Consider the following 57,221-nt stretch of genomic DNA (forward strand, 5'->3'; position numbering starts at 1 on the left):
CCCGCAACTTCAACCCTCCGGCCGCGATGGCCGGGCGGATCACCGTCGTCGAAGCCGAAACCGTCGTAGAGGTCGGCGAACTGCACCCCGACGAGGTCCACCTGCCCGGCATCTTCGTCCAGCGCGTTGTCGCGCTGACCCCGGATCAGGCCTCCCGCAAGGGAATCGAGAAGCGCACCACCCGCCCCCGACCCGACCAGCAGGAGGTCCCGGCATGAGCTGGACACGTGAGCAGATGGCCGCCCGCGCAGCGCTGGAGTTGCGCGACGGCGACTACGTCAACCTCGGCATCGGGTTGCCCACCCTGATCCCCGATCACCTCCCGGAGGGGTCGGCGGTCACCCTGCACGCCGAGAACGGCATTCTCGGCGTCGGGCCGTTCCCCTACGACGACGAGGTCGATCCCGACCTCGTCAACGCCGGCAAGCAGACCGTGTCGGTGGTCGACGGGGCGTCGTTCTTCGACTCGGCCACCAGCTTCGCGATGATCCGTGGCGGCCACGTCGACGTCGCCGTGCTGGGCGGCATGCAGGTGGCCGCCAACGGCGACCTCGCCAACTGGATGGTGCCCGGCTCGATGGTCAAGGGCATGGGCGGCGCGATGGACCTCGTCAGCGGGGCCGAACGGGTGATCGTGCTGATGGACCACGTGTCGAAATCCGGTGCCCCCAAACTGGTCCTGACGTGCGACCTGCCCCTGACGGGGAAGGCCGTGGTGAGCCGCGTCATCACCGACCTCGGCGTCTTCGACGTGACCGGCACCGGCTTCGCAGTCGTCGAGCTGGCGCCGGAGGTGTCCCTCGACCACGTGGTCGAGGCCACCGGTGCACCCGTCACCGACCGGGCACGATCCCCCCAGATGGCGTAGGCCGGCTTCTACAACGTCTCTCTACAGCGTCGCCGGACGGATCACCACGACCGAGGTGGTCTTCGACCCGGCGTCGCGCAGCAGCGCCATCACCCGGCCGTCGGGCGCCGTCGCCGCATAGATGCCGTCCACACCGGCCGGCGCCAGCGGCCGGCCGTGGCCGGTGTCGACCGCCTCGGCGTCGGTCAGGTCGCGGCGCGCAAACGCCTGCAGACACGCGTCGTCGAGGCTGTAACTGAGCGTCGGCGCCTCGGCGAGCTGGTCGAGCGTGCGCGCATGGTCGAGACCGAACCGGCCCACCCGGGTACGCCGCAGCGCAGTCAGGTGACCACCCACCCCGAGCGCGGCCCCCACGTCGCGCGCCAGAGCTCGGATGTAGGTCCCGCTCGAACAGTCCACTGTCACATCGACATCCACCACATCACCCTGGCGGCGCACAGCCAGGACGTCGAAGCGGTCGATGCGCACCGGGCGGGCGGCCAACTCGACGGCCTCCCCGTCGCGCACCATCTGGTAGGCCCGCTTGCCCGCCACCTTGATCGCGCTGACCGCCGACGGAACCTGCTCGATGGCCCCCCGCAGCGGGGTGATCGCCGCCTCGATCTGCTCGTCGGTCACCTCCGCCGCCGACACCGTCTGCAGGACCTCGCCCTCGGCGTCCTCGGTGGTGGTCGTCTGCCCCAACCGGATCGTCGCGTCGTAGGACTTGTCGGTCGCGGTGAGCAGGCCGAGAATCTTGGTGGCCCGGTCGATACCGACGACGAGCACGCCGGTCGCCATCGGATCGAGTGTCCCGGCATGGCCCACCTTGCGGGTGCCGAACAGCCGGCGGCACCGGCCGACCACGTCGTGACTCGTCATCCCTGCCGGTTTGTCGACGATGACCAGACCCGGCGCACTCACAGCACGATCGCGGTGAGCGTGATGCCGTTCCGCACCGCCCACCGGCCGGTCAGCGACGTCAGCGGCGGACCGGACAGCGCCTCCGGATCGATCAGGATCTCGGAGGTGAACGTGCCGGCCTCACCCGATCCGTCGACGTCGAAGGTGATGTGAGCGTCCTCGAAACCCAGCCACCGCCGCGTCAACGGAAACCAGGCCTTGTACGTTGCTTCCTTGGCGCAGAACAACACTCGGTCCCAGTGCACGCCGGCAGGCAGGGCCGTCAGCTCCGAACGTTCGGCCGGGATGCTGATCGCGTCGAAGACACCGTCGGGCAGCACACCGTTGGGCTCGGCATCGATACCCACCGAACGCACGTGCTCGCGGCGGCCGACCGCAGCGCCGCGAAACCCCTCGCAGTGGGTCAGGCTGCCGACGAACCCGTCCGGCCAACGCGGTTCGCCCTTGTCCCCCTTCAGGATCGGGGCAGGTTCGGAACCGAGCTCGACGAGCGCCTGCCGCGCGCAGTAGCGCGCGCTGATGAACTCCTTGCGGCGCTTGGGCACTGACTTGGCGATCAGCGGCTCCTCGTCGGGCAGCGGCGCCAATTCCATGGGGTCGGAATACAGTTCGGCGGCGGCGAGACCGTCCAGGTCACCAGGCAGCACGCCGGCCAGCAGGGTCGCAGCGATCATGCCCGATCCTTGATGCGCTGCTGCATCTTCTCCGCGTGCTCGCGCATCTCCTGGGTGATCTGGAAGTGGCCGCCGAACTCGTTGAGATATCCCGGGCTGTATTGCGGATCGGGCAGGATCTGGCGCAACCACCGGTAGGGGCGGCGCCGCCGCCACTCGCGGGGGTAACCGACCGAAACCTCCTCGAATCGCACCCCGTCGTACCAGGTGGTGCGCGGGATGTGCAGATGCCCGTAGACCGAGCACAGCGCGTTGTAGCGGGTGTGCCAGTCGGCGGTCGCGGTGGTGCCGCACCACATCGCGAATTCCGGGTAGAACAGCGCGTCGCAGGGTTCACGCACCATCGGGAAGTGATTGACCTGGACGGTCTGGTCCATCCAGTCCAGTTCCTCGAGGCGCTTGCGGGTGTAGGCGACCCGCTCCCGGCACCAGGCGTCGCGCGTCGAGTACGGCTCGGCCGAGAGCAGGTATTCGTCGGTGGCCACGACGTTGCGATCCTTGGCGATCGCCAGCCCCTCGGCTTTGGTGCCAGCGCCCTGCGGCAGGAACGAGTAGTCGTAGAGCAGGAACATCGGCACGATCGTCGCCGGGCCGCCCTCGTCGGTCCACACCGGGAAGGGGTGCTCGGGGGTGATCACGCCCATCTCGTCGCACATGGTGACTAGGTAGTCGTAGCGGGATTTGCCGAAGATCTGCATCGGATCGCGGGTGGTGGTCCACAACTCGTGGTTGCCCGGCACCCAGATCACCTTCGCGAACCGCTTTCGCAGCAGATCCAGCGCCCATCGGATCTCGTCGGTGCGCTCCGCGACGTCGCCGGCGACGATCAGCCAGTCGTCCGGGCTTGCAGGGTGCAGGGACTCGGTGACCGGCTTGTTCCCGGTGTGCCCGGTGTGAAGATCGCTGACCGCCCACAGCGTCGGGCGGCGGTCCTCGGAGTTCACAACCTGTCAGCCTACTGGTGCGCCGCCCACCCCCGCTTCCGGGCAACTAGAACAGGTTCTAAGGTCTTGCCGTGCGGCCGCTCGTCGGCCGTTACACTCCGGGCAGGGACGGGGCCGGATCGGGAATTGAGGGGTGCGATGCTCGCGAAGGCGCGATTGCTCTCGGCGCTGTGCGCTCTCGTCGCCGCCGTGGTGGTGGTGTGCCAGGCGCAGCCGGCACCGGTGGCCGGTCCGGACGCGGTTCAGCTGCGGTCCACCGACATCCCGATGACCACGATCAAATGGCCGGTGGTCGAGACCGTGAATCCCGATCCGTTCGATCCGTGCCGGGACATCCCCCTCGACGTCGTGCAGCGCATCGGGTTGGCGTACACGCCGCCGGCGCCCGAGGACGCGCTGCGCTGCCACTACGACGCAGGTAACTACCAGATGGCGGTCGAGGCATTCGTCTGGCGCACCTACGAGCAGACGCTGCCCCCTGACGCCGTCGAGCTCGACATCGACGGCCACCGGGCGGCGCAGTACTGGATCATGAAGCCCACCGACTGGAACAACCGGTGGTGGATCACCTGCATGATCGCGTTCAAGACCAGCTACGGCGTGATCCAGCAGTCGTTGTTCTACTCGCCCATCTACTCCGAGCCCGATCCGGACTGCATGCAGACCAACCTGCAGCGGGCCCACGAACTGGCCCCGTTCTACAAGTTCTGAGTGGCCCTTCTGAGTGGCCCTAGCCTGGTGCAGGTGAGCGTCAAGAGTGCTGTGACGAGCCGGCTGAGCAGCCTGCTCCATGTTCCCCCGCCGAGCACCGAGGTCGACGTCGAGCGCGGACTGCGGGTGCCGATGCGCGACGGGGTCGACCTCGTCGCCGACCACTACGCGCCGCGCAGCGGAGCACCCGCCGGCACACTGCTGGTGCGCGGCCCCTACGGGCGGGCATGGCCGTTCGCGGCGTTGTACGGCCGCGTCTACGCCGCGCGCGGCTATCACGTGCTGCTGCAGAGCGTGCGGGGCACCTTCGGCTCCGGCGGGGAGTTCGACCCGTTCGTCCACGAGGTCGACGACGGCGCCGACACGGCCGCGTGGCTGCGCGAACAACCGTGGTTCACCGGGACGTTCGGCACCATCGGGCTGTCCTATCTCGGCTGGACCCAGTGGGCGCTGCTCGCCGACCCACCGCCCGAACTGAAGGCCGCGGTCATCACCGTCGGTCCGCACGACGTCACCGGACCGCGCTGGGGCACCGGCTCGTTCGCCCTCAACGACTTCCTGGGCTGGAGCGACCTGGTCGGCCGCCAGGAGGACGGGCACCGGCTGCGGCAGCTGGTGCGGCAGGCCCGCGCACAGCGGCAGGTCACCGACGCGTCGCTCCGCGTTCCGCTCGGCGAGTCCAGTAGGGCGCTGCTCGGGGACGGGGCGAGGTGGTTCGAGTCCTGGCTCGATCACCCCGAGAACACGGATTCGTTCTGGACGGGCCTGCGTCTCGGCGACGCGCTGGAGCGCACCGAGGTCCCCGTTCTGCTGCTCAGCGGATGGCAGGACCTGTTCCTCGAGCAGACGCTCGAGCAGTACCGGCGTCTGAGCTCCCGCGGTGTCACGACGGGTCTGACGGTCGGCCCGTGGACCCATTCGCACATGATGACCAGCGCGGCGCCGACCGCACTGCGCGAATCACTGGACTGGCTCGGCGCCCACCTCGGCGGCGCTCCACTGCGCCGGGCGTCACCGGTGCGTATCCACGTCAGCGGGTCCGGTTGGCGGGACCTCCCGGACTGGCCGCCCGCTGCGGCCGAGCGGGTGCTGTACCTGCAACCAGGCCGCCACCTGGCCGAATCGAAGCCCGAGTCGAGCGGCTCGGCCACCTTCGTCTACAACCCGGCAGACCCCACCCCGACGATCGGCGGGCGGCTGCTCTCCCCCGCCGCCGGCTACCGCGACGACACCGCACTGGCCAGGCGGGCCGATGTGCTCACGTTCACCAGTACGCCCCTGGCCGCGGATCTGCGGGTGGTCGGCGAGCCGTTCCTGGACCTCGCGCACGCGTGCGAGAACCCCCACAACGACCTGTTCGTCCGCATCAGTGAGGTGGACGCACACGGCGGCTCCCGCAATGTCAGCGACGGCTACCTCGCATCGGTGCCTGACGCCGACAGCGTGCGGATCGACCTCGACGCGATGGCTCACGTGTTCCCGGCCGGGGCCCGTATCCGCGTCCTGATTGCAGGCGGATCGCATCCGCGGTTCGTCCGCAACCTGGGCACCGGCGAAACACTATCCACCGCAATCACTTTGGCCACGGCCAAGCACACGGTGACGCTGGATGGCAGGTCGCGGCTGGTGCTGCCGTCAGCCGACTGAGCGGCGCACGCGGGCGGCGACCTCGCGGAGTGTCGCGTCGTCGTGCACCGGTGGACCCCACTGTGGCGTGACGGGCAGGCTCACCCAGCTGGTGCAGCCACGGTAATCAGGAGTGCGGGGCAGCGTGACGGGCTCGGTCAGGGCCGCGGCGGAGACCACGAGCACCGTCAGCCGGTGCCGGGGACGGAAGTCCAGCCGGTCTTCACGCACCGAGTCAGCTGTCCAGATGTGTTCAGCGGCAATCTCATCGAGGTTCTCGGGACGGGTGACCTCGATCGCGTCGATCACGCGGGCACCGGCACGCACCACGATCTGGTCGTCGGTGCTGTCGGCTGCGGCCTGTTCGAGGAGGTCACGGTGCTCGGGTCGCATCCGGTCGAGGTGGCTGTGCGCGACGGTCGGGAACAGCAGGAAGCGCGGTGCGGCCACCTCGAAGCGCTTCTCGTGGATTCCGCCCTTGCGCAGCAGCACGGTCTGCCTGCCGTCGAGCAGGGCGTGGACCGCCGCGCTCCACTCCTTGAGTCCGGGGCTGGTGAGTATCGCCGTCATCGTTGCGCGAGCCGAGCCCGCACCTCGGGACGACGAAGGGGCGGAACGGTTTTCGGTGGTTGCCGTCGTGGCGCGAGATCTGCGAGCAACCGCCTGGTGGTCGCTGTCACCTCGGCCACCGCGGTCTCGAAAGCCTCGACGTTGGGCCCGGACGGGCGGGTGATACCGCTGACCTTGCGGACGTACTGACGTGCGGCGGCTTCGACCTCCTCGTCGGTCGCCGCCGGTTCCAGACCGCGCAATTCGGTGATGTTTCGGCACATGACCTCCACGATAGGCGCGGGTCGGCGGGTCGATACGGTGAGCGAATGACCAACGCCTCCGACGTCCTGCTCATCGACACGCGCGACCGGATCCGCACGCTGACGCTCAACCGCCCCGACGCGCGCAACGCGCTCTCGGCGGCGCTGCGCAGCCAGTTCTATGCGGCCCTGCGCGCGGCGGAGGACGACGACAGCGTCGACGTCGTCATCGTCACCGGTGCCGACCCGGTGTTCTGCGCCGGTCTCGATCTCAAGGAGTTGGGCGACACCACGGATTTGCCCGACATCTCCCCCAAGTGGCCACCGATGTCCAAGCCGGTGATCGGTGCGATCAACGGTGCGGCGGTCACCGGTGGGCTCGAGATCGCGCTGTACTGCGACATCCTGATCGCGTCGGAGAACGCGCGCTTCGCCGACACCCACGCCCGGGTGGGTCTGCTGCCGACGTGGGGGCTGTCGGTCCGGCTGCCGCAGAAGGTGGGTGTCGGGATGGCACGCCGGATGAGCATGACCGGGGACTACCTGTCGGCCGAGGAGGCTCTGCGCACCGGTCTGGTCACGCAGGTCGTGCCGCACGACCAGCTGCTCGATACCGCCCGCCAGATCGCGACGTCGATCGTCGGCAACAACCAGAAGGCAGTGCGTGCGCTGATGCGCTCGTATCACCTGATCGACGACACGCAGACCAGCGGCCCGCTGTGGTTGGAGGCGGCGTCGGCCCGGGAGTGGATGAAGAGCGCCTCCGGCGACGACATCGCGGCAAGCCGCGCCACAGTCATCGAGCGCGGTCGCAGCCAAGTGCGCTGACGGTCTGTTCGGCGAGCGCGCGGGTCTGCACGCCGACACGCGGGCTTGGGCGGTAGTCCGCGTGCGCTCGCAGGCGACGAGCGCACGCCGACGTACGCAGTGGGCGGCGCGCCGCTGTGCAGACACGCGCGCTCGCCGAAGGACTGCTCAGCCGGGAACGAGCCAGCGACCCGACAGCGTGCGCCAGCCGACGAACACCAGCCGCAGCACCATGAACGTGCTCAGCCCCGACCAGATGCCGAGCAGCCCCCACCCGAACACCAGCGACAGCCAGGTCAGGGGCAAGAACCCCAGCAGCGCGCTGACCAGCGTCGCCGTCCGCATGAACCGGGCGTCGCCCGCGCCGAGCAGCACGCCGTCGAGAGCGAACACCACCCCGGCGACGGGCAGCTGCGCCACCAGGAACCACCACGGCACGCTGATCTGGTCGAGCACCGTGCGATCGTCGGTGAACACAGCCGGCAGCACCGAAGCGCCGAGCGCGAACAGCGCCGCCAGCACGCCCGCCGCCGCTGCGGAGAACACTGTCACCCGCCACGCCACCGACTGGGCATGCCGCAGCTTCCCCGCACCCAGCGCGGCGCCCACCAGCGACTGCGCCGCGATCGCCAGCGAATCCAGAACCAGCGCAAGGAAACTCCACAGCTGCAGCACCACCTGGTGGGCGGCCACCGCCGCTGCACCGAAGCGCGCGGCCACCGCACCCGCCGAGATGAAGCACGCCTGGAACGCCATCGTCCGGATCACCAGGTCACGGCCCATCACCACCTGGGCGCGCAGCACTGCCGGGCGCGGGCGAACCGGCACGCGCTCGACGCGCAGCGCATGCAGGAACAGCACCGCCGCGATCCACTGACCGATGACGTTCGCAACCGCCGACCCGGCCAGGCCCAGGGCCGGTGCCCCGAACCAGCCGTACACGAGCGTCGGGCACAGGACGGCCGCGATCGCGAAGCCGATCACCACGTACCGCAGGGGCCGGGCCGTGTCCTGCACGCCCCGCATCCACCCGTTGCCCGCCGCGGCCACTAAGATGGCCGGGACCGCCAGACTGGCGATGCGCACCCACGGCAGCGCCGCAGCGGCGATGTCGCCACCGGCGGCCAGCGCCGTGACGAGCGGGACCGCGAAGATCTGGACGGCGACCACGACCACTGTGCCGATCGCCGCAGCCAACCACGTTGCCTGAACACCCTCGGCAACAGCGGCTTCGCGGTCGCCGCGGCCGTAGAAACGCGCCGCACGCGCTGTCGTGCCGTAAGACAGGAACGTCAACTGCGAGCTCAGCACGCCCATGATCAGCGCACCGATCGCCAACCCGGCCAAACTCAGCGCACCGAGACGCCCGACCACGGCGAGGTCGAACAGGAGGTAGAGAGGTTCGGCGGCGAGCACGCCGAGCGCCGGGAACGCCAGGGCGGCGATGCGCCTGCTGGTGGCGGGCGCCAGGGCCCCGTCGGCGTCAGCCAAGAACCCTGCACAACGCTGTGACGACGTCTTCTGCGCTGCCAGTCGCGGAGAATCCTGAGGCCAATCGGTGACCGCCGCCGCCGAATGTGGCGGCGACCGCCGCGACGTCGAGCGTCTTGGACCGCATTGACACCGACCATTGCGCCGGCCGGATCTCCTTGAACACCGCGGCCACTTCGGCCTCCTGAGTGGTGCGCACGATGTCGACGATGCTCTCCACCTCTTCGGGCCGCGCATCGAGCCATTCCTGGTGCGACACCACGGCGTAGACGAAGCCCAGCCCGTCGCACGCTTCGCGAGCCAGCTGCGCCGTGCCCAGCACTCGCGACAGCATCGGCAGCCACGCGAACGGGTGCGTGTCCATCAACGCGCGGCTCACACCGGCATTGTCGACGCCGAGCTCGACCAGCCGCGCCGCCAGCCGCAGCGCCCGGGCACTGGCCCAGCGGAACGATCCGGTGTCGGTGGTCAGGCCTGCGTAGACACAGTGCGCGACCGCTTCGTCGAGCGGTTCGCCCCACGCGTCGAGCAGATCGGCGATCATCATCGTCGTCGAATCCGCCGTCGCGTCGACGAAGTGGGCGGTGCCGAACAGTTGATTGCTGTGGTGGTGGTCGATGACCAGGACCGGTCGGTCGGCGGTCACCAGGTCCGACAGCGCGCCGAGTCGATTGATGCTGGGCACGTCGACAGTGACCACCAGATCGGCGTCGCGCCGCAGCTCATCGGGGGCGACCAGCAGCCGACCGCCCGGCAGTGAGCGCAGGGAATCGGGCAGCTCCGCCGGCTCGGCGAACGTGACCTGCACGCTGGTACCGATCCGGTCGAGCACCAGCGCCAGTGCGAGACCGGCACCCACCGTGTCGGCGTCCGGGTGGACGTGGCAGAGCACGCTGACCGACTGAGCCGACGCCAGCAGCTCGGCGGCGCCTCGGGCGTCGACCCGGGCACCCGTGATCAAGGCGTCAGCGGTCGTGTCGGTCATGGAGCGTGTCGAAGTCACCGGTGTCCTCAGCGTCCGCCTCGTCTGGCCCCCGGCCTTCGTCCTCCGCCCCAGTTACACGGTACGGGTCCGCCTCGCCGGCGTGCTTGGCACCTTCGCGAACTCTCGCCAAATCCTCATCCGCGGCACGGGCCCGGGCCAGCAGCTCCTCCATCCGGTGGGCCGCGTCGGGCACGGTGTCGCGTTCGAAGGCCAGCGTCGGGGTGAAGCGCACCCCGAGCGAGGCCCCGACCTTGGTGCGGAGCACACCGCGGGCACTGTCGAGCGCCGCGGCGGCACCGCCGTAGTCGGGTTCCTCGTCCAAGGACCGGCCGATGACCGTGTAGTACAGCGTGGCGTCGTGCAGGTCGTTGGTGACCTTCGCATCCGTGATGGTCACCCCGGCGAGCCGGGGATCCTTGATCTCGAATTCGATCGCCGAGGCGACCACCGTGGAGATGCGTTTGGCCAGCCGCTTCGCCCGTGCGGGATCAGCCATTACGTTTTGCCTTCTTCACTTCGTTCATCAGGCGGTTCATCGGGCGGCTAGGTGCGGGCCTTCTCGACCAGTTCATAGGTCTCGATGACGTCGCCTTCCTTGATGTCGGAGTAGGTCAACGTCAGACCGCACTCGTAGCCGTCGCGAACCTCGGTGACATCGTCCTTCTCGCGCTTGAGCGACGAGATCGTGAGGTTCTCGGCCACCACGACGTTGTCGCGCAGCAGGCGAGCCTTGGCGTTGCGGCGCATGATGCCCGACTGGACGAGGCAGCCGGCGATGTTGCCGACCTTCGACGACCGGAAGATCGCCCGGATCTCGGCGCGGCCGAGTTCCTTCTCCTCGTAGATCGGCTTGAGCATGCCCTTGAGCGCACTCTCGATCTCGTCGATCGCCTGGTAGATCACCGAGTAGTACCGGATCTCCACGCCTTCGCGGTTGGCCAGCTCCGTCGCCTTGCCCTCGGCGCGGACGTTGAACCCGATGATGATCGCGTCCGACGCCGACGCCAGGTTGACGTTGGTCTCGGTGACGCCACCGACGCCGCGGTCGATGACGCGCAGCTCCACCTCGTCGTCGACCTGGATGCCGAGCAGGGCCTCCTCCAGCGCCTCCACGGTGCCGGAGTTGTCGCCCTTCAGGATCAGGTTCAGCTGGCTGGTTTCCTTCAGCGCCGAATCCAGATCTTCCAGGCTGATCCGCTTGCGGGTGCGGGCCGCCATCGCGTTGCGCTTGCGCGCGCTGCGCCGGTCAGCGATCTGCCGGGCGATGCGGTCTTCGTCGACGACGAGGAAGTTGTCGCCTGCGCCGGGCACCGACGTGAAGCCGATGACCTGAACCGGTCGCGACGGCAGAGCCGCCTCGACGTCCTCGCCGTGCTCGTCGACCATGCGGCGCACACGACCGTAGGCGTCGCCGGCCACCACCGAGTCGCCGACGCGCAGCGTGCCGCGCTGGATGAGCACGGTCGCCACCGGTCCGCGGCCGCGGTCCAGGTGCGCCTCGATCGCCACACCCTGGGCCTCCATGTCCGGATTGGCCCGCAGGTCCAGCGACGCGTCGGCGGTCAGGATGACCGCTTCCAGCAGCGCCTCGATGTTGGTGCCCGCCTTGGCGGAGATGTCGACGAACATCGTGTCGCCGCCGTACTCCTCGGGCACCAGGCCGTACTCGGTCAGCTGACCGCGGATCTTGGCCGGGTCGGCACCTTCCTTGTCGATCTTGTTGACCGCCACGACGATCGGCACGTCGGCCGCCTGCGCGTGGTTGACCGCCTCCACCGTCTGAGGCATCACGCCGTCGTCGGCCGCGACCACGAGGATCGCGATGTCGGTGGCCTTGGCACCGCGGGCACGCATGGCGGTGAACGCCTCGTGACCCGGGGTGTCGATGAACGTGATCGGCCGCTCGGAGCCGTCGAGATCGACGGTCACCTGGTAGGCGCCGATGTGCTGGGTGATGCCGCCGGCCTCACCCTCACGCACCGTCGCATTACGGATGGTGTCGAGCAGTCGGGTCTTGCCGTGGTCGACGTGACCCATGACGGTGACGACCGGCGGACGGAATTCGAGGTCGTCCTCATCGCCTTCGTCTTCGCCGTAGGAGAGGTCGAACGACTGCAGCAGCTCGCGGTCCTCGTCCTCCGGGGACACGACCTGCACGACGTAGTTCATCTCGCCGCCCAGCAGTTCGAGCGTCGAGTCGTCCACCGACTGTGTGGCCGTGACCATCTCGCCGAGGTTGAACAGCGCCTGCACCAGCGAGGCCGGGTTGGCGTTGATCTTGTCGGCGAAGTCGGACAGCGACGCACCGCGGGCCAGGCGGATGGTCTCGCCGTTGCCGTGCGGCAACCGCACGCCACCGACGACCGGAGCCTGCATGTTCTCGTATTCGGCCCTCTTCGCGCGCTTGCTCTTGCGACCACGCTTCGGGGCACCGCCGGGACGACCGAACGCACCTGCCGCACCTCCGCGCTGGCCGGGGCGTCCACCGCCACCGCCGCCGGGACGGCCTCTGAAACCACCGGCAGCCGCTCCACCGCCGCCGCCGCCGGGGCCGCCACCGCGGTAGTTACCGCCGCCGCCACCACCGCCGGGACGTCCGACACCACCGGGCGCCGGGCGAGGACCACCGCCGGGACGGGGACCGCCACCGGGGCGAGGCCCGCCACCGGGACGGGGTCCCTGCGGACGGGGCGGCATGTTGCCGGGTGATGCGCCGGGACGCGGGCCACCGCCGGGGCGGGGGCCGCCTGCGCCGGGACCCGGGCGAGGACCACCGGGACCGGCCGGGGGCCGGGGTGCGGGCCGTTCGACGGGTACCTGGGACGAGAAGGGATTGTTACCGACGCGCGGGGTCCGCGCGGCGGGCTTGGGGGCACCGGGGCGCGGTCCGCCGGGACCGGGCCGCGGACCCGGGGTGGGGCCGGGTGCCGGACCGGGGCGCGGCGGCGCGGACGGCGTGGCGGCGGCCGCAGGCGGGGCCTGGGCCGGCTGCGGTGCGGCCGGCGGTGCGCTCGGGGCGGGGGCCGCAGGCGCCGCGGGGGCGGCCGGGGCCGGTGCGGCCGGCTGCTGTGCGGCCGGCGCGGACGGCCGCGGGCCGGGCCGTGGTCCGGGCTTGGCAGGAGCTGCCTGACCGGAGCCGTTGCTGCCACTCGCAGAACCTGAAGGTTTGGAGCCGCCGAACGACTCCCTCAACCGGCGGGCGACTGGCGCCTCCACCGTTGACGACGCCGACTTGACGAACTCACCTTGTTCGCTCAGTCGCGCCAGAACTTGCTTACTTGTGACACCGAGTTCCTTGGCCAACTCGTGCACGCGGGCCTTACCTGCCACTACATCTCCTGTCTGAGAGGCGACAGCGGTGGTAGGCGCCGCGCCTCGGGTTAGCTATGACGCATGGTCATCGAGACTTCACGGTGTGCTCATGTTCTTCGCTACCTGTTCTCTTGCCCGGGTGGCTCGTGCGTTTCGTATTCCGCGAAACGCTCGACCACCGCGGTGATGTCCGGTGAACCGGTGATCCGCAACGCTCGGCCGAAGGCTCGCCGGCGAACCGCCTCGCGCAGACACCCTGGATCGGGATGCAGCCAAGCACCCCGCCCCGGAAGCCTCTTCGCCGCGCCAACGGTCACGACCCTGGAGTCATTCCCAGGACCCTGCCCGCCATCGACGGCGACGACCCGAAGCAGATCGACGGCCAGCTCTCGTCGCCGGCATCCGATGCAGGTCCGCACCGGACCCCCCGAGGGGTTGTCGTTGCTTTTCTGCGTCCGAGCCGACTTCTCGCGCTGGATCACAGCTGAGTCTACCGTCACGACGTCGCCGAAAAGGAAATCGGTCCGCGGCTGTGGTCTACGGCAGGTCTACGGCAGGTCTACCGCAGGTGCCCGGCAGCCGGGGTGCGGCTCGTCACCGCTCCCCCGCCACGCCGCGGGCCGCATCGGAACGCCGGTCGGCGCGGCCGGTGTCGGACGCCGCGTCGTCGCTGCGGATGTCGATGCGCCAGCCGGTGAGCCGCGCCGCCAGCCGCGCGTTCTGCCCTTCCTTGCCGATGGCCAGCGAGAGCTGAAAGTCCGGCACGATGACGCGCGCCGCTTTGGCCGCCTCGTCGATCACTGTCACGGACACGACCTTGGCCGGGGACAGCGCATTGGCGACGAACTTCGCCGGGTCGTCGTCGAAGTCGATGATGTCGATCTTCTCGCCCGACAGTTCGCTCATGACGTTGCGCACCCGCTGGCCCATCGGTCCGATGCAGGCACCTTTGGCGTTGAGTCCCGGCGCGCGCGAGGCCACTGCGATCTTGCTGCGATGCCCGGCTTCGCGGGCGACCGCGACGATGTCCACCGAGCCGTCGGCGATTTCGGGAACCTCCAGGGAGAAGAGCTTGCGGACCAGGTTGGGGTGGGTGCGTGACAGCGTGATCAGGGGCTCGCGCGCCCCGCGAGAGACGCCGACGACATAGCACCGCAGCCGGTCGCCGTGTTCGTAGCTCTCCCCCGGCACCTGCTCGGCGGCCGGGATCACCCCCTCGGAGCCCTTCGTCTCACTACCCATCCGCACCACCACCAGACCGCGGGCGTTGGCGCGGGCGTCACGCTGGATCACGCCGGCCACGATGTCGCCCTCACGGGCGGAGAACTCTCCGTAGTTCTTCTCGTTCTCCGCGTCGCGCAGCCGTTGCAGGATTACCTGACGGGCTGTGGTCGCCGCGATCCGGCCGAAGCCTTCGGGGGTGTCGTCCCACTCGTGCAGCACGTTGCCGTCGGCGTCGGTCTGTCGCGCCATCACCTTGACCACACCGGTCTTGCGGTCGACGTCGATGCGGGCGTCGGCCTCATGCCCTTCGGTGTGGCGGTAGGCCGTCAGCAGGGCCGACTTGATGGTGTCGACGACCACGTCGACCGAGATCCCCTTGTCGGCCTCGATCGCGTGCAGCGCGGCCATGTCGATGTTCATGATCCACCGTGCCTTTCGGTTTGGCCCGCCAGCTCCAGCTCGTGCGGACTCGGTGGTGAGAATTCCACCTGGACAACAGCTTTGGTGATGTCATCACGTGCGACCGCACGCACCGTCAGCCCGCGTCGCGGCCCGTCACGCACCACGACGTCGACGGTGGCGCCGTGCAGTTCGCCCAGCCGGCCGGTCAGCGTTGAGCCGTCGGCCAGCGTCAGTTCCACCAGCCGCCCCTGGGCGCGGCGGTAGTGGGTATCGGTGCTCAGCGGCCGGTCCACCCCGGGCGAGGTGACCTCCAGCGTGTACGCCTGCGAGTCGAGGTCGTCGAGAAGAGCCGAGGCGGTCCGGGACAGTTCGGCGATCGTGTCGAGATCGAGGCCCTCATCGCCGTCGGCGACCACCGTCACCCGGGGTGGGCATGCGGCTGCGTCGACCACGACGTCCTCGATGTCGTACCCGGCGCGCGCGAACTCCTCGGCGAGCAAATCGATCACCTGTCGCTGCGACGGCAATCCCGCATACCGCTCCGCCACGGTGAGCTCCTCGTCTTGAGTTGTCTCTCGAACTGGTCGAACGGGACCCTACGATACGCCAGGCAGACGGTCCGAACGACGAAAGCGCAACCTCCACGGGCCCGCGCAGGAGGCGTCGAACCCGACCACACAGCCCGCAATGGCAGGATGTGGCACGTGCCGAGCCGCCCGCCGACCCTGCGCCGCCGTCAGGTGCTGGCCGGGTTCGTCCTGCTGCCCGCCGTCGCGGCGGCCGCATGCGGTGCCCCGCCACCCCCGCCGGATCTCGACGACCTGACCACCGCCCTGGACCGGGCCCGCGCCGACAGCCGACTGGCCGACCAGGCCGCCGCGGCGGTGCGCGGCCGCGCCGCGGCAACCCTGACGGAGATCGCCGGGCTGCGCACCGCGCACGCGCAGGCGCTGTCCGACGAGATCGTCCGCCTCACCGGCGCCCCCGCGCCGAGCACAGGCGTGACGGTGACGACGTCGGCGAGCCCGGCGGCAGGCGCCCCCGAACCACCGCCGCCGAGCACCGACGACGTCGTCGGCTCGCTGCGCGCGTCGGCCGACAGCGCGTCGCACTCGGCGGCGGCGCTGTCGGGTTACCGCGCGGGGCTCCTGGCCTCGATCGCCGCCGCCTGCACGGCGGCCTACACCGTGGCCCTGGCCTCCCCCGGTGGCGCCCGATGACCTCACCGACGCCGAGCCCCACCACCCGTCCTGACGATCCGGCTCTCGGGGCGCTGTTCGACGCGGTGGCGGTGGAACACGCGACGATCTACGGATACGGCTTGGTGTCAGCGCATTCCACGCCCGAGGACAACAGCCTGGTCGCCGACGCGATGGCCGAACACCGGGCGCGGCGGGAGGCCGCCATCGTGCTGCTCGAGAACACCGGGGGCGCCGTGCCGCTGCCGGCCGCGGGCTACTCGATGCCCTCAGAGGTCGACACTCCCACCCAGGCCGCGACACTCGCGGTCCGCATGGAATCCGACGCAGCGACTGCATGGCGGGCTGTCGTCGAGCAGGCAACCGACGAGAAGGTGCGCGCGTTCGGCGTGGCTGCGATGCTCGAAACCGCGGTCACCGCCGCGCGATGGCGTGGAGTCGTCGGGACGACACCGGTCATGGTGCCGTTCCCCGGCGGCACCGAGTGATCGCTAGCGGATCGCGGCGAGGATCTCCTCGGTCGCGGACGCCGCCGGGACGTCGCGCTTGTCGCCGCTGAAGCGGTCCCGCAGTTCCACGACACCGTCGGCCCAACCGCGGCCCACCACGACGATCCACGGCACACCGAGCAGTTCGGCGTCCTTGAACTTCACCCCCGGCGATGCGGTGCGGTCGTCGAGCAGCACGTCGACTCCTAGGCGGTCCAGATCGGCGGCCAATTCCGTTGCGCCGGTGCGGGCCTCGGCGTCCTTGTTCGCGATCACCACGTGCACGTCGAACGGTGACACCGAGGACGGCCACCGCAACCCCATGTCGTCGTGCTGCTGCTCGGCGATCACCGCCACCAGCCGCGACACCCCGATCCCGTAGCTGCCCATGGTCAGGCGCACCGGTTTGCCGTCCTCGCCGAGCACGTCGGCGGTGAATGCGTCGGCGTACTTGCGGCCCAGCTGGAACACATGGCCGATCTCGATGCCGCGGGCGGCCACCAGCGGTCCCGCCCCGTCCGGCGACGGATCACCCTCCCGCACCTCGGCGGCCTCGATCGTGCCGTCGGCGACGAAATCGCGTCCCGCGACCAGGTCGACGACATGCTTGCCGATCTCGTCGGCGCCGGTGATCCAGGCGGTGCCGTCCACCACCCGGGGATCGATCAGGTAGCGAACCCCGTTGGCCAGCAACCCCTTCGGGCCGATGTACCCCTTCTTGAGGAACGGGTACTTCGCGAAGTCGGAGTCGTCGATCATCGCGAACTCGGCTGGCTCCAACGCCGCGCCGAGCCGCTTCTCGTCGACCTCGCGGTCGCCGGGCACACCGACGGCCAACAGTTCCCAATCACCGCCGGGGACGCGGACTTTCATCAGCACGTTCTTCAAGGTGTCGGCCGCCGTGACGGTGCGGCCCAGGTCGGCGGAGTTGGCCCAGTCGACCAGAGTCGCGATCGTCGGGGTGCTCCCCGTCTCGTACACCGTCGCCTCGGGCAGCCCGTCGAACGGAATCGACTCGGGGACCGCCGTGACGACGGCCTCGACGTTGGCGGCGTAACCGGACTCGGCACACCGTACGTAGGTGTCCTCCCCGACCTCGCTCTCGGCGAGGAACTCTTCCGAGGCGCTGCCGCCCATCGCCCCCGACACCGCGGACACGATCACGTAGCGCACTGCGAGGCGCGCGAAGATCCGCTGGTACGCCTCGCGGTGCGCGTGGTAGGCCTTCTTGAGACCGTCATCGTCGATGTCGAACGAATACGAGTCCTTCATCAGGAACTCGCGCCCGCGCAGGATTCCGGCGCGCGGACGGGCTTCGTCGCGGTACTTGTTCTGGATCTGGTAGAGCCGCAGCGGAAAGTCCTTGTACGACGAGTACTCACCCTTGACGGTCAGGGTGAACATCTCCTCGTGGGTCGGGCCCAGCAGGTAATCGTTGTCGCGCCGGTCCTGCAACCGGAACAGCGTGTCGCCGTACTCGGTCCAGCGGTTCGTGGTCTCGTACGGCGCCCGCGGCAGCAGCGCCGGGAACAGGATCTCCTGTCCACCAATGGCGTTCATCTCCTCGCGGACGATCGCCTCGATCCTGCGGAGCACCTTGAGCCCGAGGGGCAGCCAGCTGTAGAGCCCGGGGCCTACCGGACGGACGTAGCCGGCCCTGATCAGCAGCTTGTGGCTCGGCACTTCGGCGTCGGCCGGGTCGTCGCGCAGAGTGCGCAGGAACAGCTCGGACATGCGGGTGATCACAGCCGACCACCTTAGGCGATACCTAGAGCTCCCCCGCCTCCACGGCTTCCCTGGTCTCCCTGGCGCGGGCGATGTCACGCGCGGAGTAGCCGATGAACAGCGCCGCCACGCCGACGAGAATCGCGACCCCCGCCACCCACAGCAGCGCGTAGGTGTATCCGTGGCCCAGGGCATCGAGCTGCGCGGGTGTCATGGACGTGACCGAACCGGTGGTGCCGCCCAGGTACAGCGTGCGGGAGACCTGCACAGCCTGGACCACCACGAGGACCAGCGGACCGCCCAGGTTGAACACCATCAACGTCACCGACGACAGCGAACCGATCTGGCGGGCCGGCACGTTGGCCAGCAGACACAGCGGCAGGATCACCGAGATCACCCCGATGCCGAGCCCACCGACCACGACGGGCACGAACAGGTCGGGGAAGTAGGGCACGAATCGGTCCAGCGTCGAGCCGTAGAGCATGGCGAGCAGCACCAGGACGCCGCCACCGAGGATCACCCAGCGCGGCGCGATCCGCGGCGCGACGTAGGTGGCGATCACGTTGCCGACGACGAACGCCGCCGCGAAGGGCAGGAAGCTGATGCCCGCCCGCAACGGCGAATACCCGAGGACGTCCTGGACGAGCAGGCCGATCATCACCGACAGCGTCAGCATCACGCCGCCGGCCAGGAAGTACGCCACGAACGACGCGACGCGGTGCCGGTTGTCGAAGATCGACAGCGGCACCAGCGGGTTGTCCGCGCCGCGCTCGTCGAGGAGAAACGCGACGAAGAACACGACGGCGGCCACCGCGGCGCCGATCACCCACGGATCGACCCAGCCCAGCGCCGGGCCCTGGGTGAACACCAGCACGGCCGACGTGCACGCCAGCGTGGCCAGCAGCGCGCCGGTGATGTCGAGCTTGATGCGCTCGAGATGGGTTTCGGTCAGCCGGAACACCGCGATCGCGATGATCGCGAGCCCGATCGGCACGTTGACCAGGAACGCCAGCCGCCACGAGATGCCCGTGACGGCGCCGCCGAGAACCAGCCCAAGGACGGAGCCGAGGCCTTGCATGGCGGCGGAGACGGCGAGCGCGCGGTTGCGGGGCTCGCCGACGGCGTAGGTGGTCGCGATGAGCGCCAGACCCGTCGGGGCAGCCACCGCCGCGCCGACGCCCTGGACCGCGCGGGCGATGACGAGCGTGGCCTCGTCGTTGGCCAGCCCGCAGATCAGCGACGCAATCGAGAACACGCCCACCCCGGACAGGAACGCCCGTTTGTGGCCGATGGCGTCACCGATGCGGCCGCCCAGCAGCAAGAGCCCACCGAAGGCCAGCACGTAGGCGGTGATCACCCAACTCTTGCCCGCATCAGAGAGCCCGAGGTCGGCCTGCATGCGCGGCAGCGCGACGATCACGATGGTCCCGTCGAGGGTGGCCATCAGTTGCATGCCGGTGATCGCGACGATCGCGATGCCCAACGAGGACGCCAGCGGGGCCCGGGAGGACATGGTTCGCCACCCTACCGGTGCGAGTTCGGCGTGCTGATCGTCGCTGGGCGACGATCAGCACGCCGTAATCGCGCTCGGGCTAGAGCTCTCCCCTGCCCAATGTCGAGCTAAAGCTCTCCGGCGTCGATCGCGTCCTTGACTTCCTGCGCGTGCGCCACCTGCTCGGCGGTGTACCCGATGAACAGCGCCACCGCGCCGACGATCACCGCAACCGCCGCCACCCACAGCAGACCGTAGGTGTAGCCCTGGTCGAGAGCGTGCAGCTGCGCGGCATTCATGTCCTTGACCGGGCCGTTGGTGCCGCCCAGATACAGCGTGCGCGACGTGATGACAGCCTGGATGATCGCGAGCACGACAGGCCCGCCGAGGCTCTGCAGCATCAGCGCGATGGCCGAGACCGGACCGATCTGATCGAACCCGACGCCGGCGATCGCCGACACCGTCAGCGGTACCACGATCATGCCGATCCCGAAGCCGCCGACGGTGATCGGCAACACCAGGTTCGGGAAGTAGGGAATGTTGGCGTCCAGCGTCGAGCCGTAGAGCATGGCCGCCAGCACCAGGATGCCGCCGCCGATGACCAGGACGCGCGGCGGGAACTTCGACACCAGCGCCGACGACACGCCCAGCCCGATGCCCAGGGCGATGACGAACGGGATGAACCCGACGCCCGCCTTCAGCGCGCTGTAGCCCATGATGTCCTGCACGTAGAGCCCGATCAGCACGGTCAGGGTGAACATCACGCCGCCGGCGAGGAAGATCGCCGCGAAGGTCGACAGCCGGTTGCGGTCGCGGAAGAGCTCGAACGGCACGACGGGGTTCTCGGCGGTGCGCTCCACCCACAGGAAGGCCAGACCACACGCCATCGCCACGACACCGGAGCCGATGGTGATCGGCGAGGCCCAGCCGGCCTCCGGACCCATCGAGAACGCGAACACCGCGGCGGTGCACCCCATCGTGGCCAGGAGCGCCCCGGCAGCGTCGAGCTTGAGCCGTTCGCGGTTGGTCTCGCGCAATGTGGTGCGGGCCAGGTGGATCATCACCAGGCCGATCGGAACGTTGATCAGGAACGCCCAGCGCCAGGACACCTCGGTCAGCGCGCCGCCGACGATCAGCCCCATCACCGACCCGACGCCCGTCATCGCCGCGAAGATCGCGGTGGCGGCGTTGCGGGCCGGCCCCTTCGGGAACGTGGTCGCGATCAGTGCCAGCGCGGTCGGGGAGGCGATCGCCGCTCCGACGCCCTGCAGCAGGCGGGCGGTCACCAGGGTCGCTTCGTTCCATGCCAGACCGCACAGGATCGAGGCGATGGTGAACAGAGCGACGCCGACGACGAAGGTCCGTTTGCGCCCGATCACGTCACCGAGGCGGCCACCGAGGAGCATCAGGCCGCCGAAGGTCAGCACGTAGGCCGTGATCACCCAGCTGCGTCCCGCGTCGGAGAGGCTCAGCTCGTCCTGGATCTTGGGCAGGGCGACGATTGCGACCGTGCTGTCCATCGTGGCGAGAAGCTGCATGCCGCCGATGGCGATGACCGCGGCGATGAAGCGCCGCGACGGCAACCAGGCCGGCGTCCTGGGGGATCGTGAGCCACCGGCTCCGTCCGCAGCCGCGCTGATACGGGCCGGTACAGCCTTGTTGGCGCCCCGCCGCCCCTTGCCTTCAGCATCCCGAGAGATGGCGGCACGCTCTGCGTCATTGAGAGCCGTCATAACGAGTTACCTTACAGTACTCTTAATATCTCTTTAGGCCGCGAAGGCCGCCACAGCACCGATCACGATGATCGCGGGGGGCCGAATTCCCTCGGATCGGATGCGTTCTGGGGCGTCCGCGAGGGTTGCCCGCAAACTTCTCTGTGCCGACGTCGTCCCATGCTGCACGACGAGCACCGGCGTATCCGCAGGTCGTCCGCCATCAAGCAAGACTTTTGCGAAAAGCTCGATCCGTTCGACGGCCATCAGCAAAACAATCGTGCCGTGAAGCGCGGCGAGCGCATCCCAATTGACTAACGATTCGGGGTGGTCCGGCGCAACATGGCCGCTGACCACCACGAACTCATGCGTCATCGCCCGGTGAGTAACCGGAACGCCGGCCAGCGCAGGCACCGCTATGGCACTGGTCACACCCGGCACGATGGTGACCGGAATGCCGGCATCCGCGCACGCGATCACTTCCTCGTAGCCGCGCGCGAACACGAACGGATCGCCGCCCTTGAGGCGGACCACGAACTTGCCCTGTTTGGCGCGGTCGATGAGGACCTCGTTGATCGCCTCCTGCGCCATCGCTCGGCCGTAGGGGATCTTGGCGGCGTCGATGACCTCGACGTCCGGCGACAGCTCGGCGAGCAGATCCTGGGGCGCGAGCCGGTCGGCAACGACGACGTCGGCGTGGGCGAGCAACCGTCGACCACGCACGGTGATCAGCTCCGGATCACCGGGACCTCCCCCGACCAGTGCCACACCGCCGGCCACCACGCCCGGCGCGTCGGCCGCGATCACGCCCTGCTGCAGCGCCTCGTGGATCGCCGAACGGATGGCCGCCGAGCGGCGGTGCTCGCCGCCGGCCAGCACGCCCACCGACAGACCCTCGTAGTCGAATGTGGCCGGGGTGACCGCGGTGCCTTCCACGGCGATGTCGGCCCGGACGCAGAACACGCGGCGACTCTCTGCCTCGGCGACGATGGCGGCGTTGACGTCGGGATCGTCGGTGGCGGCGATCACATACCAGGCGCCCTCCAGATCTCCGTCACGAAAAGGCCGCAGTGTCAGCGTGATTCCCTCGATCGCCTCGACCGCGGGAGTGGCGGCGACGGTGATCACGTGCACGTCGGCGCCGGAGGCCACCAGCAGGGGCAGGCGTCGCTGGGCGACCGTGCCGCCTCCCACCACGACGACCTTCTTGCCGGCCAGGCGCAGGCCCACCAGATAGGCGTTGTCGGTCACCCGGCGAGCTTAGAGCGTGCCGCCGCACGGACGAAGCGGGCAATGGCTTCGGGGTGCGCAGCCGGATGGATGTGCAGATACCCCGCGTGCACACCCGCCCGGACGGCGCCGTCGTCGACCATGGCGCCGTCCCGGCCGCGGTAGCGCCAGGCCGGCTGCCGATCGGGCCCGTAATGCATTGCGGTGCGGTGGAATTCGTGCCCAACCGCACGGTCGCCGATGCGGTGCAGCGCCGAGTCGGTGACGGCTACGGCGTCGCGGTACCCCAGAGTCAGCGACGGCGTGAACGACGCCGAGCCGCCGATCACACCGCACATGGGGTGCCCGTCGAGGTCGTCGGCGAGGTACGCCAGGCCGGCGCACTCGGCGTGGATCGGGGCGCCCGAGTCGGCCAGCGCGGCGATCTGTTCGCGCGCCGCACGGTTCGCGGAGAGCTCCTGGCCGAACTCCTCCGGGAAGCCGCCGGGGATGACGAGGGCCGCCGTACCGGGGGGCGGCGGTTCGGTGAGGGGGTCGAAGGCGACGACGTCGGCGCCTGCGGCGCTGAGCAGTTCGGCGTGTTCGGCGTAGTTGAAGGTGAACGCGCGACCAGCAGCCAGCGCGACGGTGAGGGGCGGCCCGGCGGATTCGCAGACGTGCGGGCTCCACGGGTCGTCGGCGACAGCGCTGCGGGCGGCCGCGGCGACGGCGCCGATGTCGACGTGCCGCGCGACCAACTCCGTCATCGCGTCGACCGCGTCTCCGGCCCGCCGGCCGTGCTCGACCGCGGTCACCAACCCGAGGTGTCGCGATGGCACCGTGAGCTCGTCGGTCCGCGGGACGGCGCCCAGCACGGCGATCCCGGCCTGCTCGCATCCTTGACGTAGCACCGCCTCGTGACGGGCCGAGCCCACGCGGTTGAGGATCACGCCGACGAGGCGGACCGAGCTGTCGAATGTGGCGAAGCCATGCACCAGCGCGCCCACGCTGTGACTCTGGCCGCGGGCGTCGACGACGAGGATCACGGGGGTGCCCAGCAGTCCGGCGACGTGGGCGGTGGAGCCGCGGGCGGCCCCGGCCGCCGGCGCGTCGCTGATGCGCCCGTCGAAGAGGCCCATCACGCCTTCGACGACGGCGATGTCGCAGTCGGCACTGCCGTGCCGGTAGAGCGGACCGATGAGGTGGTCACCGACGAGGACGGGGTCGAGGTTGCGGCCCGGCCGTCCTGCGGCCAGTCCGTGATAGCCCGGGTCGATGAAATCGGGGCCGACCTTGAACGGGGCGACCTGATGCCCGGCCCGCCGCAGCGCGCCCATGAGACCGGTCGCGATCGTGGTCTTGCCACTGCCGGAGGCCGGCGCAGCGACGACGATCCCCGGGGTACTCACGGCGCCGTCCCCCGCGAGCGTGCGTGTCTGCGGGCAACATGCGGGGACAAAAGCCAACTCTGCGCACGCTCGCGATCGATAGGCCGTGACGAGCGTGCGTCAACTCGCGGAATTGCGCGGCGCGTCGGCTGCAGACACGCACTCTCGCCAGTGGTCGCGGCTGCGCTCACCACTCGATTCCTCGCTGGCCCTTGCGGCCCGCGTCCATCGGATGCTTGACCTTGGCCATCTCGGTGACCAGATCGGCGGCATCGAGCAGCGCGGCCGGGGCGTCGCGCCCGGTGATCACCACATGCTGCGTGCCGGGCCGCGACGCCAGCGCGTCGACGACCTCGGCCACGTCGACCCACCCCCACTTCAGCGGATAGGTGAACTCGTCGAGCACGTAGAAGTCATGGCGTTCCTCGGCGAGCCGGCGCGCGATCTCGGCCCAGCCCTCCGCGGCCGCGGCGGCGTGGTCCTCCTCGGAGCCCGCTTTACGCGACCAGGACCAGCCCGCACCCATCTTGTGCCACTCGACCGGCCCTCCGACTCCACGTTCGGTGTGCACGCGCCCCAGCTCGAGCAGGGCCGTCTCCTCCCCCACCTTCCACTTGGCGCTCTTGACGAACTGGAACACCGCGGTGTCGAAGCCCTGGTTCCATGCCCGTAGCGCCATCCCGAACGCCGCGGTGGACTTGCCCTTGCCCGCACCGGTGTGCACCGCGAGCAGCGGCGCGTGGCGGCGGGCCCGCGTGGTCAATCCGTCGCGGGGTACAGCCACGGGCTGACCCTGAGGCATCGCATTCCCTTCTCAGGCCGCGGCCTGTGTCTTGACCACGGCGGTCAGCGCGTCAGCGCGCAATTGATCGAGCCGGACCGCAGGCGCCAGCAGCCGCTGCGCCAGGTCCTCGGCCAAACCCAAACGGACATAAGAGGTTTCGCAGTCCACGACGACCGCCGATGCACCCTCGGCCACCAGCCGGGCCGCTGCCGTGGCCGTGCGGCCCAGAGGATCGGGCCCGCCGGTGGCCCGGCCGTCGGTGAGTACCACCACCAGGCTGCGGCGCGCCCGGTCCCGCGTGCGTTCCCGGACCACCATGTCGCGTGCGGCGAGCAGTCCCTGCGCCAGCGGCGTCCGCCCCCCGGTGTCGAAACGAGCCAGCCGCGTGCTGGCCACGTAGACCGACGACGTCGGCGGCAGCAGCACCCGGGCATCCTGGCCGCGGAACGTGATGACGGCGACCTTGTCCCGCCGCTGGTATGCGTCGCGCAGCAGCGACAGGGTGGCCCCGCTGACCGCCGACATCCGGTCCCGCGCAGCCATCGAGCCCGACGCGTCGACGACGAAGATCACCAGGTTGCCCTCGCGGCCCTCGCGCACCGCGCGCCGCAGGTCATCGGGGGCGGGCCGCAGCCGTCCATGCCCGCGGTGCCGACCGGCGGCCGCGAGCAGCGTGCCGAACACGTGCATGCCGTGGCCGGTCTGCGGGTCGGTGGTCGCGGCGACCACGGTCCCGGTGCGGTTGCGAGCCCGCGAACGACGGCCGGGCGCACCGTCACCGACACCGGGCACCACCAGCGCCTTGGTCCGGAACGCCGCAGACGGCGCTGCGCTCGGTCGGGTCGGCGGCGGCGAACTCGGCTGCGGCGCAGCGTCATCGGCGCCCTCAGCCGACGACGGCTGCCCGCCGCCGGGCGGATCGGGATCCGGTTCGGGTCGGGATTCCTCGGCGGCCTCACCGGCCTGAGCAATCGCGTCGTCGAGCCGGCCCTCGTCGAGACCGGGGTCGTCGAACGGATCGCGACGGCGGCGGTGCGGGAGCGCCAGTTCGGCCGCCACCCGCACGTCCTGCTCGGCGACCTCGGCCGCACCGCGCCATGCGGCGTGAGCCACCGCTGTGCGCGCCACCACTAGGTCGGCGCGCATCCCGTCGACGTCGAACGCCGCGCAGAGTGCGGCGATGCGCCGTAACTCGCTGTCGGGCAACACCACATCGCCCACTCGGGCCCGAGCGTCGGCGATGTGGCGGGCCAACTCGGTGTCGGCGGAGGCGTAGCGCGCAGCGAAGGAGGCGGGGTCGGCTTCGTAGGCCAGCCTCTGACGGATCACCTCCGCGCGGACATCGACGTCGCGGGAGGCCACCACGTCGACGGTCAGGCCGAAGCGGTCGAGCAGCTGCGGTCGCAGTTCTCCCTCTTCGGGATTCATCGTGCCGATCAACACGAACCGTGCCTCGTGGCTGTGGGAGACCCCGTCGCGTTCGACGTGCACCCGGCCCATCGCGGCCGCGTCGAGCAGGACGTCGACGAGGTGGTCGTGCAGCAGGTTGACCTCGTCGACGTAGAGCACGCCGCGGTGGGCCCGCGCCAGCAGACCCGGCGAGAAGGCGTGCTCACCGTCGCGCAGCACCTTCTGCAGGTCCAGCGAGCCGACCACCCGGTCTTCGGTCGCCCCGATCGGCAGCTCGACCAGATGCCCCCCATCGCCGCCCGCCACGCGGAACGCCTGCGTCAGTACCTGAGCCAGACCCCGCACCGCAGTCGATTTCGCGGTGCCCTTCTCGCCGCGGATCAGCACGCCACCGATGTCGGGGCGCACCGCGCACAACACCAGTGCCAGCTTGAGGCGATCGTGGCCGACCAGTGCGCTGAACGGGTAGAGCTCTCCTCCCGTCACGGCTTGACCATCGGAACGTGGGGAATGCCGTCGTCGAGGAATTCGTCTCCGTCGCGGACGAATCCGTGCCTGCCGTACATCTCCTCCAGATACGTCTGGGCGTTGATGTGGCAGGGGTAGTCGCCGACCTCGGCCAGCGCCGCGGTCAGCAGCCGCGCGGTGTGCCCGTGTCCGCGATCCGAACGTTTGGTGCACACCCGCCCGATACGGAAGGCCTTGTGCCCCGCCGGATGTTCCTCCATCAGACGCAACGTCGAAATGACCTGTCCCTCAGCGTTTTCCAGCCAGAAATGGCGCGTCTCGCTGAGCAGGTCACGGCCGTCGAGTTCCGGGTAGGGCGTCGCCTGCTCCACGACGAACACCTCCACCCGCAGCTTGAGGAGCTCGTAGAGCGTTGCGGCGTCGAGATCCTTGGCCCAGCTCCGTCGCAACGCCGCGGTCATCGGCACAGGACCGTCACACGGTCGCCGTGGACGGAGTGTGCTCGGTGCCCGCCGACGACACGTCGGGTGCGGTGTCGGGCAGGGCGCCCGCAGGCTTGTCGAGCTTGAGCACCTTCGTGCCGCGGGCCCAGATCTCCTCGAACAGTGCGGGTTCCTCGGAGAGCTTGGTGCCCAGCGACGGGATCATGGCCTTGATCGTGGGCAGCCATCCCTGGTAGCGGTCGCCGAAGCACTGCGACATCACCTCGAGCATCGCGGGCACCGCCGTTGACGCCCCCGGCGAGGCGCCGAGCAGGCCGGCGATGCTGCCGTCGGCCGCCGAGAGCACGGTGGTGCCGAACTCGAGCACTCCGCCCTTGCCCTTGGCTTTGCGGATCACCTGCACCCGCTGGCCTGCGATGTCGAGCTCCCAGTCCGCATTCTTCGCACTCGGCGCGAACTCCCGCAGCGCGTCGACGCGCGCCGATTCGCTCAGCAGCAGCTGACCGATCAGGTAGCGCAGCAGCCCCATCTCCGTGAGCCCGACACCGAGCATCGACACCAGGTTGTTCGGTTTGACCGACAACGGCAGATCGGTGATCTTGCCCTGCTTGAGGAACTTCGGGGACCATCCGGCGAACGGGCCGAACAGCAGCCACGAGCGCCCGTTGATGACCCGAGTGTCTAAGTGCGGCACCGACATCGGCGGTGCGCCCAGGGGCGGTAGGCCGTACACCTTGGCCTGGTGACGCGCGGTGAGGTCGGGGTTTCCGCTGCGCAGCCACTGACCTCCTACGGGGAATCCGCCGAAGCCCTTGGCCTCCTTGATGCCCGCCTTCTGCAGCAGCGGCAACGCACCACCGCCGGCACCGACGAACACGAAGCCCGCGTTGAACTTCCGCTTCTGGCCGGTCCGGCGATTGACGACCTTGACCGTCCACCGCCCGTCGGACCCCTGGTCGAGGTCGGTGACGCTGTGGCCGAACAGCGTCGACATGCCCTTCTTGGCGCCGTAGCCGATCAATTGCCGCGACAGCGAGCCGAAGTCGACGTCGGTGCCGTCCTGGGTCCAGTTCAGGCCGACGGGCTCGGAGAAGTCGCGACGCTCGGCCATCAACGGCAGCCTGCGCACGAATTCGTCGCGGTCGTCGATGAACTCCATCGTCGAGAACAGCGGGTTGGTGACCAGCGCGTCGTACCGGGCCTTCAGGTACTTCACGTTGTCCTCGCCCTGCACGAAGCTGACGTGCGGGATGGGGTTGAGGAAGCTGCGCACGTCGGGGATCACGCCGTTCTCGACGGCGTAGGTCCAGAACTGGCGCGACACCTGGAACTGCTCGTTGACGTTGACGGCCTTGGCGATGTCGATGCTGCCGTCGGGACGCGCCGGGGTGTAGTTCAACTCACACAGCGCCGAGTGGCCGGTGCCGGCGTTGTTCCAGGGATCGCTGCTCTCGGCTGCCGCGCCGTCGAGACGCTCGACGAGCGTCATCGACCAGTTGGGCTCCACCAACCGCAGCAGCGCCGACAGGGTCGCGCTCATGATTCCCGCCCCCACCAGCAGGACGTCGGTCTTCTCCGCTTCAGACACCAACTCGATCGGCCCTTCGTGGTCGCGTCCCCGTTGCTCACGGCTTACCTGTGTCCAGGTTATCCCGCCGCGCGCGGCCACAACCGTCGGACCACCTCGCCCACTATGGTGGCTGTCGTGTCCGGATGGCAGCCCGACGTTCTGTCCGGGTACTGGCAGACGACCTTCGCGCTGGGTCCCGACCCCGACGGAGAGGGCGACCTGGAAGCCACCCTGGTTCGCCGAGGTCCTGCCGATCCGGCGGCACGCCAGGCAGTGCTGATGGTGCACGGTTTCACCGACTACTTCTTCAACACCGAGCTCGCCGACCACCTGGCCGCCCGCGGTATCGCGTTCTACGCCATCGACCTGCACAAATGCGGCCGCTCGCACCGGCAGGGCCAGACCCCGCACTTCACCACCGACCTCGCCCGCTACGACACCGAACTCGAGCGTGCGCTGTCGACGATCGTCGACGAGACCTCAGCGCCGGTCCTGGTATCCGGCCATTCGGCGGGTGGGCTCGTGGTCTCGCTGTGGCTGGACCGGCGCCGCCGGCGGGGCGCGACGCCGGTCGTCTCGGGGCTGCTGCTCAACAGCCCCTGGTTCGACCTGCAGGGCCCGGCGATCCTGCGCTCCACTCCGACCACGGCGGCACTTCGCACGCTGGGCCGGTGGCGCACCCGTACCGTGGTCCGGCGCCCGACCCAGGGTGGCTACGGAACCACGCTGCACCGCGACTACGCCGGCGACTTCGACTACGACCTGACGTGGAAACCCGTCGGCGGGTTCCCGGTGACTCTCGGCTGGATTCGCGCGATCCGCCGCGGACAGGCGCAGCTGCACCGCGGCCTCGACGTCGGCGTGCCCAACCTGATCCTGCGGTCGGATCGCAGCGTGCGCGAGGTTGCCGACACCGAGCTCATCCAACGTGGCGACGCGGTTCTCGACGTCGCCCAGATCGCCCGCTGGGCCGGCTGCGTCGGCAACCGCACCACCGTGGTGCCGATCGCCGACGCCAAGCACGACGTGTTCCTGTCGCTGCCAGAACCTCGGCGCGCGGCCTATCGCGAGGTGGATCGCTGGCTCGACTGGCACTCAGAAGAGGGAGAAACCCATGGCTGACTTCGACATCGCGATCATCGGCACCGGGTCGGGCAACAGCATCATCGACGACCGCTACGTCGACAAGAAGGTGGCGATCTGCGAGCAGAACATGTTCGGCGGAACCTGCCTGAACGTTGGCTGCATTCCCACCAAGATGTTCGTCTACGCCGCCGAGGTCGCCGAACAGACCAGGCACGCATCGACATTCGGTATCGACGCGCACGTTGAGGCGGTGCGCTGGCCTGACATCGTCTCCCGGGTGTTCGGTCGCATCGATCCGCTGTCGGGCGGCGGCGAGCAGTACCGGCGGTCGTCCCCGAACGTGGAGGTGTTCGGCAGCCACACCCGGTTCGCCGAAACGAAAAGCGGCAGCACCGGTGCTGATGGCTACCGGCTGCGCACCGACGACGGTGACGAGTTCACCGCCGAGCAGGTGGTGATCGCCGCGGGCGCCCGGGCCACCGTGCCGCCGGCGATCTCCGAGTGCGGGGTGGCCTATCACACCAGCGACACCATCATGCGGATCTCCGAGCTGCCCGAGCACATCGTGATCGTCGGAGGCGGTTATGTCGCAGCCGAATTCGCGCACATCTTCTCGTCGCTGGGGTCTCGGGTGACGATCGTGCTGCGCGGGACGACGATGCTGACGCACTGCGACGACACGATCTGCGAGCGGTTCACCGACCTCGCGGGAAAGAAGTGGGAGATCCGCAGCCGCCGCAACATCGCGCGCGGGTCCTCCGACGAATCGGGGGTGACGCTGACGCTCGACGACGGCGCCACAGTGCACGCGGACACCTTGCTGATCGCGACGGGCCGGGTGCCCAACGGCGACCTGCTCGACGCGCATCACGCCGGTGTGGAGGTTGTCGACGGGCGGGTCACCGTCGATGAGTACCAGCGCACCACCGCACGCAACATCTTCGCCCTCGGTGACGTCAGCTCGCCGTTCCAGCTCAAGCACGTCGCCAACCACGAGGCCAGGGTGGTCAAGCACAACCTGCTGCAGGACTGGGACGACACCGAGAACCTGATGCCGGTCAATCACCGCAACGTGCCGTCGGCGGTGTTCACCGACCCGCAGATCGCCAGTGTCGGATTGACCGAAAACGAAGCGCGCGCAGCGGGTTACCGCATCAGGTCCAAGGTGCAGGACTACGGTGACGTCGCCTACGGCTGGGCGATGGAGGACTCGACGAGCTTCGCCAAACTCATCGTCGACGACGAGAGCGGGCTACTCCTCGGTGCGCACATCATGGGCCCCCAGGCATCATCGATCATCCAGCCGATCATCCAGGCGATGGCCTTCGAGCTGCCCGCCCAGGAGGTGGCCCGCAGTCAGTACTGGATTCACCCGGCGCTGCCCGAGGTGATCGAGAACGCGCTGCTGTCGCTGTGCGGCGAACCGCCGTGGCCGCCGTCGAAGCGCCACTAGGCACTCACGCTGCGCGCAGGTATCCGCGGTCGGCGGCGACGTCGACGAGTAGGCGGCGCAATGCGTTGCGTCCCCGGTACACCCGCGACATCACCGTGCCGAGCGGGATGTCGAGGATCTCGGCGATCTCCCGGTGCGGCAGCCCCTCGACGTCGGCGTAGTAGACCGCGATCCGCTGGTCTTCGCGGAGCTGACCGAGTGCGTAGCGCACCTCGTCGTCGCCGAGCGCCGTCAGCGCCGCGAGTTCGGCCGAGGGCAGCCCCGTGGACGAGTGGGCGGCCTGCGCTGCCACTTGGGCGTCGGTGACGCTGTCGGAGAGAAGCTCCGCCGGCCGGCTCTGCGCGCGGCGATAGGACGAGATCCAGGTGTTGGTGAGGATGCGCAGCAACCAGGCGCGGATGTTGGTGCCGTCCTGATAGTGGTGAAACGCCGCGTAGGCCTTCAGCATCGTCTCCTGCACCAGGTCTTCGGCGTCGGCGGTGGTGGCGGTGTGGCGACGGGCCGCCCGGTAGAGGGTGTCGAGCAGGGGCAGAGCGTCGCGCTCGAAGCGCTCAAGGTGCGGATCTGTTGTCTTCACCGTGGTCCTCCACATCGATTGCGAGCCAGATGATTTCCGGCGTTCTGACATCCAATCTAGGAGCCCTCGGCCACACCGTCGGGTCTTCATAGCGAACGCACAACATGTGCATCTGATATGAAACATGCTCTCACACAGAATCTTTCGATCGACGTTGCTGCACTGTCAGCGCGCCGGGGCCTGTGGCGACGAAGAGCAGGAAGATGAAGCAGTAGAGCACCGCCGTCTCCCCGCCGTTGACCAACGGCCAGAATCCGTCGGGGAAGTGCATCCAGAAGTACGCGACCGCCATCATTCCCGAGGCGACGAATGCCGCGGCGCGGGTGAACAATCCGAGGGCGATGAGACTTCCGAGGACCACTTCCAGTACGCCGGCCCACCACGCGGGCCAGGTACCCAGGGGAACGGGCTGGCCCTGTGGCCATCCGAAGAGCTTCGCCGCGCCGTGCATGGCGAACAGGAGCGCGACGAGTATCCGAAAGGCCCCGAAGGCCACAGCGGACTGAGTGGTGATACGGGATTCGAGCGTGCTGGTGCTCATGACGATGGAGCCCTCCCCTTCGATTGCATGGATCAGCCGCCGACCACCGGCGGCCACCCCCATCGTCACGGCGCGGTCGGACCGCGGCGCCGGACTCATAGGCGATTCATAAGTGAGCGAGGAAGTTATGAGGACTCTATGAACCGTGGTGTCCTTCGTCGGATTCCCGCGAGAATGGTCGGATGACGTCTGCACCGCTCGAGGGCAGCGGGCCGCGCCGCGCGATCCTGGGCAAGCTGCCGCGCTTGTCGCGTCCCGACGGGTCCCCGATCCGCGTGCTGCTCGTCGACGACGAACGCGCGCTGACCAATCTGGTCCGCATGGCTCTGAAGTACGAGGGCTGGGACATCGAGGTGGCCCACGACGCCGCGGAGGCGGTCGAGAAGTTCCGCACCCAATCCCCCGACCTTCTGGTGCTCGACATCATGCTGCCCGACATGGACGGGGTCAGCGTGCTGGGCGAACTGCGCAGCAGCGGTCCCTACATCCCCACGCTGTTCCTGACCGCCCGCGATTCCGTGCACGATCGGGTGACCGGCCTGACTGCCGGCGGCGACGACTACATGACCAAGCCGTTCTCGCTGGAGGAACTGGTCGCGCGGCTCCGAGGACTCCTGCGTCGCTCGGCCCACCTCACGCCGCCCGACGACGAGACGCTGGTGGTCGGGGATCTGACTCTCGACGCAGCCAGCCGGGAGGTGACCCGTGCCGGCGAGGAGGTGAGCCTGACCTCCACCGAATTCGAGCTGCTGCGCCTGCTGATGCGCAATCAACGTAAAGCGTTGTCCCGCAGCGACATTCTCCGACAGGTGTGGACTACGACTTCGGCGGCCGGTCCAGCATCGTCGACCTGTACGTCTCGTACCTGCGCAAGAAGATCGATGCGGATCGCGAACCCATGATCCACACCGTGCGCGGCGTCGGCTACCTGCTGCGGCCGGCACCGTGAGGAGCGCCTGGCGGCGCTGGAGCCTGTTGCGCCAGCTCGCGGTCGCGGTGTCGATCCTGGTGATGACCGTATTGGTCGCGGTGGGAGCGGCGTCGGTCGTGAGCCTGCGGGCGTCGGTGCTCGGCATCATCGATGCGCAGCTGGCCGGCGCCGCCAACGCCTGCATCGAGTCGGTCGAGAAGTACCGCAGCACGGCGGGGCCCGACGGTCAACTGCCGCCCCCCGGGTCGATGAAACCGCTGACCCGCCTGATCGGCCAGGCCCCCGGCAACGTCGTCGCGCTACTGCGCGACGGGACCGTCGTCGACTCGGCATTGTTCGGTGACGGCGACGCACAGCCCGCACCGGCGGGGGCGACCACCGCGATCGCGAACCTGTCCTGGACAGATCCGGGGCCTCACACCGTCGAGCTACCCGGGCTGGGCTGGTACCGCATGACCGGGCAGCCCGGCGGGCCGAACGAGATCCTGGTGACCGGCGTCTCGCGCGCGCCGGCCTGGGACGCGATGATCCAGGAGACGGCCGTGGTGTCCGGAATGGTCGCCCTCGCCGTGCTGATCACTGCCCTGTGCACCGTCGCCATCGTGCGATTCGCGCTGCGGCCGCTGCATCGGGTCGCATCGACCGCGGCCGCGGTAGCTGAACTACCGCTCGACGGTGACAACCACACCATCGCGCCGCGCGTAGCCGTCACCGACACCGATCCGCGCAGCGAGGTCGGCATGGTCGGGGTGACCCTGAACCGACTGCTGGACCACGTCGAGCGTTCTCTGGGCGACGTCGCGGCGTCGAATCGGCGGATGCGCCAGTTCATCACCGACGCGAGCCACGAATTGCGTACCCCGCTCGCGGCGATCCACGGCTACGCCGAGCTGACCCGACAGGACAGCGAGATCCTTCCCGAGACCACCGAATACTCGCTGGCGCGTATCGAATCCGAGGCGCAGCGGATGAGCGATCTGGTGAGCAACCTGCTACTGCTGGCCCGCCTGGACGAGGGTCAGGATCGTCAGATCACCGATGTCGACGTGACCGAACTCGTGGTCGACGCGGTCAACGACGCCGCGGTCTCGGCACCGACGCACCACTGGCTGACCAGGGTGCCCGACGATCCCGTCTGGGTGCGGGCCGACCGGGCCCAGCTGCACCAGGCGCTGGCCAACCTGCTGTCCAACGCCCGGGTGCACACTCCGGACGGCACCAGCGTCACCACCTCGATCACGACCGGTCGCGGCAACGCCGATGTGCTCGGAGGCGGGCCTTTCGTGGAGATGACCGTCGTCGACGACGGACCCGGCATCGACGCCGCTGTCCTGCCCCATCTGTTCGGCCGGTTCGTTCGCGCCGACTCCTCACGCTCCCGGGAGACTGGCAGCTTCGGACTGGGGTTGTCGATCGCCGCGTCCATCGTCGAGTCCCACGGTGGCACCATCAGCGCCGAATCCCGTTCAGGGTCAACGTCGTTCACGATACGGCTGCACGAGGCAACCGCGCCGCTCAGTCCAGAGGCTCCGGCGCCAGCGTCGTCGCTGCGGTGAACCCCCGTTGCACGTCAGCCCCATTGACGACGTTGAGGGCGGCCGTCACGCCATACATGTCCACCTGAACAGATGATCATTTATGTGTTATCGTCGTGGTGCGGGCCGGCCGCGGCAGACGTCGATGCAGCACATCACGCACCTACCGCGGCGGGACCCGCGCCACACATCAGATCCGGTCAGGGCGTCGGGACCGCGAAGCCCCACGGCAGTTCCAGCCGGTGCGCAGCCAGGAGAGCGCCATCGGAGAGCACCTCGGCGATCGGGCCGTCGGCCACCACGGCGCCGCGGTCCATGATCACCGCGCGGGTGCACAACTGCGCCGCATAGGGCAGATCGTGGGTGACGATCATCATCGTCGCCTCGAGCCCGGCCAGCGTTTCCGCCAGCTCCCGTCGAGCCACCGGATCCAGGTTGGCAGACGGCTCGTCGAGCACCAAAACCTCTGGCTCGCACGCCAGTACCGTTGCCAGCGCAGCCCGTCGGCGCTGGCCGCCGGACATGTGGGCCGGGCTCCGGGCGGCGAGCTCGGACATCGACACCGCCTCCAGCGCCCTGGCCACCCGCGCCTCGAGCTCGTCGCCTCGCAGGCCGAAATTCGCCGGACCGAACGCGACGTCCTGGGCCAGTGTCGGCATGAACAGTTGGTCGTCGGGGTCTTGGAACACCAACCCCACGCGACGCCTGATCTCACGCAAGGTGGTGCGCACCACCGGTGTTCCACCGATCTCGACGCGGCCGTGCGATGCGCTGAGCACCCCGTTGAGATGCAGCATCAGCGTGGTCTTACCCGCCCCGTTGGGCCCGAGTAGCGCCACCCGCTCCCCGGGTGCGACGTCGAGGTCGACGCCCGAGAGCGCCGTGTGCCCGTCGGGATAGGTGTAGTGCAGATCCTCGACGTGCACCGCTGTGATCGTCGAATTCGGGCTCACCGCATCACCCACGCCGACATGGCGACCAGCACCGCCGCCGAAGCGGGAAGCAGCGCGAGCACCCACTGCCGAGACGATGCGGCCGCCGGACAGCCCGCACCCAGAGCCAGCGGCGGCACCCGCCCGTCGAAGCCACGCGAGAGCATGGCCAGATACACCCGCTCACCGCGCTCGTAGGACCGCAGGAACAACGCACCGACACCGGCAGCGGTCGCACCGATCTGGTGGAGCATGCGCGGTGAGTCACCGCGTGACACCCGAGCCAGCCGCATGCGTCGGATCTCGGCGGCGAGAACGTCGACGTAGCGGATCATCAGTGTCAGCATCGACACGATCACCGCGGGCACCCGCAGCCGGCTCAACGCGACCGGCAACTCGCGCGCCGTCGTCGTGGCGGCCACGGTCAACGAGGCGGCCACCCCCAGCGTGCCCTTGATCACGATGCCCCACGCCGCGTACAGACCCGCGACCGACAGAGACAGTCCGCCCGCACTGACCTGCTCACCGCCCTCGGCGAAGGGCAGCAACACCGCCAGCACGACGAAGGGCGCCTCGATGAGCATTCGTGGCAGGACCCACCGCAGCGGGATCCTGGCGACCGACCAGACCGCGAGCACGATCAGTACGTAGATCCCGAAGGGCCAGAACATCTCTCGCGGGGTGGCGACGACCGCGAGCACGAACGCCACCAGCGCGACGATCTTCACCTCGGCGGGAAGCCGATGCAGCGGCGAGTCGCCGTCGCGATACAGCGGATGTGCGTGACCGGCCCCCATGACGTCAGTCTCGCTGTCAGTCTTCGGGGACGGACGCGGGAACCCGGCGTGAGCGCGCGATCAACCAGAACGCGCCGGAGGCGACGAGCACCGTCACGGCGACTCCGGCGACACCGGCCAGCCCGCCTGTCCCGTCGCGTCCGCCGATCGAGTAGTCGGCCAGCGGAGAATGCGCGAGCCCGTGCTCGCCCGCGTGCTGGGCGATGCAGTCACCCTGCAGCTGCTCGCCATCGGCGGTCTGAACCACCTGGCAGCCCTGAAGGGTGGCCGAGTCCAGGCCGTCCGGGCTGGAGCTGGCCAGGTAGGACACTCCCCCGGCGATCAGCAGCGTCGCGACGGCGAAGCCGACCCAGAACCGCCAGCGGCGCGCCCCGGTCATGCCGCCACCGCGGCAGGCGTGCGCGTGGACCGCAGCAGGTACACGAGGTCCGGTCGGGCGCGCACGACGGCGACCACGGTGAGGGCGGTGATGATGCCCTCCCCGACACCGATCAGGACATGGGTGCCGAACATGTAGGTCGCGACCGTCGTCAGCGAGGACGATCCCGCGCCACCCAGCGCGTACTCCAGCACGAAACCCATGGAGGCGCACACGGTTCCGACGACGGCGGAGACGAACGCGACGATGCCCACGCCCGGTACCGACACCTCGCCGCGCAGCTTGCGCGCGAACCGATAGGTCAGCACCGCAGTCGTGTAGCCCGCGGCGACCCCGATCAACGCCATGTTGGTGATGTTCGTGCCCAGTGCGGTGACGCCACCGTCGGCGAACAGCAGACTCTGCACGACGAGCACGATCGCCACACACAACGCGCCGGTGAACGGTCCCACCAGGATGGCAGCCAATGCGCCCCCGAGCAGGTGTCCGCTGACGCCGGGCAGGATCGGGAAGTTGACCATCTGCACGGCGAAGATGAACGCGGCGACCAGGCCGGCCAGCGGCACGGTGCGCTCGTCGAGTTCCTCCCGGGCCCGCCACGCGCAGATGCCGAGGGCCACCAGGGCGATCACCCCGAACAGGACGGAGACTGGGGCGTTGACGATGCCGTCGCTCATGTGCATCGCCTCGTAGTGGACAGTCACATCGGCGAGCGTATGACCCATCTGATCATCTGTCTAGCTGATCAGATGAGCAGGCTTTCGAGCTCATCGACCTGCCCGGACGGGTAGGTGGTCAGCCACGGATCCGCTCGCCGGCGGGGTCGTGGAGCGGACGCAACGACACCGAGATCGGGTACCGGCGGGCCCCGACGGTGATCTCGTAGTTCCCGGAGCGCACCCAGTCGGCGTCGACGACCGAACCGTCAGATGCTCGCAGATAGGCCAGCCCCACGCAGGCACCGGTCGTCTCACCCCAGGCTGCCGAGGTGGCCTGTCCCGCGACCACTCCGTTGCGCAGGATCAGCTCGCCACCCCACAGCATCGGATCGCCGGACTCCACCCGGAATCCGGCGAGTTTGCGCGTCGGCCCCCGTCGGCGGGCCTCCTCCACTGCGGCGCGGCCCAGGAAGTCGATGTCGGTGCCGAGTTTGCACGCGAACAGCAATCCGGCCTCCACGGGGTTCTCGCTGGGCGAGAGCTCGCGGCCGAAGGCCCGGTACCCCTTCTCCAGGCGCAGCGACTCGAGGGCGTAGTAGCCCCCGCGCGCGACCCCGAGGTCGGCGCGCATCAGGTCCTCGTAGACACCGACGGCGAATTCGGCAGGTACGTACAGTTCCCAGCCGAGCTCGCCGACGTAGGTGATGCGGGTGGCGCGCACCGTCGCATACCCCAGCGACACCAGGCGGCTCGTCCCGAATCCGAAGCCGGCGTCCGACAGATCGGAATCGGTGAGCTGCGCCAGCAGATCGCGCGAGCGCGGGCCCATGACACCGAACACCGCGTAGGCCGAGGTCACGTCGACGATGTGAGCGTCCATCGTTGCGACGGGAAGGTTCCTGCGCACGTGGTCCTTGTCCCGCTCGGTGCTGGCGGCGCCGCTGACGACGAGGAACTCCTCGGCGCCGGTGCGGGTCACCGTGACGTCGGCCTCGTAGGTTCCGCGGGCGTTGAGCATGCCGGTGTAGACGGCTCGGCCGATCGGTACGCCCACATCAGCGGTGCACAGCCACTGCAGCGCGGCCTCTGCGTCGCGACCGACGACGAGGTACTTGGAGAACGACGTCTGGTCGAACACCGTCACGGCGCTGCGGGTGTTGCGCTGTTCGGCCGCCGACCAGGCCAGCCAATTCGGCTTGCCCCAGGTGTATTCGATCTCCGGGGCGTGGCCGGCAGGGGCGAAGAAGTTGGCGCGCTCCCAGCCCATCTTGCTGCCGAAGTTCGCGCCCGCGGCGTCGAGCAGGTGATGCACCGGAGACCGCCGGAACGGGCGCGCCGTCGCCATTTCCCGGTTGGGCCAGGGGATTTCGTAGTGGATGCCGAGCACCTCGGCGACCCTGTCGTGCAACCATCGGTTGTTGCCGTTGAACGGGGCGAATCGTCGGATGTCGACCCCGGTGAGATCGGTGGTCGGGGCACCCTCCACCACCCACTCCGCGAGCGCACGCCCGGCGCCGCCCGCCGTCGCGATGCCGACCGAGTTGAAGCCGGCGCCGACGAAGAAGTTCCGGCACTGCGGCGCCTCGCCGAGGATGAACTGGTTGTCCGGGGTGAAGCTCTCCGGCCCGTTGTAGAACTTCTTGATGCCCGTGGTCTCCAGCGCCGGGATGCGCAGCAGCGCGCTGTTCATCAAGATCTCGAAGTGCTCCCAATCCTCGTCCAGGAGCTGGAATTCGAACGGATACGGGATCGCATCGGGTGACACCCACGGTTTGGCCTCGGGCTCGAACCCACCGATCACCAAGCCACCCACCTCTTCCTTGAAGTAGGTGTAGCCGTCCGGGTCGCGCAGGATCGGCAGGTCCGGATGCACCCCGGCGATCGGTTCGGACACGACGTAGAAGTGCTCGGCCGAATGCAGGGGCACGTTGGCGCCCACCATCGCGGCCACCTGTTTGGCCCACTGCCCGGCGCAGTTGATGACGATCTCGGCCTCGATCTCGCCGGCGTCGGTGCGCACTCCTGTCACCGCGCCGTCTGCGGTCGTCACACCGGTCACCCGCGTCTTCTCGACGATCCGGGCGCCGCGCATCCGGGCCCCCTTGGCCAGCGCGAACGTCAGATCGGTCGGGTTGGCCTTGCCGTCGGCCGGCAGCCAGATCGCGCCGACCAGATCGTCGGTACGCATGACCGGGTAGTACTCCGCGGCTTCTGCCGGAGTGAGGAGTTGGCAGTCCAGGTCGAAGGCCGCGGCGTTGGCGGCGGTGCGGCGCAGCTGTTCCATCCGGTCCTCGGTGCGCGCGACGGTCACCCCACCGCACTGCTTGTAGCCGGCCGACAGACCCGTCTCGGCCTCGAGTTCGGCATACAGCGCCGTCGAGTACTGCACGAGCCGGGTCATTCCCTCCGACGCGCGTAGCTGACCCACCAAACCTGCCGCATGCCAGGTGGTTCCGCTGGAGAGTTGGCCCTGTTCGATCAGCACGACATCGGTCATGCCCAGCTTGGTCAGGTGGTAGGCCACGCTCGTGCCGATCACTCCCCCGCCGATGATCACGGCGTGGGCGCGCGCGGGTAGGGACTTCGCGGAGGTCATGTCATCCTCGTCGGTCGTCGGCTGCTACCTGGTCGAGCAGCTCGTGATAGCCGGGACTGCGGAACTCGGCGACGGCCGCCTCATAGCGCTCCATCGCCCACTCCCAGAAGTCGAATTCGAGTGCACTGGAACCATTCTGGATGCACCCCCACAGCGTCCAGCCGTACTTGGCCACGATGCCCTGCAGGTGGGCCCGCGACGTCTTCTCGGGCCGCGGACACCCGTAGTAGGCGGTGACGAGCTCGTCGAGCTGGTCGAGGGACAGCCCGCACTCGCTCCAGATGTTGCCCAGTTCGAAGCACGGGTCGTTGTTGCCCGAGTACTCGTAGTCGATCAGATGGATCCGGTCGCCGTCTTCGATGAAGTTGCCGGCCAACAGATCGTTGTTGCACGGCACCAGCGTGGTGTCTGCGGCGAGCACCCGCCGCGCCGCCGCGAACGCATCGGCGTGATCGTGGTAGTCGCCGGGGATGGCGAACCCGAGCCGCTGGATGGTCGCCAGATAGGCGGGCTGCCGCTCGAACATGTCGAACCGGTTGACGAAGCGGGGCCCGTCGTGCAGCGTGCGCACCGCGCGTGCCGCTGCGGCGATCACCCCGGGGCGCTGGAAGTCGTTGTTGCACAGCGTCTTACCCTCGACGTACCCGAGGAGGAGCACACCGAGGTCCGGCCGGTAGTCCAGCACCGGCGCCCCGACTCCGGCGCGGTGGGCGGCCACGCTGTTGGCGTGCTCGCAGTCCCGGTCGATCTCGAGCAGGTTGCGCGTGGTGTCGACGCAGCGCGCGACGTAGATCCCGTCCGCGGTGGTGATCTTGACGTTTCGGTTGGTCAGGCCGCCGGAGAGATCTTCGGTTGTCCGCGCCCGGCCGGCGAGTACCGGAAGCTGCTCGAGCAGCCTGTCCAGGTGATCGTCGGACAAGGGTGACGACATCGCTTCACTGTACGGGGCGCCGGCTCAAAGGTCTAGACTTAAGCCGCCTAGATGGTGTCGGCACGCGACCTGACGCGGATCGTGGTCCGGTCCGAGCGGTGGTAGTCACGCGAGTACTCCACTGCAACACCGTTGTCGGCGAACGATGTTCGCACGATCAACAACAGCGGGCTGGCCGGTTCGACCCCGAGGATCGCAGCCTGCTCCGGAGTCGCCGACGTCGCCTCGATCCGCTCGTCGGCCGACGACGGACCCATGCCGTACCGGCGCATCAGTGCGTACAGCGAGCCGTCCAGGTCGTCCGCCGGCAGATCAGGAAACACCCCTGCAGGCAGATAGGCCTCCTCGTAGACGATCGGCTCGTCATTGGCCGTGCGGGCCCGCAGGATCTGGTGCACCTGGTCGGCTCGGCGCAATCCCAGCGCCCGGCTCACGTCGGGCTTCGGCGCACCCGTGTGGACACCGAGCACCTGCGCGCCGGGTTCGACCTCGATGCGGCGCATCTGCTCGGTGAAGCCCGGCAGACTCGCGTGGTCGAACTCGATGCGCGGCGACGTCACGAAATTGCCGCCGAAGCGGCCGCGCCGGCGGTCGATCAATCCCTTGCTCTCGACGGCACCGAGCGCTTGGCGCAACGTCATCCGGCTGCATCCGAGCGCAGTGGCGATCTCGACCTCCGGCGGCAGCTTGTCCCCCGGCATCAACCGCCCGGATGCGATGAGGCCTTGCAGCCAGGCCGCGATGCGGGCGTGCACCGGCCCGTCGGTCTTGCCACCGAGCGCCGGCCCCGGCGCCAGCGGCGGCTCGTCGACGCTCAGGACCCGGCTCACCCGTGCCTGGCCCCGATCCAGTGCAGCAGGTCGTGGACGGTCTCGTCGTCGAGTCGGTACCGCACCGACCTTCCGACCCGCTCGTTGCTCACCCACCCCTGCTGGCGGAGCACCCGCAGCGCCTGGGAGACCGCGTTCTCCGAACGTCCGAGGGCTGCGGCCAGATCGCTGACGACGATTCCCGGCGAGCGGTGCAGGCACAGCAGGATCTCGAGGCGGTGCGGATCGGACACCAGGTCGAAGCGCTGCGCCCAGCCTGCCGTGTCGACCTCGGCCAGCGCCGACGACGCGCGTTCGACGAGCTCGGCATCCTCCACACGTGCAATCTAGCGCCCGGGCCACCCCCGGTGGCCGACATCCGCGCCGTCAGCGCTTCGTGGCCGTGACGAGCAGGTACTCGGCGTCGTATGCGGTGCTGCCCTCGTCCTCGCTGCGATTCCACGCGGTGAGGAATTCCAGGAACTCACGATCGAGGGCCTCGACGCGCTCGGGATGCTCGCGGGTGTTGCGGTACGCCGCGATGGTCGGTCCGTAGTTGCGCTTCCAGTACTCGCGGAACTCCAGCGGTGTGGCGCAATGATCCATGCGCACGCTGCGCCGGCGCATCGACAGGTCGTCGACACGGTCGCCGAACAACGCGCGGACGTGCTCTTCGCTGCCCCACAGCGGGGGCGGGCTGGCTCCGGGCGGAGGTGGCGGCGCATACGGCTTCATGGTCGCGAACAGATGACCGATGAAGCCTTCTGGCGTCCAGCTGATGAGACCGATCCTGCCGCCGGGGCGGGCCACCCGGAGCAACTCGTCGGCGGTCGCCTGGTGGTGGGGCGCGAACATCGCTCCGACGCAGGACATCACGATGTCGAAGCTGTCGTCGGCGAACGGAAGTGCCTCGGCGTCGGCTTCTACCCACTCGAGCCTCACCCCGCGCTCATCAGCGATGCGCCGGCCCTGATCGAACAGCTCGGGGGTCAGGTCGCTGGCGGTGACCACCGCACCTGCGGCCGCGGCGGGAAGCGCGGCGTTGCCGGAGCCCGCCGCGACGTCGAGGACCCGGTCACCGGCGGCGACGCCGCACGCTGCGACGAGCTCGGGACCGAGGCTCGGGATGATCTCCGCCGCGACCGCGGGATAGTCGCCGGACGCCCACAGCGCGCGGTGTCTGGCCTTGAGCTCGCGGTCCTGCGCTGTCCTGTCACCGGGGTGGGTGGTGTCGGCCATCTCGTCGTACCTCCGTGCAGCGATGGTCCCACTTCCGCCCTGGCCGACGGCGGTTTTCGAGGCTCCTGGAATCAGTCCAGGAAGCCGTGCAGCAGGGCCGCCGAACCCCAGACATGCGCGGCCATCGTCTGGGCGGCGGTGTCGACGTCGCCGGCCAGGATCGCCGTGACGATCGCTTCGTGCTGTTCGTCGGAGTGCGCGATGTTGCGCGCCAACAGCGGGATGCAGTCGAGCAGTTCGTTGAGCCGCATCCGGTTCTGCGCCACCAGCGGCACCAGCGACGGCACCCCCGCGGCCTCGGCGATCGCGAGATGCAGGCGCGAGTCCAACCGCCGGTAGTCGGCTGGATCAGCGCCGCGCACGTCGATCAGCCTGCCGCGCAACGCCTCGCGCTCGGCCGCGCCGAGTGTGCGTTCGGCGGCCATCCGCGCCGCCCCCACCTCGAGGATCTCGCGCAGCCGCAGAGCGTCGTCGATGTCGGCGCGGCGCAGTTCGACGTCGTCGGTGCGCGGTGTCGGCAGCTCCTCGGCCAGGAAGGTGCCGCCGTAGCGGCCGCGGCGCGAGACCAGATACCCCGCGTCGGACAGAGACTTGATCGCCTCTCGCACGGTGTCGCGGCTGACACCGAGGCGGGCGGCGAGCTCTCGCTCCGGCGGCAGTGACTGACCCGGCTCCAGCACACCCAGCCGGATGGTCTGCAGGAGTCGCTCGACTGTGTTCTCGAACGCGTTGAGCGGCCGCACCGGGCGCAGCAGGGCTGCGCTCGGGTCGGAGTCGTCCGCATCGGCCGTCATCGGGTGGCTATCGGGGCATCACAGCGGGGTGACGTAGTGGCCGCTGATTCCGCCGTCGACGAGGAACGACGACGCGGTGATGAACGACGAGTCGTCGCTGGCGAGGAATGCGACCGCGGCGGCCAGTTCCTCGGGCTCGGCGAAGCGACCGACGGGCACGTGCACGAGGCGGCGTGCCGCCCGCTCGGGATCCTTGGCGAACAGTTCCTGCAGCAGTGGGGTGTTCACCGGGCCGGGGCACAGCGCATTGACCCGGATGCCCTGGCGGGCGTACTGCACGCCGAGCTCGCGCGACATCGCCAGCACTCCGCCCTTGGACGCGGTGTAGGAGATCTGCGAGGTCGCCGAGCCCATCACCGCGACGAACGACGCGGTGTTGATGATCGAGCCCTTCTGCGCCGGGACCATGTGCCGCAGAGCGGCTTTGCAGCAGAAGAACACCGACTTGAGGTTGATGTCCTGCACGCGCTGCCACGCGTCGATGCCGGTGTTTTCGATCAGGTCGTCCTCGGGCGGACTGATGCCGGCGTTGTTGAACGCGATGTCCACGCCGCCGTGAACCTCGAGGGCCGTGTCGAAGAGCTTGTCCACCGCCACCTGATCCGACACGTCGACCTGCACGAAGGTCACGTTCATGTCGTTCGCGACGCTCTGGCCGGTCGCCTCGTCGAGGTCGCCGATGACCACGATGGCACCTTCGGCCTGCATGCGCTTGGCCGTCGCCAGACCGATGCCGCTGGCACCGCCGGTGATCACGGCGACCTTGCCGGCAAGACGCTGGGTCAGATCCATCAGTGCTCCTCCTGAACTGCAAAAAAGACATTCTTGGTCTCGGTGAACGACAGTGGGGCATCCGGGCCGAGCTCACGCCCCAGCCCGGACTGCTTGAAGCCGCCGAACGGCGTGCTGTAACGCACCGACGAGTGCGAATTGACCGACAGGTTGCCCGCTTCGACGGCGCGCGACACCCGCAGCGCGCGCGACAGGTTGTCGGTCCAGATCGAGCCGGACAGTCCGTAGGGCGTGTCGTTGGCCAGTGCGATCGCGTCGGCCTCGTCGTCGAACGGCAACACCGTCACGACCGGGCCGAAGATCTCCTCGGTGACCGTGCGGTCGTCGCGCGCAGGGGTGAGAACCGTTGCGGGGAACCAATATCCCGGCCCCGAGGGGGCGTCCCCGCGGAAGGCCACCGGGGCGTCGTCGGGAACGTAGCCGGCCACCGACTCCCAGTGCGGCTTGGACACCAGCGGACCCATCTCGGTACCTTCGGCGCGCGGATCTCCCACCACCACACCTTTGACGGCTGGCTCGAACAGTTCCATGAAGCGATCGAACACGTTGCGCTGCACCAGGATGCGACTGCGGGCGCAGCAGTCCTGACCGGAGTTGTCGAACACACCGTAGGGTGCCGTGGCCGCGGCCTTCTCGAGATCGCAGTCGTCGAAGACGATGTTGGCGCTCTTGCCGCCGAGTTCAAGCGTCACCCGCTTGACCTGCTGTGCCGCACCGGACATCACCCGCATGCCGACTTCGGTCGAGCCCGTGAACACGATCTTGCGGACATCGGGATGGGTGACGAAGCGTTCGCCCACCACCGAGCCCCGGCCGGGCAGAACCTGGAACAGGTCGGCGGGCAGACCCGCCTCGAGGGCGAGTTCACCGAGCCGGATCGTGGTCAGCGGGGTCCACTCGGCGGGTTTGACGAGGACGGCGTTGCCGGCGGCCAGTGCGGGTGCGAACCCCCACGACGCGATCGTCATCGGGAAGTTCCACGGCGTGATCACGCCGACCACGCCCAGCGGTTCGTTGAACGTGACATCGAGTCCGCCGGCGACCGGGATCTGCTTGCCGGACAACCGCTCCGGACTGGCCGAGTAGTACTGCAGCACGTCGCGGACGTGGCCCGCCTCCCAGCGGGCGTTGCCGACGGGATGACCGGAGTTGGCGACCTCCAGTTGCGCCAACTCCTCGACGTGGTCGTCGACGACGGCGGCGAACGCACGCAGCGCGGCCGCCCGCTCGGCCGGCGCCAGCCTCGCCCACGCCTTCTGCGCCACGCGGGCCCGCGCGACCGCGTCGTCGACGCCGGCCTCGTCGGTGTGGGTGACGGTGCGCAGCACCTCCTCGGTGGCCGGGTTGATTACGTCACTGGTCGTGCTCATGCGCTCACTTTCTTCGCTGCGTTCTGCGCCGCGGCGCCGACCAGGCCTGCGAACAGCCGCAGGTCGTCGAGCCGCTCTTCGGGATGCCACTGCACCGCGACCACCCAGTGGCCCGGGTTGCGGCGCTGGTCCACCTCGATCGCTTCGATCACGCCGTCACTGTCCGACGCGCTGACGATCAGGCCGTCGCCGAGCCGATCGATGGCCTGGTGGTGGTAGCACTGCGCATCGGTGCTCGAGCCGACGAGCGCGGCCACCTGGGTGCCGGGGACGGTCGTGATCGTCGACGTCGAGAACACCGCGTTGCCCTGCTGATGGCGAGGGTGGCCGAGAACTTCGGGCAGATGCTGGTGCAACGACCCGCCGAGCGCGACGTTGAGCACCTGTGCGCCGCGGCAGATGCCCAACACCGGCAGGCCGCGGCGCAGTGCGGCCTGCAGCAGCGCCAGCTCGAACGTGTCGCGGGTGCGGCTGTCCGCGGTCGGCTCGTCGGTGGCCGGATGGCGGGTGCTGCCGTAGGCCGCGGGGTCGACATCCCGCCCCCCGGTGATGATCAACCCGTCCAGCCCGTCGAGGATGCGATCGGCGATCGCGTCGTCGACCGGCTGCGGCGGGAGCAACGTCGAGATACCGCCGGCCAACCCGACGCCCTCGAAGTAGATCGCGGGCAAGAAGCTGGCCCGCACATCCCACACCCCGGTCTGTGCCTGCTGCAGATAGGTGGTGAGTCCGATGACGGGCCGCCCAGCAGAGGCATTCACATCAGAGGCGTTCAAAGCCGCGAACCCTTTCCCAGTCGGTCACTGCTGCGTTGAACGCCTTGAGTTCCACGCGCGCATAGTTCAGGTAGTGGTCGACCACGTCGTCGCCGAACGCCTCCCGGGCGATCGTGGAGTTGTCGAACAGCTCGACGGCCTCGGCCAGCGTCGTGGGCAGCCGCTCGGCGCCGCTCTTGTACGCGTTGCCCTCCAACGCATCCGGCAACTCGAGCTCGTTCTCGATGCCGTACAGCCCACCGGCGATCAGCGCCGAGACGGCGAGGTACTGGTTGACGTCGCCCCCTGGCGCACGGTTCTCCATTCGCATGCCGGCGCCGTGGCCGACCACGCGCAGCGCACAGGTGCGGTTGTCGAAGCCCCACGCGATCGCCGTCGGCGCAAAGCTCCCTTCGGCAAAACGCTTGTAGGAGTTGATGTTCGGTGCATAGCAGAGGCTGAATTCCCGCATGGTGGCGAGCTGGCCCGCGATGAAGCTGCGGAACAGCGGAGTCATCCCGTCTTCGGCGTCGCCGTCGGCGAACACCGCACTGCCGTCTTCGCCGCGCAAGGAGATGTGGATATGGCAGCTGTTGCCTTCCCGCTCATCGAATTTCGCCATGAACGTCAGGCTCTTGCCGTGCTGGTCGGCGATCTCCTTGGCACCATTGCGGTAGATCGTGTGGTTGTCGCAGGTGGTGCGGGCATGGTCGTAACGGAACCCGACCTCTTGCTGACCGAAGTTGCACTCCCCCTTGACGCCCTCGCAGTACATGCCCGCGCCGTCCATACCGAGCCGGATGTCGCGCAGCAGCGGCTCCATCCGCGTCGAGGCGAGCATCGCGTAGTCGATGTTGTAATCGGTCGCCGGGGTGAGGCCCTTGTATCCGGCGGCCCAGGCGTCGCGGTAGGTGTCGTCGAACACGATGAACTCGAGTTCGGTTGCCGCATAGGGCACCAGGCCGCGCTCGGCGAGGCGGTCGATCTGGCGGTTGAGGATGCTGCGCGGCGCCTGAGTGACCGGCCGGCCGTCGGTCCAGGACAGATCGGCCATCACCAGCGCCGTACCCGGCTGCCACGGAATCAGGCGCAGCGTCGCGAAATCGGGCGTCATCACCATGTCGCCGTAGCCGGTCTCCCAGCTCGAGATCGCGTAACCGTCGACGGTGTTGTTGTCGACGTCGACGGCCAGCAGGTAGTTGCAGCATTCGGCACCGTGCTCGGCGACGTCGTCGGCGAACAAGCGCGCCGAGATCCGCTTACCGGTCAACCGGCCCTGCATGTCGCAGAACGCGACGATCACGGTGTCGATGTCCCCGGCGTCGACCAGCGCATCCAGCTCGGATCGCGACAACATGCCTCGTGTCCCCATCGGTGTCCTCATCCTCGTCACCCTGCGCCGACCCTGAACGCGCCGCGCGCTTCTCGCGCCCGAACACACTCGCACAAAACTGCCTTCAAAGGTAGGACACCAGACCAATAGCGGTTTATTGTCATGCTCTGCGCCTGCGCCGCCGCCGACGCGCACCTGTCCCCCCACACAGGAGGTCCCCCGTGCCCGAGGGTCACGAACTGCTCGACGACGACGAAAAGCACCTCGCCTCGCTGGGATACACCCAGGAACTCCACCGATCGTGGTCGGCGTTCTCCAACTTCGCGATCTCGTTCTCGATCATCTCGATCCTGGCGGGCTGCTTCACCTCGTTCGGCCTGGGCTGGAACAACGGCGGCCCGGCGGCCATCGCCTGGGGGTGGCCGATCATCGCGGTCTTCATCCTGATCATCGGGCTGTGCATGTCCGAGTTGGTCTCGGCGTTCCCCACCTCGGGTGGGATCTACTGGTGGGCCGCCAAACTCGGCGGCCCCAAGGCCGGCTTCTACACCGGCTGGCTCAACCTCGTCGGGCTCATCGCCATCCTGGCCTCGGTGGCCTACGGCAGCGCCACGTTCCTGGACCTGACGCTGGGCACCTTCAGCGAAGGCTGGCTCGCCGGCTACAGCCTCACCCGGACCTTCGTGTTGTTCATCGTGATCCTGGTCGTCGTCGCGCTGATCAACATCTTCTCGTCGCATCTGCTGGCCGTCATCAACAACATCTCGGTGTGGTGGCACGTCATCGGCGCCCTCGCCGTGGTCGGCATCCTGTGGATGATTCCCGAGCAGCACGCCAGCTTCTCCACCGTCTTCGCCACCACGGTCAACAACACCGGCTGGTTCGGCGGCTCGACCTCCGGGTTCGGCTTCCTTCTCTTCGTGCTGCCGATGTCGGCGATCCTGACGCAGTACACGATCACCGGCTACGACGCGTCCGCGCACCTGTCCGAGGAGACCAAGAGCGCGGCCGACGGGGCCGCCAAGGGCATCTGGCGGTCGATCTTCTACTCGGCGATCGGCGGCTGGATCCTGCTGCTGACGTTCCTGTTCGCAGTCCAGGACGTCGACGGCGTGACCGCGGGCGGTGGCGCCGTGGCGACGATCTTCAGCCAGGCCATGGACTCCAAGTGGGTGGCGATCGTGCTGCTCATCTCGACGGCCGGCCAGCTGTTCTGCACCACTGCCTGCCAGACCAGCGCGTCGCGCATGCTCTTCGCCTTCAGCCGCGACCGGGCCGTACCGGGTCATCAGCTGTGGTCCAAGGTCAACGGCAAGCGGGTGCCCGCGAACGCGGTGATGCTCACGGCGACCATCGCGGCGATCATCACACTGCCGGCGCTGGTCGAGGTCGACATCAACGGCGCCCCGGTCCCGGTCGCGTTCTTCGCCGTCGTCTCGATCGGCGTCGTCGGCCTGTACCTGTGCTTCGCCGTGCCGATCTACTACCGCTGGAAGGCGGGCGAGGAGTTCCCGCTGGGCAAGTGGAACCTGCGCGGACACCACAAGTGGATGGCTCCCGTGGCGATCCTCGAGATCGTGATCACCTCGATCATCGCCATGTTCCCCACCTCGATCAGCGGCGCGCCGTGGGACCCGAGCTTCGAATGGAAGTTCGTCAACTACACCCCGCTGCTCGTCGGCGGCGTGCTCATCCTGCTCTACATCTACTGGCACGCCTCGGTGAAGAAATGGTTCACCGGGCCCATCAAGCAGGTCGACGAGTCCGGCGGCGAGCTGGAGAACGTCGGCTGAGCGCACCTGTGACACGGATCTCGATCTTGATCCCGAAAACGCGTTTGGCGTCCTGACCCCGGGGTAAACGTCGTCATCGTCGCGCGTCGAAGCGCGGATGCAAACTGATCGAGGAACGCCGACACGGAGTAGGGTCGAACACGTGTGTGGAGCCACCGGCGAGGTACGCCTCGACGGAACCAGCCCAGATGTCCGCGCCGTCACCGCGATGGCCGAGGTCATGGTCCCCCGAGGCCCAGATGCCGCCGGCGTCTGGGCTCAAGGCCGAGTCGCGCTGGGCCACCGGCGGTTGAAGATCATCGACCTCACCGAGGCCGGGGCACAGCCGATGGTCGACGCCGAGCTCGGCCTGTCGATCGCCTGGAACGGCTGCATCTACAACTACGAGGACCTCCGCGACCAGCTGTCCGGCCACGGGTACCGGTTCTTCTCCCACAGCGACACCGAAGTGCTGATCAAGGCTTACCACCACTGGGGTGACCGGTTCGTCGACCGCCTCAAGGGCATGTTCGCCTTCGCGATCGTCGAGCGTGACAGCGGGCGGGTGCTGCTGGGCCGCGACCGCCTCGGCATCAAGCCTCTCTACCTGTCGGAGACCGACCACCGGATCCGGTTCGCTTCCTCACTGCCCGCCCTGCTGGCCGGCGGCGATATCGACACGCGCATCGACCCGATCGCGCTGCACCACTACATGACTTTCCACTCGGTGGTGCCCTCCCCGCGCACCATCCTGCGCGGGGTGACCAAGCTGCCGCCGGCGTCGCTGATGGCCATCGAACCCGACGGCACCCGGACGGTCACCACGTACTGGGAGCCGGACTTCACCCGCCGCGCCGACCGCGCCGACTGGTCCGAAAAGGACTGGGAGGACGCCGTACTCGAGTCGCTGCGGGTTGCAGTCAAACGCCGACTGGTCGCCGACGTTCCCGTCGGCTGCCTGCTGTCCGGCGGCGTGGACTCCAGCCTGATCGTCGGACTGCTGGCCGAAGCGGGTCAGCACGGACTCGCCACGTTCTCGATCGGATTCGAATCGGTCAACGGGGTCGCCGGCGACGAGTTCAAGTACAGCGACATCATCGCCGAGCGCTTCGGCACCGACCACCATCAGATCCGCATCGACACCGCGCGCATGCTGCCTGCGCTCGACGGCGCGATCGGCGCGATGAGCGAACCGATGGTCAGCCACGACTGCGTGGCGTTCTACCTGCTCAGCCAAGAAGTGGCCAAACACGTCAAGGTGGTGCAGTCCGGGCAGGGCGCCGACGAGGTGTTCGCCGGCTACCACTGGTATCCGCCGATGGGAGAACCCGCTGCGGCGTCGCTGGACGGTTCGGTCGCGAGCTACCGCGGCGCGTTCTTCGACCGGGACCGCGCCGGCTACGCCGACCTGGTGTCGGCTGCCTACCTCGCCGACGACGATCCGAGCGGGCTGTTCGTCACCGAGCACTTCGCTCGCGGTGGGGCGGAGACCGGGGTGGACCGGGCGCTGCGGCTGGACACCACGGTCATGCTGGTCGACGACCCGGTCAAGCGCGTGGACAACATGACGATGGCCTGGGGGCTCGAGGGGCGCGTGCCGTTCCTCGACCACGACCTCGTCGAGCTGGCCGCGACCTGCCCGCCACAGCTCAAGACCGCCCACGAGGGCAAGGGCGTGCTCAAACAGGCTGCGCGACAGGTCATTCCATCCGAGGTGATCGACCGGCCCAAGGGCTACTTCCCCGTCCCGGCACTGACCCACCTCGAAGGCCCTTACCTGGATCTGGTGCGCGACGCGCTCTACGCACCCGCCGCCAAGGAGCGGGGGCTCTTCCGGCCCGAGGCGGTCGAACGCCTCCTGGCCGACCCCAACGGCAAGCTCACGCCGCTGCGCGGCAACGAGCTGTGGCAGATCTCCCTGCTCGAACTGTGGCTGCAGAAGCACGGGATCAACGGGCCGGCAGCGTGACAGACACGGCCGACCCGGCTTCAGAGCGGTCCGAGGCAATCACTCTGGCCCTACATGAGGCGTCCCCACCCGACATGATCGACGCGATGGGCTCCGATGTGGTGCTCGAATTGGGTTGGGGCCGACTGATCTTCGGGCAGACGTTCAGCGATCCGGCCCGGTTGGCCGACGTGCTGCGCGCCGAGGCCCAAGGGCGCCGCGACATCTGCATGTACGCGCGCGAGCCGCATGTGCTGGTGTCCAAGGCACCGGCCGAGCTCTTCATCGATCCCAGCCACACCTACCGGTTGCGCTTCGCCGAGGACGGTGACGCCGCGGCCCGGCCGCCCAGCGGGTTCACGGTCCGCCCGCTCCAGCAGCGGGACGACGCCGACGCGATGAACCGCGTCTACGTGCGGTGCGGGATGGTGCCCGCACCGACCGACGTGCTCTGGGACAACCACCGGAATCAGCCCTCGGTCGACTACCTGGTTGCCGTCGCCGATGACGACGGAAGCGTGATCGGCACGGTCACCGGTGTCGACCACACCACCTTGTTCGCCGATCCGGAGAACGGAACCAGTCTGTGGACGCTGGCCGTCGACCCGGGCGCGACCCTGCCGGGCGTCGGGGCAGCCCTCACCCGTGCGCTGGCGGCGCTGTATCGCGATCGCGGTCGGTCCTACATGGACCTGTCGGTGACCCACGACAACAACGCCGCGATCGCTCTCTACGAGAAGCTCGGCTTCAGCCGCGTCCCGGTGATGGCGGTCAAGCGCAAGAACGCGATCAACGAGCCGCTCTTCACTCATCCGCCGGAGACGGTCGACGACCTCAACCCGTACGCGCGCATCATCGCCGACGAGGCGATGCGGCGCGGCATCTGGGTGGAGGTGCTCGACGCCGAGGCCGGCGAGATGCGGCTGTCCCATGGCGGACGCAGCGTCGTCACCCGAGAGTCGTTGTCGGAGTACACATCCGCGGTGGCGATGAGCCGGTGTGACGACAAGCGACTGACCCGCCGCATCGTCTCCGAGGCCGGGATCGCCGTGCCCATGGGCCGGCTCGCGACGTTCGACGCAGCCGACCACGAATTTCTCGCCGAGGTCGGCGACGTGGTGGTGAAGCCGACGCGCGGTGAGCAGGGCAAGGGCATCACCGTCGGGATCGAGAGCGACGAAGAATTGGACGCCGCGCTGGCGCGGGCCCGCGAGCAACACCCCGAGGTGCTGATCGAGCAGCGCGCCGAGGGAGACGACCTGCGCCTCGTGGTCATCGACAAGAAGGTCGTCGCCGCGGCCCTGCGACTGCCAGCCGAGGTGACGGGCACCGGCCGCCACACCATCGGCGAGCTGATCGAGGCGCAGAGCAGGCGGCGCGCCGCCGCTACCGGCGGGGAGTCCCGGATCCCGATGGACGTCGTCACCGAGACCACCGTTCGCGAGGCCGGCTACTCGTTCGACGACGTGCTGCCCGAAGGTGAGCGGCTACGAGTGCGGCGCACCGCGAACCTGCACCAGGGCGGCACCATCCACGACGTCACCTCCACCGTCCACCCGGAGTTGTGCCGGGTCGCCGTGGCCTCGGCAGAGGCGATCGGTATCCCCGTGACGGGCATCGACCTGCTGGTCCCCGATGTCACCCGGCCCGACTACGTGTTCATCGAAGCCAACGAGCGGCCCGGGCTCGCCAATCACGAACCTCAGCCCACCGCAGCGGCTTTCGTCGATTTCCTGTTCCCGGGTCAGCCCGGCATTCCGCAGGCATGGACTCCCGAGGAAGCACCGAGCAGCGCCGACACCCAGGTCTGAGTCATCAGGTCTAAGTTACCGAGGCCTGAGTCACCACCCACCCACCCAGCCGTCGAAGACGGCGTCGGGCTCAGCTTCTGGGTGTTCGGACCGGCCGACCAAGAAGTCGAAGTCGCAGCCGCGGTCGGCCTGCAGCACGCGGTCGACGTACATCGCCGCGTACCCGCGCCGGTGCCGCACAGGTGGTGCCGGCTCCAGTGCCGCGCGACGCTCGGCCAGTTCGGCGTCAGTCAGCTCGACATGCAGTAGGCCCGCGTGAGCGTCGAGGCAGATGATGTCGCCGTTGCGCACGAGCCCCAGCGGACCGCCTGCCGCCGACTCCGGACTGACGTGCAGCACGCAGGTGCCGTAGGCGGTGCCGCTCATCCGCGCATCGGAGATCCGCACCATGTCGGTGACTCCTTCGCGGAGCAGCTTGCTCGGGATCGGTAGCTGCCCCCACTCGGGCATGCCCGGAGCGCCGCACGGCCCCGCACTGCGCAGCACCAACACCGAGTCCGCGGTGACGTCCAGATCGGGATCGTCGAAGCGCGCCAACAGGTCTCGCATGTTCTCGAACACCACCGCCGGGCCACGGTGGACCAGCAGCTCGGGGCTCGCGGCGGCGCATTTGATGACCGCACCGTTCGGGGCGAGGTTGCCGCGCACCACCGCCAGGCCTTGGGGCGGCTGGAACGGCCGGTCCAGCGACGTGATCACCGCGCTGTCGGCGACCGGCCGGGCCGGCAGGTTGGCGGCAACGGTCTTACCCGTGACGGTCAGCGCGTCGGTGTGCAGCAACGACTCCAGGGACTTCATCACCGCGGGGATGCCCCCTGCGTGGAAGACCTGTTCGACGAGGTGTCCGCCCGCCGGTCGCACGTTCACCAGCAGCGGTGTGCGCGCGGACAATTCGTGGAACCGGTCGAGGGTCAGCGGCACTCCGGCGCGCCCGGCGATGGCGAGCAGGTGCACGATGGCGTTGGTCGAGCCACCCACGGCCAGCATCAGCGTGATGGCGTTGTCGAAGGCGTCGGCGGTGAGCACGTGCGACGGGCGCACACCCTCGGTGGCGAGTCCGACGGCTCGGGCACCCACCTCCTCGGCGACCTGCATGCGGCGCGAGTCCATCGCCGGCACCGCCGCAGCGCCCGGCAGGGTCATGCCGAGCCCTTCGACGATGGTCGCCATCGTCGACGCCGTGCCCATCTCCGGGCAGTGGCCTCGCGACGGACCGGCGGCCGCCTCCAACCGCTCGTAGTCGGTCATCGACATCCGTCCGGCCCGGACGTCGTCGATGTACTCCCACAGATCGGTTCCCACGCCGAGCTGCCTGCCCTCGAACACTGCGGGTGCGGCGGGCCCGCCGGTCAGCACGATGGCCGGCACGTCAGCACTCGCCGCGCCCATCAGCTGCGCGGGCACGGTCTTGTCACACCCGCCCAACAACACCACCGCGTCGAAGGGGTACGCGCGGATCGACTCCTCGACGTCCATGGCCATCAAGTTCCGGAACAGCATCGTGGTCGGCTTCATCAGCTGTTCGCCGAGTGACATCGTCGGGAACTCCAGAGGGAAGCCACCCGCAGCCAGCACTCCACGCCGCACCGAATCGGCGAGACCGCGAAAGTGCATGTTGCAGTTGACGACTTCGGACCACGAATTGCAGATCCCGACGATCGGCCTGCCCTCGAAGGCCATCCGGGAGAACCCCGATGCCCGCATGGCGGACCGATGGACGAAGCCCGGGACGTTCTGGCCGGCGAACCATTTGGCACTGCGCAGAGTCATCGGACGCGGGCAGCGTATGCGGTGATCTTGCGCAGGGCGGGTTGACGCGCGGCCCGATATCCCACCCAGCGACCCGGTCGCGTCGACATCAACGTGCCCACCATCCGCTGCTGCCAGGGCACCCGGGCGGTGCTGATCGGGGCTCGGCCCGTGGCGGACGGGACACCCGCGGCGTCGGCGAGCGCCACTTTCGCGGCATTGTGGCCATTGGCACCCATCACACCGCCGCCGGGATGCGTACCCGAGCCGCACAGGTAGTAATTTCGCACGGGCGTGCGGTAATTCGCGAGCTCGGGCAGCGGCCGGGCACCGAACAACTGGTCGAGCATCATCGACCCGTGGAAGATGTTGCCATCGGTGATCAGGTACTCGTTGTCGAGATCATCGGGGGTGATGATGACCCGGTCCAGAATGTGCTCGCGCAGGTTCGGCGCATAGGTGAACAGGTCCTCCAGCACGAGGTCGGCCCACTTCTCCTTCTCCGCGGCCCAGGTGGTGCCGGTGAGCTCCGACGGCAGCTGCTGGATACCGAGAGTCATGGTGTGCAGCCCCGGCGGCGCCAGCGAATCGTCGGTCACCGACTGGGTGACGGCCTCGATGACGAAGGTGCTCGGGAAGGTGCCGCGCCGTTGCGCCTCGTAGGCTTCCTCGAACGCCTCCCGGCTCGGACCGAGCAGCTGATGCCCGTGGTGCTGCGGCCCCTCGGAGGCGTCGGCGAACGGAAGATACTGCGGCAGTTCATCGATCAGCAGGTGGATTCGCGCCATCGAGCCGCGCGTGTCGATGTTCTCGACGTCACGCACCAGCCGCGCCGGCAGCACGCCGGGTTCGAGGAGCGTCAGCAGTGAGCGTTTGGGATCGGCGTTCGAGAACACCTGCGCTGCGGTGATCGTCGTGCCGTCGGCCAGCCGCACCCCGGTGGCCACCCCACGGTCGACGATGACGGTGTCGACCGGAGCGGAGGTCCGAATCGTCGCACCGTGATCGCGTGCCCCCGCGGCGAGCGCCTCGCTGATCGCGCCCATACCGCCGCGGGCAAGGCCGAATTGCCCGAAGTTGCCGTTGAACTCACCCCAGGAGTGGTGCCCGTAGGTGTAGGCGGTGCCGGGTGTCGACGGTCCGCCGAAGATGGACACCATCCCGAAGAACGTCAGCATGCTCTTGAGGCGCTCGTCCTCGAAGTACCGATCGAGAAGATCGCGTACCGACAGGAGCGTGAACTCGTCGAAAAGGGTCTGCTCCCCCGCGGCTTCGAACGCGGCGAACACCTCGGAGCGCTCGGGCGGGGGCTGGAGCAGATACGGCGTCACCAGCCCGGCGAACCGCTGCAGCCGCACCCCGAAATCGAGGAACGCCTGGGCGTCCTTCTTGTTGATCTTCTCGAGTTCTCGAAGGGTGCGGTCGGTTTCCTTCCACATCGTGAAGGACGTGCCGTCACGAAACATACTGTAGGACAGCGCATCTCCCTGATAGAGCTCCAGCCCGTACTTGGCCAGTTCCAGCTCCGCGATGATCTCCGGACGCAGCAGGCCGGCGATGAACGCACACGACGACCATTTCGAGCCGGGGATCAGCTCCTCGGTGACGCAGGCGCCGCCGACGATGTCGCGGGCTTCCAGGACCAGGACGCGCTTGCCTGCGCGGGCCAGATAGTTGGCGGTGACCAGTCCGTTGTGGCCCGCGCCGATGATCACGGCGTCGTAGTCGGATGTGGTGGACATCTAATGCTCCTGCGGTAGTACGGAAGGACGGGTGAGCGTGGTG

Annotated in this window: 53 protein-coding genes and 1 pseudogene (1 of these 54 running past the window's edge); 14 read left to right on the plus strand and 40 right to left on the minus strand. The window is 68.9% G+C overall.

The annotated features are described in order from the left end of the window. Both PGN37_RS22730 and PGN37_RS22735 read left to right on the plus strand, forming a co-directional pair. Positions 1-218 (plus strand): CoA-transferase (locus PGN37_RS22730; protein WP_335333253.1); only part of this gene is annotated, 218 nt, incomplete at its 5' end. After that, a complete protein-coding gene (locus tag PGN37_RS22735; RefSeq protein ID WP_335333254.1) occupies positions 215-868 on the plus strand; it encodes a 3-oxoacid CoA-transferase subunit B in 654 nt (217 codons plus the stop codon). The genes PGN37_RS22730 and PGN37_RS22735, both read left to right, overlap by 4 nt. 21 nt (positions 869-889) lie before the next feature. Here the strand turns inward: PGN37_RS22735 and truB are convergent, their stop codons facing one another. The 3 genes from truB to PGN37_RS22750 are packed head-to-tail and all read right to left on the minus strand — an operon-like array spanning position 890 to position 3,389. Then, the gene (gene truB / locus PGN37_RS22740) at positions 890-1,771 is read right to left on the minus strand and encodes a tRNA pseudouridine(55) synthase TruB (RefSeq protein ID WP_335333255.1); all 882 of its coding nucleotides are present in this window, start codon (positions 1,769-1,771) and stop codon (positions 890-892) included. Further along, positions 1,768-2,445, minus strand: a complete 678-nt coding sequence (gene pptT / locus PGN37_RS22745) for a 4'-phosphopantetheinyl transferase PptT (protein ID WP_335333256.1) — start codon at positions 2,443-2,445, stop codon at positions 1,768-1,770. The genes truB and pptT overlap by 4 nt, the downstream gene beginning before the upstream one ends. Further along, positions 2,442-3,389 carry a metallophosphoesterase family protein gene (locus tag PGN37_RS22750; RefSeq protein WP_335333257.1) on the minus strand — a complete coding sequence of 316 codons (948 nt, stop codon included), beginning with the start codon at positions 3,387-3,389 and terminating at the stop codon, positions 2,442-2,444. Before PGN37_RS22750 ends, pptT begins: the two co-directional genes overlap by 4 nt. 138 nt (positions 3,390-3,527) lie before the next feature. On the opposite strand from PGN37_RS22750, the gene PGN37_RS22755 reads away from it, so the two are divergent. Beyond that, positions 3,528-4,100, plus strand: coding sequence for a DUF3558 domain-containing protein (locus PGN37_RS22755; protein ID WP_335333258.1), 573 nt, complete (start codon positions 3,528-3,530; stop codon positions 4,098-4,100). Positions 4,101-4,133: 33 nt separating this feature from the next. After that, a complete protein-coding gene (locus PGN37_RS22760) occupies positions 4,134-5,747 on the plus strand; it encodes a CocE/NonD family hydrolase (protein WP_335333259.1) in 1,614 nt (537 codons plus the stop codon). Here PGN37_RS22760 and PGN37_RS22765 read toward each other — a convergent pair. Then, positions 5,736-6,296 carry a DUF1802 family protein gene (locus tag PGN37_RS22765; RefSeq protein ID WP_335333260.1) on the minus strand — a complete coding sequence of 187 codons (561 nt, stop codon included), beginning with the start codon at positions 6,294-6,296 and terminating at the stop codon, positions 5,736-5,738. The genes PGN37_RS22760 and PGN37_RS22765 overlap by 12 nt on opposite strands. Further along, positions 6,293-6,559 carry a DUF2277 domain-containing protein gene (locus PGN37_RS22770; RefSeq protein WP_335333261.1) on the minus strand — a complete coding sequence of 89 codons (267 nt, stop codon included), beginning with the start codon at positions 6,557-6,559 and terminating at the stop codon, positions 6,293-6,295. The genes PGN37_RS22765 and PGN37_RS22770 overlap by 4 nt, the downstream gene beginning before the upstream one ends. Positions 6,560-6,604: 45 nt before the next feature. Here PGN37_RS22770 and PGN37_RS22775 point away from each other — a divergent pair, with 45 nt between their 5' ends. Further along, positions 6,605-7,366, plus strand: a complete 762-nt coding sequence (locus PGN37_RS22775; RefSeq protein WP_335333262.1) for an enoyl-CoA hydratase — start codon at positions 6,605-6,607, stop codon at positions 7,364-7,366. Positions 7,367-7,513: 147 nt separating this feature from the next. Here the strand turns inward: PGN37_RS22775 and PGN37_RS22780 are convergent, their stop codons facing one another. The 7 genes from PGN37_RS22780 to rimP all read right to left on the minus strand — a co-directional run bounded on the left by PGN37_RS22780 (position 7,514) and on the right by rimP (position 15,307). Continuing rightward, positions 7,514-8,836, minus strand: a complete 1,323-nt coding sequence (locus tag PGN37_RS22780) for an MATE family efflux transporter (protein WP_335333263.1) — start codon at positions 8,834-8,836, stop codon at positions 7,514-7,516. Further along, positions 8,829-9,821, minus strand: coding sequence for a DHH family phosphoesterase (locus tag PGN37_RS22785; RefSeq protein WP_335333264.1), 993 nt, complete (start codon positions 9,819-9,821; stop codon positions 8,829-8,831). Before PGN37_RS22785 ends, PGN37_RS22780 begins: the two co-directional genes overlap by 8 nt. Next, complete coding sequence (gene rbfA, locus PGN37_RS22790; RefSeq protein ID WP_335333265.1) at positions 9,802-10,317, minus strand: 30S ribosome-binding factor RbfA; 516 nt, start codon at positions 10,315-10,317, stop codon at positions 9,802-9,804. Before rbfA ends, PGN37_RS22785 begins: the two co-directional genes overlap by 20 nt. A 47-nt stretch (positions 10,318-10,364) precedes the next feature. After that, positions 10,365-13,151, minus strand: a complete 2,787-nt coding sequence (gene infB, locus PGN37_RS22795) for a translation initiation factor IF-2 (RefSeq protein WP_335333266.1) — start codon at positions 13,149-13,151, stop codon at positions 10,365-10,367. A gap of 101 nt (positions 13,152-13,252) precedes the next feature. Further along, positions 13,253-13,633: a YlxR family protein gene (locus tag PGN37_RS22800; protein WP_335333267.1), complete on the minus strand. Its 381-nt coding sequence runs from the start codon at positions 13,631-13,633 to the stop codon at positions 13,253-13,255. 94 nt (positions 13,634-13,727) lie between these two features. Further along, on the minus strand, positions 13,728-14,777 hold the full coding sequence (gene nusA, locus PGN37_RS22805) for a transcription termination factor NusA (protein WP_335333268.1): 1,050 nt from the start codon (positions 14,775-14,777) through the stop codon (positions 13,728-13,730). Beyond that, positions 14,774-15,307, minus strand: a complete 534-nt coding sequence (gene rimP, locus PGN37_RS22810; protein WP_335333269.1) for a ribosome maturation factor RimP — start codon at positions 15,305-15,307, stop codon at positions 14,774-14,776. Before rimP ends, nusA begins: the two co-directional genes overlap by 4 nt. A 147-nt stretch (positions 15,308-15,454) precedes the next feature. Here rimP and PGN37_RS22815 point away from each other — a divergent pair, with 147 nt between their 5' ends. Together PGN37_RS22815 and PGN37_RS22820 are read left to right on the plus strand one after the other, a co-directional pair. Then, on the plus strand, positions 15,455-15,979 hold the full coding sequence (locus PGN37_RS22815; RefSeq protein WP_335333270.1) for a hypothetical protein: 525 nt from the start codon (positions 15,455-15,457) through the stop codon (positions 15,977-15,979). Beyond that, positions 15,976-16,446, plus strand: a complete 471-nt coding sequence (locus PGN37_RS22820) for a ferritin-like domain-containing protein (RefSeq protein ID WP_335333271.1) — start codon at positions 15,976-15,978, stop codon at positions 16,444-16,446. Before PGN37_RS22815 ends, PGN37_RS22820 begins: the two co-directional genes overlap by 4 nt. Before the next feature lie 3 nt (positions 16,447-16,449). On the opposite strand, the gene PGN37_RS22825 is transcribed toward PGN37_RS22820, so the two are convergent. From PGN37_RS22825 to mqo, 9 genes are all read right to left on the minus strand, one after another. Beyond that, on the minus strand, positions 16,450-18,192 hold the full coding sequence (locus PGN37_RS22825; RefSeq protein ID WP_335333272.1) for a proline--tRNA ligase: 1,743 nt from the start codon (positions 18,190-18,192) through the stop codon (positions 16,450-16,452). Positions 18,193-18,214: 22 nt separating this feature from the next. Then, positions 18,215-19,684, minus strand: a complete 1,470-nt coding sequence (locus PGN37_RS22830) for an MFS transporter (RefSeq protein WP_335333273.1) — start codon at positions 19,682-19,684, stop codon at positions 18,215-18,217. Positions 19,685-19,791: 107 nt separating this feature from the next. Further along, entirely contained in the window at positions 19,792-21,396 is a 1,605-nt protein-coding gene (locus PGN37_RS22835; protein WP_335333274.1) for an MFS transporter, read from the minus strand. A gap of 33 nt (positions 21,397-21,429) precedes the next feature. Next, positions 21,430-22,626, minus strand: a complete 1,197-nt coding sequence (cobA, locus tag PGN37_RS22840; RefSeq protein WP_335333275.1) for a uroporphyrinogen-III C-methyltransferase — start codon at positions 22,624-22,626, stop codon at positions 21,430-21,432. Beyond that, positions 22,623-23,993 (minus strand): cobyrinate a,c-diamide synthase, encoded by a 1,371-nt coding sequence (locus PGN37_RS22845; protein WP_335333276.1) that lies wholly within the window; start codon positions 23,991-23,993, stop codon positions 22,623-22,625. Before PGN37_RS22845 ends, cobA begins: the two co-directional genes overlap by 4 nt. A 166-nt stretch (positions 23,994-24,159) precedes the next feature. Then, the gene (gene cobO / locus PGN37_RS22850; RefSeq protein WP_335333277.1) at positions 24,160-24,774 is read right to left on the minus strand and encodes a cob(I)yrinic acid a,c-diamide adenosyltransferase; all 615 of its coding nucleotides are present in this window, start codon (positions 24,772-24,774) and stop codon (positions 24,160-24,162) included. 12 nt (positions 24,775-24,786) lie between these two features. Beyond that, a complete protein-coding gene (locus PGN37_RS22855; RefSeq protein ID WP_335333278.1) occupies positions 24,787-26,652 on the minus strand; it encodes a magnesium chelatase subunit D family protein in 1,866 nt (621 codons plus the stop codon). Beyond that, positions 26,649-27,095 carry a GNAT family N-acetyltransferase gene (locus PGN37_RS22860; protein ID WP_111510717.1) on the minus strand — a complete coding sequence of 149 codons (447 nt, stop codon included), beginning with the start codon at positions 27,093-27,095 and terminating at the stop codon, positions 26,649-26,651. The genes PGN37_RS22855 and PGN37_RS22860 overlap by 4 nt, the downstream gene beginning before the upstream one ends. 13 nt (positions 27,096-27,108) lie before the next feature. Continuing rightward, on the minus strand, positions 27,109-28,665 hold the full coding sequence (gene mqo, locus PGN37_RS22865; RefSeq protein ID WP_335333279.1) for a malate dehydrogenase (quinone): 1,557 nt from the start codon (positions 28,663-28,665) through the stop codon (positions 27,109-27,111). 117 nt (positions 28,666-28,782) lie between these two features. Here mqo and PGN37_RS22870 point away from each other — a divergent pair, with 117 nt between their 5' ends. Continuing rightward, positions 28,783-29,769, plus strand: a complete 987-nt coding sequence (locus PGN37_RS22870) for an alpha/beta hydrolase (RefSeq protein WP_335333280.1) — start codon at positions 28,783-28,785, stop codon at positions 29,767-29,769. Then, complete coding sequence (mtr, locus tag PGN37_RS22875) at positions 29,762-31,186, plus strand: mycothione reductase (RefSeq protein ID WP_335333281.1); 1,425 nt, start codon at positions 29,762-29,764, stop codon at positions 31,184-31,186. Before PGN37_RS22870 ends, mtr begins: the two co-directional genes overlap by 8 nt. A gap of 4 nt (positions 31,187-31,190) precedes the next feature. Here the strand turns inward: mtr and PGN37_RS22880 are convergent, their stop codons facing one another. Together PGN37_RS22880 and PGN37_RS22885 are read right to left on the minus strand one after the other, a co-directional pair. Then, positions 31,191-31,763, minus strand: a complete 573-nt coding sequence (locus PGN37_RS22880) for a sigma-70 family RNA polymerase sigma factor (protein ID WP_335333282.1) — start codon at positions 31,761-31,763, stop codon at positions 31,191-31,193. A 130-nt stretch (positions 31,764-31,893) separates the two neighbouring features. Beyond that, positions 31,894-32,403: a DoxX family protein gene (locus PGN37_RS22885; protein WP_335333283.1), complete on the minus strand. Its 510-nt coding sequence runs from the start codon at positions 32,401-32,403 to the stop codon at positions 31,894-31,896. A gap of 83 nt (positions 32,404-32,486) precedes the next feature. Here PGN37_RS22885 and PGN37_RS22890 point away from each other — a divergent pair. Both PGN37_RS22890 and PGN37_RS22895 read left to right on the plus strand, forming a co-directional pair. Further along, a pseudogene (locus PGN37_RS22890) lies at positions 32,487-33,253 on the plus strand (response regulator transcription factor). Between the two features lie 62 nt (positions 33,254-33,315). Continuing rightward, on the plus strand, positions 33,316-34,791 hold the full coding sequence (locus tag PGN37_RS22895) for a sensor histidine kinase (protein WP_442932997.1): 1,476 nt from the start codon (positions 33,316-33,318) through the stop codon (positions 34,789-34,791). A 179-nt stretch (positions 34,792-34,970) separates the two neighbouring features. On the opposite strand, the gene PGN37_RS22900 is transcribed toward PGN37_RS22895, so the two are convergent. From PGN37_RS22900 to PGN37_RS22965, 14 genes are all read right to left on the minus strand, one after another. Beyond that, on the minus strand, positions 34,971-35,723 hold the full coding sequence (locus tag PGN37_RS22900; RefSeq protein ID WP_335333285.1) for an energy-coupling factor ABC transporter ATP-binding protein: 753 nt from the start codon (positions 35,721-35,723) through the stop codon (positions 34,971-34,973). Continuing rightward, positions 35,720-36,499, minus strand: a complete 780-nt coding sequence (gene cbiQ, locus PGN37_RS22905; RefSeq protein WP_335333286.1) for a cobalt ECF transporter T component CbiQ — start codon at positions 36,497-36,499, stop codon at positions 35,720-35,722. Before cbiQ ends, PGN37_RS22900 begins: the two co-directional genes overlap by 4 nt. A 16-nt stretch (positions 36,500-36,515) precedes the next feature. After that, entirely contained in the window at positions 36,516-36,878 is a 363-nt protein-coding gene (locus tag PGN37_RS22910; RefSeq protein ID WP_335333287.1) for a PDGLE domain-containing protein, read from the minus strand. Continuing rightward, positions 36,875-37,561 carry an energy-coupling factor ABC transporter permease gene (locus PGN37_RS22915; protein ID WP_442932998.1) on the minus strand — a complete coding sequence of 229 codons (687 nt, stop codon included), beginning with the start codon at positions 37,559-37,561 and terminating at the stop codon, positions 36,875-36,877. The genes PGN37_RS22910 and PGN37_RS22915 overlap by 4 nt, the downstream gene beginning before the upstream one ends. A gap of 112 nt (positions 37,562-37,673) precedes the next feature. Continuing rightward, on the minus strand, positions 37,674-40,133 hold the full coding sequence (locus PGN37_RS22920) for a GcvT family protein (protein WP_335333289.1): 2,460 nt from the start codon (positions 40,131-40,133) through the stop codon (positions 37,674-37,676). Between the two features lies 1 nt (position 40,134). After that, positions 40,135-41,064, minus strand: a complete 930-nt coding sequence (locus PGN37_RS22925; RefSeq protein ID WP_335333290.1) for a choline kinase family protein — start codon at positions 41,062-41,064, stop codon at positions 40,135-40,137. Between the two features lie 47 nt (positions 41,065-41,111). Continuing rightward, the gene (locus PGN37_RS22930) at positions 41,112-41,894 is read right to left on the minus strand and encodes a GntR family transcriptional regulator (protein ID WP_335333291.1); all 783 of its coding nucleotides are present in this window, start codon (positions 41,892-41,894) and stop codon (positions 41,112-41,114) included. Further along, a complete protein-coding gene (locus PGN37_RS22935; RefSeq protein ID WP_335333292.1) occupies positions 41,891-42,211 on the minus strand; it encodes an ArsR/SmtB family transcription factor in 321 nt (106 codons plus the stop codon). The genes PGN37_RS22930 and PGN37_RS22935 overlap by 4 nt, the downstream gene beginning before the upstream one ends. A gap of 49 nt (positions 42,212-42,260) precedes the next feature. Further along, entirely contained in the window at positions 42,261-43,112 is an 852-nt protein-coding gene (locus PGN37_RS22940; RefSeq protein WP_335333293.1) for a class I SAM-dependent methyltransferase, read from the minus strand. A gap of 71 nt (positions 43,113-43,183) precedes the next feature. Further along, positions 43,184-43,906, minus strand: a complete 723-nt coding sequence (locus PGN37_RS22945) for a FadR/GntR family transcriptional regulator (protein ID WP_335333294.1) — start codon at positions 43,904-43,906, stop codon at positions 43,184-43,186. A gap of 18 nt (positions 43,907-43,924) precedes the next feature. Next, positions 43,925-44,701 carry a 3-oxoacyl-ACP reductase gene (locus PGN37_RS22950; protein WP_335333338.1) on the minus strand — a complete coding sequence of 259 codons (777 nt, stop codon included), beginning with the start codon at positions 44,699-44,701 and terminating at the stop codon, positions 43,925-43,927. Next, a complete protein-coding gene (locus PGN37_RS22955; RefSeq protein WP_335333295.1) occupies positions 44,698-46,068 on the minus strand; it encodes an aldehyde dehydrogenase family protein in 1,371 nt (456 codons plus the stop codon). Before PGN37_RS22955 ends, PGN37_RS22950 begins: the two co-directional genes overlap by 4 nt. Then, the gene (locus PGN37_RS22960; RefSeq protein WP_335333296.1) at positions 46,065-46,829 is read right to left on the minus strand and encodes a gamma-glutamyl-gamma-aminobutyrate hydrolase family protein; all 765 of its coding nucleotides are present in this window, start codon (positions 46,827-46,829) and stop codon (positions 46,065-46,067) included. Before PGN37_RS22960 ends, PGN37_RS22955 begins: the two co-directional genes overlap by 4 nt. Before the next feature lies 1 nt (position 46,830). Further along, on the minus strand, positions 46,831-48,195 hold the full coding sequence (locus tag PGN37_RS22965; RefSeq protein ID WP_335333339.1) for a glutamine synthetase family protein: 1,365 nt from the start codon (positions 48,193-48,195) through the stop codon (positions 46,831-46,833). Positions 48,196-48,377: 182 nt separating this feature from the next. Here PGN37_RS22965 and PGN37_RS22970 point away from each other — a divergent pair, with 182 nt between their 5' ends. The 3 genes from PGN37_RS22970 to ngg all read left to right on the plus strand — a co-directional run bounded on the left by PGN37_RS22970 (position 48,378) and on the right by ngg (position 53,687). Next, positions 48,378-49,949, plus strand: a complete 1,572-nt coding sequence (locus PGN37_RS22970) for an amino acid permease (RefSeq protein WP_335333297.1) — start codon at positions 48,378-48,380, stop codon at positions 49,947-49,949. Positions 49,950-50,091: 142 nt separating this feature from the next. Continuing rightward, the gene (locus PGN37_RS22975) at positions 50,092-51,897 is read left to right on the plus strand and encodes an N-acetylglutaminylglutamine amidotransferase (RefSeq protein ID WP_335333298.1); all 1,806 of its coding nucleotides are present in this window, start codon (positions 50,092-50,094) and stop codon (positions 51,895-51,897) included. A gap of 74 nt (positions 51,898-51,971) precedes the next feature. After that, on the plus strand, positions 51,972-53,687 hold the full coding sequence (ngg, locus tag PGN37_RS22980) for an N-acetylglutaminylglutamine synthetase (RefSeq protein WP_442932996.1): 1,716 nt from the start codon (positions 51,972-51,974) through the stop codon (positions 53,685-53,687). Positions 53,688-53,717: 30 nt separating this feature from the next. Here the strand turns inward: ngg and PGN37_RS22985 are convergent, their stop codons facing one another. The 3 genes in view from PGN37_RS22985 to PGN37_RS22995 are tightly spaced (each overlapping or abutting the next) and all read right to left on the minus strand, a layout consistent with a single transcriptional unit that may run on beyond the window. Continuing rightward, entirely contained in the window at positions 53,718-55,457 is a 1,740-nt protein-coding gene (locus tag PGN37_RS22985; RefSeq protein ID WP_335333300.1) for a dihydroxy-acid dehydratase, read from the minus strand. Beyond that, positions 55,454-57,178: a phytoene desaturase family protein gene (locus tag PGN37_RS22990; RefSeq protein WP_335333301.1), complete on the minus strand. Its 1,725-nt coding sequence runs from the start codon at positions 57,176-57,178 to the stop codon at positions 55,454-55,456. Before PGN37_RS22990 ends, PGN37_RS22985 begins: the two co-directional genes overlap by 4 nt. Beyond that, positions 57,179-57,221: the end of a hypothetical protein gene (locus PGN37_RS22995; protein ID WP_335333302.1), read on the minus strand. The gene runs 284 nt beyond the window's last position; the window shows 43 of its 327 coding nt (coding positions 285-327); the start codon falls outside the window, past its right edge; its stop codon occupies positions 57,179-57,181.

Origin of the sequence: Mycobacterium kyogaense (assembly GCF_036946525.1) — a bacterium.
GTDB classification, from domain to species: Bacteria; Actinomycetota; Actinomycetes; order Mycobacteriales; family Mycobacteriaceae; genus Mycobacterium; species Mycobacterium kyogaense_A.

What these genes read in the sequence shown, in the direction of transcription:
- PGN37_RS22815 (WP_335333270.1), top strand. Translation starts at nt 15,455, where the DNA reads ATGTGGCACGTGCCGAGCCGCCCGCCGACCCTGCGCCGCCGTCAGGTG.
- PGN37_RS22915 (WP_442932998.1), bottom strand. Translation starts at nt 37,561, where the DNA reads ATGCACATGAGCGACGGCATCGTCAACGCCCCAGTCTCCGTCCTGTTC.
- rbfA (WP_335333265.1), bottom strand. Translation starts at nt 10,317, where the DNA reads ATGGCTGATCCCGCACGGGCGAAGCGGCTGGCCAAACGCATCTCCACG.
- PGN37_RS22990 (WP_335333301.1), bottom strand. Translation starts at nt 57,178, where the DNA reads ATGTCCACCACATCCGACTACGACGCCGTGATCATCGGCGCGGGCCAC.
- PGN37_RS22940 (WP_335333293.1), bottom strand. Translation starts at nt 43,112, where the DNA reads ATGGCCGACACCACCCACCCCGGTGACAGGACAGCGCAGGACCGCGAG.
- cbiQ (WP_335333286.1), bottom strand. Translation starts at nt 36,499, where the DNA reads ATGGGGGCCGGTCACGCACATCCGCTGTATCGCGACGGCGACTCGCCG.
- PGN37_RS22770 (WP_335333261.1), bottom strand. Translation starts at nt 6,559, where the DNA reads ATGTGCCGAAACATCACCGAATTGCGCGGTCTGGAACCGGCGGCGACC.
- PGN37_RS22965 (WP_335333339.1), bottom strand. Translation starts at nt 48,195, where the DNA reads ATGGGGACACGAGGCATGTTGTCGCGATCCGAGCTGGATGCGCTGGTC.
- mtr (WP_335333281.1), top strand. Translation starts at nt 29,762, where the DNA reads ATGGCTGACTTCGACATCGCGATCATCGGCACCGGGTCGGGCAACAGC.
- nusA (WP_335333268.1), bottom strand. Translation starts at nt 14,777, where the DNA reads ATGAACATCGACATGGCCGCGCTGCACGCGATCGAGGCCGACAAGGGG.
- PGN37_RS22735 (WP_335333254.1), top strand. Translation starts at nt 215, where the DNA reads ATGAGCTGGACACGTGAGCAGATGGCCGCCCGCGCAGCGCTGGAGTTG.
- PGN37_RS22820 (WP_335333271.1), top strand. Translation starts at nt 15,976, where the DNA reads ATGACCTCACCGACGCCGAGCCCCACCACCCGTCCTGACGATCCGGCT.
- PGN37_RS22835 (WP_335333274.1), bottom strand. Translation starts at nt 21,396, where the DNA reads ATGACGGCTCTCAATGACGCAGAGCGTGCCGCCATCTCTCGGGATGCT.
- PGN37_RS22925 (WP_335333290.1), bottom strand. Translation starts at nt 41,064, where the DNA reads ATGTCGTCACCCTTGTCCGACGATCACCTGGACAGGCTGCTCGAGCAG.
- PGN37_RS22895 (WP_442932997.1), top strand. Translation starts at nt 33,316, where the DNA reads ATGACCGTATTGGTCGCGGTGGGAGCGGCGTCGGTCGTGAGCCTGCGG.
- cobO (WP_335333277.1), bottom strand. Translation starts at nt 24,774, where the DNA reads ATGCCTCAGGGTCAGCCCGTGGCTGTACCCCGCGACGGATTGACCACG.
- PGN37_RS22945 (WP_335333294.1), bottom strand. Translation starts at nt 43,906, where the DNA reads ATGACGGCCGATGCGGACGACTCCGACCCGAGCGCAGCCCTGCTGCGC.
- PGN37_RS22860 (WP_111510717.1), bottom strand. Translation starts at nt 27,095, where the DNA reads ATGACCGCGGCGTTGCGACGGAGCTGGGCCAAGGATCTCGACGCCGCA.
- PGN37_RS22755 (WP_335333258.1), top strand. Translation starts at nt 3,528, where the DNA reads ATGCTCGCGAAGGCGCGATTGCTCTCGGCGCTGTGCGCTCTCGTCGCC.
- PGN37_RS22955 (WP_335333295.1), bottom strand. Translation starts at nt 46,068, where the DNA reads ATGAGCACGACCAGTGACGTAATCAACCCGGCCACCGAGGAGGTGCTG.
- PGN37_RS22765 (WP_335333260.1), bottom strand. Translation starts at nt 6,296, where the DNA reads ATGACGGCGATACTCACCAGCCCCGGACTCAAGGAGTGGAGCGCGGCG.
- PGN37_RS22830 (WP_335333273.1), bottom strand. Translation starts at nt 19,684, where the DNA reads ATGTCCTCCCGGGCCCCGCTGGCGTCCTCGTTGGGCATCGCGATCGTC.
- PGN37_RS22775 (WP_335333262.1), top strand. Translation starts at nt 6,605, where the DNA reads ATGACCAACGCCTCCGACGTCCTGCTCATCGACACGCGCGACCGGATC.
- PGN37_RS22910 (WP_335333287.1), bottom strand. Translation starts at nt 36,878, where the DNA reads ATGACCGGGGCGCGCCGCTGGCGGTTCTGGGTCGGCTTCGCCGTCGCG.
- PGN37_RS22920 (WP_335333289.1), bottom strand. Translation starts at nt 40,133, where the DNA reads ATGACCTCCGCGAAGTCCCTACCCGCGCGCGCCCACGCCGTGATCATC.
- ngg (WP_442932996.1), top strand. Translation starts at nt 51,972, where the DNA reads ATGATCGACGCGATGGGCTCCGATGTGGTGCTCGAATTGGGTTGGGGC.
- PGN37_RS22785 (WP_335333264.1), bottom strand. Translation starts at nt 9,821, where the DNA reads ATGACCGACACGACCGCTGACGCCTTGATCACGGGTGCCCGGGTCGAC.
- PGN37_RS22885 (WP_335333283.1), bottom strand. Translation starts at nt 32,403, where the DNA reads ATGAGTCCGGCGCCGCGGTCCGACCGCGCCGTGACGATGGGGGTGGCC.
- PGN37_RS22985 (WP_335333300.1), bottom strand. Translation starts at nt 55,457, where the DNA reads ATGACTCTGCGCAGTGCCAAATGGTTCGCCGGCCAGAACGTCCCGGGC.
- pptT (WP_335333256.1), bottom strand. Translation starts at nt 2,445, where the DNA reads ATGATCGCTGCGACCCTGCTGGCCGGCGTGCTGCCTGGTGACCTGGAC.